Annotated in this window: 51 protein-coding genes and 2 riboswitches (1 of these 53 running past the window's edge); of the genes, 18 read left to right on the top strand and 33 right to left on the bottom strand. The window is 71.4% G+C overall.

Going from position 1 to position 57,236, the window contains the following annotated elements; all coding sequences use genetic code 11:
- Positions 1-135 precede the first annotated feature (135 nt).
- On the bottom strand, positions 136-1,140 hold the full coding sequence (locus AC07FT_RS13780) for a 2-hydroxyacid dehydrogenase (RefSeq protein ID WP_471204555.1): 1,005 nt from the start codon (positions 1,138-1,140) through the stop codon (positions 136-138).
- A gap of 74 nt (positions 1,141-1,214) precedes the next feature.
- Between AC07FT_RS13780 and AC07FT_RS13775 the strand changes: the two genes are divergently transcribed.
- From AC07FT_RS13775 to AC07FT_RS13765, 3 genes are all read left to right on the top strand, one after another.
- Positions 1,215-2,213, top strand: coding sequence for an aldo/keto reductase (locus tag AC07FT_RS13775; protein ID WP_435242499.1), 999 nt, complete (start codon positions 1,215-1,217; stop codon positions 2,211-2,213).
- Positions 2,214-2,401: 188 nt separating this feature from the next.
- Positions 2,402-3,583, top strand: a complete 1,182-nt coding sequence (locus tag AC07FT_RS13770; protein WP_479176416.1) for a PQQ-dependent sugar dehydrogenase — start codon at positions 2,402-2,404, stop codon at positions 3,581-3,583.
- A 245-nt stretch (positions 3,584-3,828) separates the two neighbouring features.
- Positions 3,829-3,996, top strand: a complete 168-nt coding sequence (locus tag AC07FT_RS13765) for a DUF6191 domain-containing protein (protein ID WP_471204560.1) — start codon at positions 3,829-3,831, stop codon at positions 3,994-3,996.
- A 24-nt stretch (positions 3,997-4,020) separates the two neighbouring features.
- On the opposite strand, the gene AC07FT_RS13760 is transcribed toward AC07FT_RS13765, so the two are convergent.
- The 3 genes from AC07FT_RS13760 to AC07FT_RS13750 all read right to left on the bottom strand — a co-directional run bounded on the left by AC07FT_RS13760 (position 4,021) and on the right by AC07FT_RS13750 (position 9,861).
- Positions 4,021-7,134: a helix-turn-helix transcriptional regulator gene (locus AC07FT_RS13760; protein ID WP_479176435.1), complete on the bottom strand. Its 3,114-nt coding sequence runs from the start codon at positions 7,132-7,134 to the stop codon at positions 4,021-4,023.
- Positions 7,135-7,207: 73 nt separating this feature from the next.
- The gene (locus AC07FT_RS13755) at positions 7,208-7,402 is read right to left on the bottom strand and encodes a hypothetical protein (protein ID WP_479176415.1); all 195 of its coding nucleotides are present in this window, start codon (positions 7,400-7,402) and stop codon (positions 7,208-7,210) included.
- A 224-nt stretch (positions 7,403-7,626) separates the two neighbouring features.
- Positions 7,627-9,861 (bottom strand): MMPL family transporter, encoded by a 2,235-nt coding sequence (locus AC07FT_RS13750; RefSeq protein ID WP_479176414.1) that lies wholly within the window; start codon positions 9,859-9,861, stop codon positions 7,627-7,629.
- Between the two features lie 253 nt (positions 9,862-10,114).
- Between AC07FT_RS13750 and AC07FT_RS13745 the strand changes: the two genes are divergently transcribed.
- Together AC07FT_RS13745 and AC07FT_RS13740 are read left to right on the top strand one after the other, a co-directional pair.
- Positions 10,115-11,620, top strand: a complete 1,506-nt coding sequence (locus tag AC07FT_RS13745) for a M81 family metallopeptidase (RefSeq protein ID WP_479176413.1) — start codon at positions 10,115-10,117, stop codon at positions 11,618-11,620.
- Positions 11,621-11,692: 72 nt separating this feature from the next.
- Positions 11,693-12,775: a LacI family DNA-binding transcriptional regulator gene (locus tag AC07FT_RS13740; protein WP_479176412.1), complete on the top strand. Its 1,083-nt coding sequence runs from the start codon at positions 11,693-11,695 to the stop codon at positions 12,773-12,775.
- Between the two features lie 199 nt (positions 12,776-12,974).
- Here AC07FT_RS13740 and gatB read toward each other — a convergent pair whose 3' ends face one another.
- The 11 genes from gatB to mnmA form a co-directional block, all read right to left on the bottom strand.
- Positions 12,975-14,480 carry an Asp-tRNA(Asn)/Glu-tRNA(Gln) amidotransferase subunit GatB gene (gene gatB / locus AC07FT_RS13735; protein WP_479176411.1) on the bottom strand — a complete coding sequence of 502 codons (1,506 nt, stop codon included), beginning with the start codon at positions 14,478-14,480 and terminating at the stop codon, positions 12,975-12,977.
- A gap of 14 nt (positions 14,481-14,494) precedes the next feature.
- Positions 14,495-14,734, bottom strand: a complete 240-nt coding sequence (locus tag AC07FT_RS13730; protein ID WP_479176410.1) for a hypothetical protein — start codon at positions 14,732-14,734, stop codon at positions 14,495-14,497.
- Positions 14,731-16,224, bottom strand: coding sequence for an Asp-tRNA(Asn)/Glu-tRNA(Gln) amidotransferase subunit GatA (gene gatA, locus AC07FT_RS13725; protein ID WP_479176409.1), 1,494 nt, complete (start codon positions 16,222-16,224; stop codon positions 14,731-14,733). Before gatA ends, AC07FT_RS13730 begins: the two co-directional genes overlap by 4 nt.
- A gap of 5 nt (positions 16,225-16,229) precedes the next feature.
- On the bottom strand, positions 16,230-16,526 hold the full coding sequence (gene gatC / locus AC07FT_RS13720; RefSeq protein WP_471204575.1) for an Asp-tRNA(Asn)/Glu-tRNA(Gln) amidotransferase subunit GatC: 297 nt from the start codon (positions 16,524-16,526) through the stop codon (positions 16,230-16,232).
- Positions 16,527-16,877: 351 nt separating this feature from the next.
- Positions 16,878-18,977, bottom strand: coding sequence for a putative bifunctional diguanylate cyclase/phosphodiesterase (locus tag AC07FT_RS13715; protein ID WP_479176408.1), 2,100 nt, complete (start codon positions 18,975-18,977; stop codon positions 16,878-16,880).
- 258 nt (positions 18,978-19,235) lie between these two features.
- A complete protein-coding gene (gene ligA, locus AC07FT_RS13710) occupies positions 19,236-21,434 on the bottom strand; it encodes an NAD-dependent DNA ligase LigA (protein WP_479176407.1) in 2,199 nt (732 codons plus the stop codon).
- A gap of 15 nt (positions 21,435-21,449) precedes the next feature.
- Positions 21,450-22,466 carry a methionine synthase gene (locus AC07FT_RS13705; protein WP_479176406.1) on the bottom strand — a complete coding sequence of 339 codons (1,017 nt, stop codon included), beginning with the start codon at positions 22,464-22,466 and terminating at the stop codon, positions 21,450-21,452.
- A gap of 72 nt (positions 22,467-22,538) precedes the next feature.
- Positions 22,539-23,228, bottom strand: a complete 690-nt coding sequence (locus AC07FT_RS13700) for an SDR family oxidoreductase (RefSeq protein ID WP_479176405.1) — start codon at positions 23,226-23,228, stop codon at positions 22,539-22,541.
- A gap of 140 nt (positions 23,229-23,368) precedes the next feature.
- The gene (locus AC07FT_RS13695; protein WP_471204585.1) at positions 23,369-23,896 is read right to left on the bottom strand and encodes an LOG family protein; all 528 of its coding nucleotides are present in this window, start codon (positions 23,894-23,896) and stop codon (positions 23,369-23,371) included.
- Positions 23,897-23,950: 54 nt separating this feature from the next.
- Positions 23,951-24,634: an HdeD family acid-resistance protein gene (locus AC07FT_RS13690; RefSeq protein ID WP_479176404.1), complete on the bottom strand. Its 684-nt coding sequence runs from the start codon at positions 24,632-24,634 to the stop codon at positions 23,951-23,953.
- Between the two features lie 145 nt (positions 24,635-24,779).
- Positions 24,780-25,937, bottom strand: a complete 1,158-nt coding sequence (gene mnmA / locus AC07FT_RS13685; protein ID WP_479176403.1) for a tRNA 2-thiouridine(34) synthase MnmA — start codon at positions 25,935-25,937, stop codon at positions 24,780-24,782.
- 136 nt (positions 25,938-26,073) lie between these two features.
- On the opposite strand from mnmA, the gene AC07FT_RS13680 reads away from it, so the two are divergent.
- Entirely contained in the window at positions 26,074-26,799 is a 726-nt protein-coding gene (locus tag AC07FT_RS13680; RefSeq protein WP_479176402.1) for an N-acetylmuramoyl-L-alanine amidase, read from the top strand.
- 67 nt (positions 26,800-26,866) lie between these two features.
- Here the strand turns inward: AC07FT_RS13680 and AC07FT_RS13675 are convergent, their stop codons facing one another.
- Positions 26,867-28,036, bottom strand: a complete 1,170-nt coding sequence (locus AC07FT_RS13675; RefSeq protein WP_479176401.1) for a cysteine desulfurase family protein — start codon at positions 28,034-28,036, stop codon at positions 26,867-26,869.
- Positions 28,037-28,158: 122 nt separating this feature from the next.
- Here AC07FT_RS13675 and AC07FT_RS13670 point away from each other — a divergent pair, with 122 nt between their 5' ends.
- Positions 28,159-29,019 (top strand): alpha/beta fold hydrolase, encoded by an 861-nt coding sequence (locus AC07FT_RS13670; protein ID WP_479176400.1) that lies wholly within the window; start codon positions 28,159-28,161, stop codon positions 29,017-29,019.
- A gap of 116 nt (positions 29,020-29,135) precedes the next feature.
- Positions 29,136-29,723: a TIGR03086 family metal-binding protein gene (locus tag AC07FT_RS13665; protein WP_479176399.1), complete on the top strand. Its 588-nt coding sequence runs from the start codon at positions 29,136-29,138 to the stop codon at positions 29,721-29,723.
- Positions 29,724-29,769: 46 nt separating this feature from the next.
- On the opposite strand, the gene AC07FT_RS13660 is transcribed toward AC07FT_RS13665, so the two are convergent.
- The 11 genes from AC07FT_RS13660 to AC07FT_RS13610 all read right to left on the bottom strand — a co-directional run bounded on the left by AC07FT_RS13660 (position 29,770) and on the right by AC07FT_RS13610 (position 41,198).
- On the bottom strand, positions 29,770-30,663 hold the full coding sequence (locus tag AC07FT_RS13660; RefSeq protein ID WP_479176398.1) for an SRPBCC family protein: 894 nt from the start codon (positions 30,661-30,663) through the stop codon (positions 29,770-29,772).
- A complete protein-coding gene (locus AC07FT_RS13655; RefSeq protein WP_432013490.1) occupies positions 30,660-31,031 on the bottom strand; it encodes an ArsR/SmtB family transcription factor in 372 nt (123 codons plus the stop codon). Before AC07FT_RS13655 ends, AC07FT_RS13660 begins: the two co-directional genes overlap by 4 nt.
- A gap of 58 nt (positions 31,032-31,089) precedes the next feature.
- Positions 31,090-31,749, bottom strand: coding sequence for a trimeric intracellular cation channel family protein (locus tag AC07FT_RS13650; protein ID WP_431775015.1), 660 nt, complete (start codon positions 31,747-31,749; stop codon positions 31,090-31,092).
- A gap of 63 nt (positions 31,750-31,812) precedes the next feature.
- Positions 31,813-32,889, bottom strand: a complete 1,077-nt coding sequence (locus AC07FT_RS13645) for an ABC transporter ATP-binding protein (protein ID WP_479176397.1) — start codon at positions 32,887-32,889, stop codon at positions 31,813-31,815.
- Positions 32,890-32,909: 20 nt separating this feature from the next.
- Complete coding sequence (locus AC07FT_RS13640) at positions 32,910-34,052, bottom strand: ABC transporter ATP-binding protein (protein WP_471204602.1); 1,143 nt, start codon at positions 34,050-34,052, stop codon at positions 32,910-32,912.
- Positions 34,049-35,023 carry an ABC transporter permease gene (locus AC07FT_RS13635; RefSeq protein ID WP_431775012.1) on the bottom strand — a complete coding sequence of 325 codons (975 nt, stop codon included), beginning with the start codon at positions 35,021-35,023 and terminating at the stop codon, positions 34,049-34,051. Before AC07FT_RS13635 ends, AC07FT_RS13640 begins: the two co-directional genes overlap by 4 nt.
- Before the next feature lie 153 nt (positions 35,024-35,176).
- On the bottom strand, positions 35,177-36,940 hold the full coding sequence (locus AC07FT_RS13630; RefSeq protein ID WP_479176396.1) for an ABC transporter substrate-binding protein: 1,764 nt from the start codon (positions 36,938-36,940) through the stop codon (positions 35,177-35,179).
- Positions 36,941-37,067: 127 nt separating this feature from the next.
- The gene (locus AC07FT_RS13625) at positions 37,068-38,072 is read right to left on the bottom strand and encodes an ABC transporter permease (protein ID WP_471204608.1); all 1,005 of its coding nucleotides are present in this window, start codon (positions 38,070-38,072) and stop codon (positions 37,068-37,070) included.
- Between the two features lie 404 nt (positions 38,073-38,476).
- Positions 38,477-39,271 (bottom strand): enhanced serine sensitivity protein SseB C-terminal domain-containing protein, encoded by a 795-nt coding sequence (locus AC07FT_RS13620; protein ID WP_471204610.1) that lies wholly within the window; start codon positions 39,269-39,271, stop codon positions 38,477-38,479.
- A gap of 111 nt (positions 39,272-39,382) precedes the next feature.
- Complete coding sequence (locus AC07FT_RS13615; protein WP_479176395.1) at positions 39,383-40,177, bottom strand: enhanced serine sensitivity protein SseB; 795 nt, start codon at positions 40,175-40,177, stop codon at positions 39,383-39,385.
- 265 nt (positions 40,178-40,442) lie between these two features.
- Positions 40,443-41,198 carry an AAA family ATPase gene (locus AC07FT_RS13610; protein WP_479176394.1) on the bottom strand — a complete coding sequence of 252 codons (756 nt, stop codon included), beginning with the start codon at positions 41,196-41,198 and terminating at the stop codon, positions 40,443-40,445.
- Positions 41,199-41,348: 150 nt separating this feature from the next.
- Positions 41,349-41,457, top strand: a riboswitch (glycine riboswitch).
- Positions 41,458-41,565: riboswitch (glycine riboswitch) on the top strand.
- Between the two features lie 54 nt (positions 41,566-41,619).
- On the opposite strand from AC07FT_RS13610, the gene gcvT reads away from it, so the two are divergent.
- The 5 genes from gcvT (at position 41,620) to AC07FT_RS13585 (ending at position 46,825) form a co-directional block, all read left to right on the top strand.
- Positions 41,620-42,747, top strand: a complete 1,128-nt coding sequence (gene gcvT / locus AC07FT_RS13605) for a glycine cleavage system aminomethyltransferase GcvT (RefSeq protein WP_479176393.1) — start codon at positions 41,620-41,622, stop codon at positions 42,745-42,747.
- 128 nt (positions 42,748-42,875) lie between these two features.
- On the top strand, positions 42,876-43,253 hold the full coding sequence (gene gcvH, locus AC07FT_RS13600; protein ID WP_471204618.1) for a glycine cleavage system protein GcvH: 378 nt from the start codon (positions 42,876-42,878) through the stop codon (positions 43,251-43,253).
- 23 nt (positions 43,254-43,276) lie between these two features.
- Entirely contained in the window at positions 43,277-44,542 is a 1,266-nt protein-coding gene (glyA, locus tag AC07FT_RS13595) for a serine hydroxymethyltransferase (protein ID WP_471204620.1), read from the top strand.
- 84 nt (positions 44,543-44,626) lie between these two features.
- Entirely contained in the window at positions 44,627-46,009 is a 1,383-nt protein-coding gene (locus AC07FT_RS13590; protein ID WP_471204621.1) for an L-serine ammonia-lyase, read from the top strand.
- A gap of 84 nt (positions 46,010-46,093) precedes the next feature.
- Positions 46,094-46,825, top strand: coding sequence for a DUF7873 family protein (locus tag AC07FT_RS13585; protein WP_479176392.1), 732 nt, complete (start codon positions 46,094-46,096; stop codon positions 46,823-46,825).
- Positions 46,826-47,386: 561 nt separating this feature from the next.
- On the opposite strand, the gene AC07FT_RS13580 is transcribed toward AC07FT_RS13585, so the two are convergent.
- Positions 47,387-47,557 carry a DUF5670 family protein gene (locus AC07FT_RS13580; RefSeq protein ID WP_471204625.1) on the bottom strand — a complete coding sequence of 57 codons (171 nt, stop codon included), beginning with the start codon at positions 47,555-47,557 and terminating at the stop codon, positions 47,387-47,389.
- A 197-nt stretch (positions 47,558-47,754) separates the two neighbouring features.
- Between AC07FT_RS13580 and AC07FT_RS13575 the strand changes: the two genes are divergently transcribed.
- The 3 genes from AC07FT_RS13575 (at position 47,755) to AC07FT_RS13565 (ending at position 49,291) form a co-directional block, all read left to right on the top strand.
- Complete coding sequence (locus tag AC07FT_RS13575; RefSeq protein WP_431774968.1) at positions 47,755-47,928, top strand: CsbD family protein; 174 nt, start codon at positions 47,755-47,757, stop codon at positions 47,926-47,928.
- 381 nt (positions 47,929-48,309) lie between these two features.
- The gene (locus AC07FT_RS13570; RefSeq protein WP_479176391.1) at positions 48,310-48,936 is read left to right on the top strand and encodes a glycoside hydrolase family 25 protein; all 627 of its coding nucleotides are present in this window, start codon (positions 48,310-48,312) and stop codon (positions 48,934-48,936) included.
- Between the two features lie 46 nt (positions 48,937-48,982).
- Positions 48,983-49,291 (top strand): hypothetical protein, encoded by a 309-nt coding sequence (locus tag AC07FT_RS13565; protein ID WP_432038117.1) that lies wholly within the window; start codon positions 48,983-48,985, stop codon positions 49,289-49,291.
- A gap of 28 nt (positions 49,292-49,319) precedes the next feature.
- On the opposite strand, the gene AC07FT_RS13560 is transcribed toward AC07FT_RS13565, so the two are convergent.
- The 5 genes from AC07FT_RS13560 to AC07FT_RS13540 all read right to left on the bottom strand — a co-directional run bounded on the left by AC07FT_RS13560 (position 49,320) and on the right by AC07FT_RS13540 (position 53,692).
- Positions 49,320-49,538 (bottom strand): EF-hand domain-containing protein, encoded by a 219-nt coding sequence (locus AC07FT_RS13560; protein WP_479176390.1) that lies wholly within the window; start codon positions 49,536-49,538, stop codon positions 49,320-49,322.
- 145 nt (positions 49,539-49,683) lie between these two features.
- Entirely contained in the window at positions 49,684-50,325 is a 642-nt protein-coding gene (locus AC07FT_RS13555; RefSeq protein WP_479176389.1) for an N-acetylmuramoyl-L-alanine amidase, read from the bottom strand.
- 523 nt (positions 50,326-50,848) lie between these two features.
- Positions 50,849-51,355: an ATP-binding protein gene (locus AC07FT_RS13550; RefSeq protein WP_479176388.1), complete on the bottom strand. Its 507-nt coding sequence runs from the start codon at positions 51,353-51,355 to the stop codon at positions 50,849-50,851.
- Positions 51,356-51,632: 277 nt separating this feature from the next.
- Positions 51,633-52,400 (bottom strand): enoyl-CoA hydratase/isomerase family protein, encoded by a 768-nt coding sequence (locus tag AC07FT_RS13545; RefSeq protein ID WP_479176387.1) that lies wholly within the window; start codon positions 52,398-52,400, stop codon positions 51,633-51,635.
- A 68-nt stretch (positions 52,401-52,468) separates the two neighbouring features.
- Positions 52,469-53,692 (bottom strand): L,D-transpeptidase, encoded by a 1,224-nt coding sequence (locus AC07FT_RS13540; protein WP_479176386.1) that lies wholly within the window; start codon positions 53,690-53,692, stop codon positions 52,469-52,471.
- 348 nt (positions 53,693-54,040) lie between these two features.
- Here AC07FT_RS13540 and glgX point away from each other — a divergent pair, with 348 nt between their 5' ends.
- Positions 54,041-56,407 carry a glycogen debranching protein GlgX gene (glgX, locus tag AC07FT_RS13535; RefSeq protein WP_479176385.1) on the top strand — a complete coding sequence of 789 codons (2,367 nt, stop codon included), beginning with the start codon at positions 54,041-54,043 and terminating at the stop codon, positions 56,405-56,407.
- 34 nt (positions 56,408-56,441) lie between these two features.
- Positions 56,442-57,236: the 5' portion of an ABC transporter ATP-binding protein gene (locus AC07FT_RS13530; protein WP_479176384.1), read on the top strand. 1,044 nt of this gene lie beyond the right edge of the window; only the first 795 of its 1,839 coding nucleotides appear in the window; its start codon is at positions 56,442-56,444; its stop codon lies beyond the right edge, outside the window.

Raw genomic sequence — 57,236 nt, 5'->3', positions numbered from 1 at the left:
GCGCAGCCCCCGCTCGGGACGATACACCAGACTGGTCACTCAGGGACATAGGCCATCTACGCACCGTAACCGACTACGCCGTTGTATATACGGAGTGCAGTCATTCGGTGCCTGTATGTGGTGCCAGAGGCATGTCTACCCCGTCGTGTCCACCACATGACGGAGCGACTCGCCGGAGGCGAAGCGCGTCAGCTGGTCGCGCAACAGCCGCTTGGCGCGCGGCAGGAAGGCCGACGAGGGGCCGCCCACGTGCGGGGTGACGAGCACTCCTGGAGCGTGCCACAGGGGGTGCCCGGCGGGCAGCGGTTCGGGGTCGGTCACATCGAGCGCGGCGAGCAGCCGGCCCGTCCCCACCTCGGCGAGCAGGGCCTCGGTGTCCACGACGGGGCCGCGTGAGACGTTCACCAGCAGCGCCCCGTCCTTCATGCGCGCCAGGAAGTCCGCCCCGGCCAGACCGCGGGTGGCCTCGGTCAACGGGGTCACCAGCACCACCACGTCGGCGTCCGGGAGCAGTTGGGGCAAGGAGTCGATCGGGTGCACCGGACCGCGCTCGGTGGTGCGCGGGGAGCGCGCGACGCGCATGACCCGCTCGCATTCAAAGGGCACAAGCCGGTCCTCGATCGCACGGCCGATGGATCCGTATCCGACGATCAGAACGGACTTGTCGGCGAGCGCCGGACGGAACCCGCTCCGCCACTCCCCCGCGTCCTGGCCCCGGACGAAGTCGGGGATGCCGCGCAGGGACGAGAGGATCAGGGTCAGGGCCAGCTCGGCGGTGCTCGCGTCGTGCACCCCGCGCGCGTTGCACAGCCGCACGCCGGACGGAACTCCGCCGAGCGCGGGGCGGATGTCGTCTATTCCGGCGGTGAGGGTCTGGATCACCTGAAGGCCGGCCATCTCCCGCAGCGGCCGGACGGAGACCTCCAGGCCTTTCATGTACGGCACGCAGTAGAAGGCGCAGCGGGCGGGGTCGGTCGGGAAGTCCGGTCCGCCGTCCCAGAAGGCATAGGAGAGGCCGTCGGGGAGCCCGTCGATCTCCTCCGGCGGGATCGGCAGCCAGGCCAGCGGAGGCGCGGAGTCGTCCGGAACACCCTGAGACGGATCGCGGTGCCGGAACGTATCGCTGTGATCTGCACTCATGTCAGGAGGCTATGCGAAGAGAGGTCCCCGGCAGAGGTTAGCTTTGGTGCGAGGAACGGGAGGGGTCAGGCCAGGTGGAGCGCAGGACAATCGGAGCGGCGGCGCTCGAGGTGGGTGCGATCGGCCTCGGATGCATGCCCATGAGCTGGGCGTACACCGCTTCGCAGCGCAACGGCGAGAACTCGCTGCGCGCCGTGCACACCGCGCTCGACGCGGGCGCGAGCCTGCTGGACACCGCCGATATGTACGGGCCGTTCACCAATGAGCTGCTGGTGGGGCGGGTGCTGAAGGAGCGGCGCGCGGACGCGTTCGTCTCCACCAAGTGCGGACTGCTGGTGGGCGACCAGCACATCGTGGCGAACGGACGGCCCGGCTATGTGAAGCGGGCCTGTGACGCCTCGCTGCGGCGGCTCCAGACCGATGTGATCGATCTCTACCAGCTCCACCGGGCCGATCCGGAGGTGCCGATAGAGGAGACCTGGGGGGCGATGGCGGAGCTGGTCGCCGCGGGGAAGGTGCGGGCGCTGGGGCTGTGCGCGGTGGGTGCGCGGGCGCAGCGGCGGACCGGGGGCGGGATGCACGACGCCACCGTGCGCCAGCTGGAGCGGGTGCAGCAGGTCTTCCCGGTCGCGTGTGTGCAGGCGGAGCTCTCGGTGTGGTCGCCGGAGGCACTGGAGACGCTGGTGCCGTGGTGCTCCTCGCGGGGGATCGGGTTCCTGGCCGCGATGCCGCTCGGCAACGGCTTCCTGAGCGGCACGCTGACCCCGGGGTCGGGGTTCGAACCGGACGACGTACGGGCCCGGCACCCGCGCTTCACGGCGGAGATGATGGCCGCGAACCAGCCGATCGTGGTCGGGCTGCGGCGGGTGGCGCGGCGGCACGGGGAGTCGGTGACGGCGGCGCAGGTGGCGCTGGCGTGGCTGCTGGCGCAGGGACCGCATGTGGTGCCGGTGCCGGGTACGAAGCGGGAGCGGTGGGCGGCGGAGAACTGCGCGGCGGCCGAGGTGATGCTGACCGGCGAGGAGTTGGTGGAGATCGCGCGGCTGCCGCGGGCGCGGGGGTCGTGGGACTGACGGCGGGCGGGGGCCCGGCCGTTGTCCGGGGCGGTTGTCCGGGGCGGGGTGCGTTCGGTCCCGTGATCGACGTGATCCGCGTGATCCGCGTGATCCGCGTGATCCACGGAGGGAACCCGGCGCGGGGCCGCGGTGTATAAGAATCAGTGTCGCGCCGCGGCACCTGTGCCCATGGAGAGGAATCCGACGTGCGACGTCCCCGTGTCACCCCCGTCATCGCCGCCGCCGCCACGCTGCTGCTCGTGGCCGGCTGCTCGTCCGACGGTGACAGCGTCACCAGACCGGAGGGCCGGAGGTCGTCTCCGGCGAAGCCGGGTTCCGGGGGCACGTCCTCCTCGCCGGGCGCACCGTCGCCCACCGCCTCCGCCGCGCCGGACAAGGGCTCGGTCAAGGTCGAGCGCACCCTGACCACCAAGCTGGAATCGCCCTGGGGCCTGGCCCCACTGCCCGGCGGGGATCTGCTGGTGTCCTCGCGCGACACCGGCAAGGTCTTCAAGGTCTCGGCGGACACCGGGAAGAAGACCGAGCTGGGGTCGGTCCCCGGTGTCTCGGCGGCGGGAGAGGGCGGTCTGCTCGGGCTCGCGGTCTCCTCCGACTTCGGCTCCGACCACATGGTGTACGCGTACTTCACCACCGACTCCGACAACCGCATCGTGCGGATGATGTACGACGACAAGCGTGCCGCGGGCAATCAGCTCGGAGCCCCGGACACCCTCTTCAAGGGCATCCCCAAGGGCGCGATCCACAACGGCGGGCGGATCGCCTTCGGCCCGGACAAGATGCTCTACGCGGGCACGGGAGAGAGCGGGGAGCGGGGGCTCGCACAGGACCTGGACTCCTTCGGGGGCAAGATCCTGCGGATGACCCCCGAGGGCGAGCCCGCCCATGGCAATCCGGATGCCGATTCGGTCGTCTATTCCTACGGCCACCGCAATGTCCAGGGTCTGGCCTGGGACCGCGACAAGCGGCTGTGGGCCTCCGAGTTCGGCCAGGACACCTGGGACGAGCTCAATCTGATCAAGCCGGGGAAGAACTACGGCTGGCCCGAGGCCGAGGGGAAGGCCGATGAGAAGGGCTTCGTCGATCCGCTGGAGCAGTGGAAGCCCGAGGACGCCTCGCCCAGCGGGATCGCCATCGCCAAGGGATCGGTGTGGATGGCCGGGCTGCGCGGGGAGCGGCTGTGGCGGATCCCGCTGAAGGGCGATCGGCCGGCGGCCAAGCCTCAGTCCTTCCTGGACGGGAAGTACGGACGGCTGCGCAGTGTGGTGGCCTCGGAGGACGGGGGGCTGTGGGTGACGACCAGCAATACGGATGGACGGGGTGAGCCGGGCAAGGGCGACGACCGGATCCTGAAGCTCAAAGTCAGCTGAGGCATGACGGGCCCGGGACATGGCGCGTCCGGGACATGGCGCGTCCGGGACATGGCGTGTCTGGCACATGGCGCGTCCGGGCCATGACGACCTGAGGCACGGCGGACCTGGCCTGCGGCGGACCCGACGCACGGCGGAGCAATGAACGTCCGCACCAGGGAATTCACCAGGGATGTCCCGGCATGCCCGGTTCGGGGCGGACTCTGCCTAGACTGGTCTGAGCCGTACACCCATCGGGGGTCGCCATGTTCAACCTCATCGAGGAACTGTTCACGCCCGGCCGCAGGCACACCGAGGAGGAGCGCAACCGGCTGGAGGTCACCCTGGACGAGGTGGGCAGCACCGACCCGGGCAGAGGCCCCATAGACCTCGACTCCGGCCGGGTGGTGGTCCGCCCCCGGGAGGCGGGCTGAGCCGGGCCGCCTCCGGGGCTGCTGTCAGCGGACCGCCGCGCCGTCGGCCAGACCGTCGACCACACGCAGCCGGTGGGCCACGGCGGCGGCCTCGCCCCGGCCCGAGACACCTAGTTTCGCCAGGATGTTGGAGACGTGCACACTCGCCGTCTTCGGCGAGATGAAGAGCTCCTCGGCGATCTGCCGGTTGCTGCGGCCGGCGGCGACCAGCCGCAGCACATCGCGCTCACGGGGTGTGAGCCCCAGCTCCGCGGCGGGGTCGGTGGCTTCGGGGGCAGGGGCGGGGACGGCGGCCATGGGGAGCGCGGGGGTGTTGGTCGCGGGGGTGGCGAGCGCGCCGCGGGTGGCCGCGGGTGCCAGGGGCAGCCGGACGCGCCGGGCCAGCAGTTCGATCTCCTCGCGCAGCGGACGCGCCTCCAGCTGTTCGGCCACGGCATGGGCCTGGGCGAGCAGTTCGGCGGCCCGTTCACGGCCGCCGGTGTCCAGCGGGCCGCGGTCCGTGTCGAGCAGTGCCTCCGCCCAGCGGTGCCGGGCGCGGGCCAGCGGATAGGGCCGGTCCAGGGCGGCGAAGGCGTCGGTGGCCTCCGCCCAGTCGTCGGCGCGGCTGTGGCCCTCGGCGCGCCCCAGTTCGGCGCGGACCATCGCGGCGTAGGCCTGCCACATGGGGACGCCCTGCTGGACGCGCTTGGCGGCAGCGGCGATCCGGGCCAGGGTGGCGGCGCGGCCGGGCTCGGCGGTGGGCAGCCCCCGGGCGGCGCTCTCGGCGGCGGCCGCCGCGTTGAGCAGCGGCCAGGCGTAGCGCTGCATCCCGGGCGGGAACCCGGCCTCCAGGGCCTGCTCCAGCAGGGCCCGGACCTCCAGGATGCGGCCGCGCCCCGAGGCCAGCTCGACGGCGAAGCCCGCGGTCTGGATGGTGTACTGCGGTTCGTAGTTATGGGGACCGAAGTGCTCCCGGGCCATGCCGAGTTCACGCTCGACGGTGTCCCAGTCACCGCGTATCAGGGCCAGTTTGGCGAGTCGGTTGGAGGCGGTGCCGCGCGGTTTGGTGCCCAGCGCGAGCCGCAGGGTCTTGCGGGCCGTTTTCTCCGCCTCGGCCATCCGGCCCAGCGAGCACAGGGACTCGGCGAGGTTGCCGTACAGCCAGGCCCGGGAGTCCACCAGGCCGAAGCGGTCCAGGACCTGGTTGCCCTCCTCCGCCGCCTCGACCGCCTCGGTCGATCTGCCGACGCCCTCCAGGGCGGACGCCAGATTGACGTAGCAGCGCCCCAGGACACTGATGTCCCCCAGGGCCACGGCCCGTGCGCAGACCTCGCGCATCGCGGTCAGTCCATGCTCGGTCTCGCCCGAGTCGCCGGTGAAGTAGGCCAGCGTCAGCCGGGCGTGCAGTTCGGTGCTCTCCGCGCCCACCATCCGTGCCAGCTCCACCGCCCGCTCGGCGACGGCGAGCCCCTGCGGTCCCGGACGGTGGGTCATGATCCAGCCCGCCATATGGGCCATGACCTCGGCGTGCACCGGGGACGGCGGCAGTCCGCGCACCAGCTCCTGGGCGCGGCTCAGCTCCTCCCACCCGTCACTGCGCGCCATGGTCTCCAGCAGTTTGGACTGCTGGGTCCAGAACCAGGCGGCCCGCAGCGGATCGCCGTCACCCCTGGCGATCTTGCGCAGGGCCTTCTTGCTGACGGCCAGGGCACGTTCGGGCTGGCTGGACATACGGGCGGCCACCACCACCTCGGCGAGGAGATCGAGATGGCGCAGGGCCTCGTCCTCGCTGCCGTAGGGCGGATACGCCTCGGCGTAGCCCAGCGGACGCTGCGCCTCGCGGATCTCCCCAGGGGTGTCCTCCCACAGCTCCATGGCCCGCTCCAGCAGCCGCAGCTGCTCGGCGTGGGCGTAGCGTCTGCGGGCCTCGACCGACGCCCGGAGCACGGCGGGCAGCGCCTTGGCCGGATCATGGGCGTGGTACCAGTAGCTGGCCAGCCGGGCCGCGCGCTCATCGGGCCGCACCAGGGAGGGCTCGGCCTCCAGTGCCTCGGCCAGCTGGCGGTTGAGCCGGGACCGCTCACCGGGCAGCAGATCGTCGACGACGGCCTCGCGCACCAGCGCGTGGCGGAAGCGGTAGCCGCTCTCGTCGGGGGTGGGCTGGACGATATTGGCGCCGACGGCCGCACGCAGCGCGCCGATCAGTTCGTCCTCGTCGAACCGGGAGACCCGGCGCAGCAGCGGGTACTCCACCGCCGCGCCGCCCTCGGCGAGGATGCGCACCACCTCCTGCGACTCCTCGGGCAGTGCCTCGACCCGTACCAGCAGCAGATCGCGCAGTGATTCGCTGAGCCCGCTGCTACAGCCCTCGTTGAGGGAGCGGGCGATCTCCTCGACGAAGAAGGCGTTGCCGTCGCTGCGCTTGAAGACCCGGTCGACCAGCTGGCGTTCGGGGTCCGTGCCATTGATCCCGGCGATCTGGTCCCGGACCTCGCCGCGGTTGAAGCGGGACAGTTCGATCCGCTGGACCTCCCGCATCCGGTCGACCTCGGCGAGGAAGGGCCGCAGCGGATGGCGCCGGTGGATGTCGTCGGAGCGGTAGGTGGCGACGACCAGCAGCCGGGCGCTGAGCAGCGACCGGAAGAGATAGGCGAGCAGCTCGCGGGTGGAGCGGTCGGCCCAGTGCAGGTCCTCGATGGCGACCACGAGGGTACGCGACGAGGCCAGCCGCTCCAGCAGCCGGACGGTGAGCTCGAAGAGCCGGGCCCGGGCGTCCCCGTCATGGGACTCCCGGGCGGTCTCGCCCAGTTCGGGCAGCAGCCGGGCCAGTTCGCCCTCCTGGCCCGCGGCTGCGCCGTCCAGCTCGGTGCCCAACTTGCGCCGCAGGGAGCGCAGCACGGTGGAGACGGGCGCGAACGGCAGTCCGTCGGCGCCGATCTCCACACAGCCGCCGGTGGCGGCGACGGCCCCGGTGGCCACCGCGGCCGCCAGGAACTCGTCGACGAGCCGGGTCTTGCCGACTCCCGCCTCCCCGCCGATCAGCAGCACCTGCGGCTCGCCCGCGGTGGCGCGGGCGAGCGCGTCGTCGAGGGCGGACAGCTCTTCGGTGCGGCCGACGAACACCGGGCTGACAGACGTGGTGTGCACGTCGATGAGCATCGCACAGGAGTCCGGTGTTCGGGCACCGCCTTTCCCGGCGGCCTCCGTGGTCGTCACGGTGGGGAAACCGCGGTCAGGCCACGGTGTCGTAGGAGTGGGCGGAGCGGTGGCCCTGACCCGCCCGCCGGATCAGCCTCACCCACCCTCCGGATTCATGTTCCGCGGCCCGGCCACGGCGTGCGGTGGCGGCCTCGCGGGCCTGGCGCCCGGCGGCGGCCGCACGCAGCAGTTCGGCTTCGCGGATGCGGTGGAGTTCGTAGTGCAGCATGGCGTTCTCCCTGGTGGACGAGGTGTTCTTCGAAGACCGGTGGGTTCTTCGAGGTGACTCCACTCTCGTCCGTGAGGGCGGTCCGGCACATCGGGAGGCTGCCCGATCTTGTGCCGCCCGGATGCCTTAGTCCGCCGGCCCGAGGGGGCCGAGCACCTTAGAGGGGTCCTTAGACGCAGCCCCGGACGGCGCTCCGGACGCCCTGCCACGTGGCCCAGCCCACCTCAGACGCCGCCGCGCGCCCCCACGTCGGCGTGGAGCTGGTCACGCTGTCCGGGCAGGGCCACCGGACCGGCGGCCTCGCTCTCCCCCTCGATGCTGATCCGCGGAAGCAACCGCTCCAGCCAGCCCGGCAGCCACCAGTTGGCGCCGCCGAGCAGATGCATCAGGGCGGGCACCAGCAGGGTGCGCAGGACGAAGGCGTCCAGGGCGACCGCGGTGGCGAGCCCGATGCCGAACATCGCGATGATCCGGTCGCCGCTGAGCACGAAGGCGGAGAAGACGGCGATCATGATGATGGCGGCGGAGTTGATGACCCGGCTGGTCTCCGCGAGGCCGACCCGGACCGCGGTCCGGTTGTCCCGGGTGCGCCGCCACTCCTCGTACATCCGGCTGACCAGGAAGACCTGGTAGTCCATGGAGAGTCCGAAGAGCACCGAGACCATGATCACCGGCAGGAAGGGTTCGATCGGGCCCGCCCGGCCCAGCCCGAGCAGTTCGCTTCCCCAGCCCCATTGGAAGATCGCGACGACCACACCGAAGGACGAGGCGACGGCGGCCACGTTCATGGCCGCCGCCTTGACGGGGATGCCGACACTGCGGAACGCGAGCAGCAGCAGTACGGAGCCGAGGGCGACCACCACCCCCACGAACAGCGGCAGCTTGGCGATGATCACCGCGGCGAAGTCGTCGTAGCCCGCGGTGAGTCCGCCCACGTACACCCGCAGCGAACTGCCCCGTTCGGCCTCGGGCAGGACCTCGGTGCGCAGCCGGTCGACGAGCCGGGAGGTGGCCCCGTCCTGCGGGGCGGTCGTGGGGACGACGGTGATGAGTCCGGTGTCGCCCCCGCCGCCGAGGTCCGCGGCGCTCACCGACGCCACGCCCTCGGTGGTGCGCAGCGTCTGCGGCAGCCGGGTGAAGGCCATCCGGTCGTCCGCCCCGTCGATCCGGCCGATGAGGGTGAGCGGACCGTTGAAGCCGGGTCCGAACCCCTCGGCGAGCAGGTCGTAGGCGCGCCGGGTGGTGGCGTCGGCGGGGTTGTTGCCCTGGTCGGAGGTGCCCAGGTGGAGGGAGAAGGTGGGCAGGGCGAGGAGGAGCATCACCGCGGCGGCCACCCCGGCCAGCAGTTTGGGGCGGCGTTCGACGAGGGCCGCCCAGCGGGTGGCGAGTCCGCGCTTGCGCACCGGGAACGGACCGTCCGCGGCCATCCGGGCCCGTTCACGGCGGCTCAGCGCCTTCGTGCCGATCAGACCGAGCAGCGCGGGCAGCAGGGTGAGGGAGGCGGCCACGGTGAACGCGACCGTGAGCGAGGCCGCGACCGCCACCCCGCCCAGGAAGTCCAGCCGCAGCACGAGCATGCCGAGCAGTGCGAGACAGACGGTGGCCCCCGCGAAGACGACCGCCCGGCCCGAAGTGGCGACCGCGCGGCGCGCCGCCTCCTCGACGGTCAGCCCCCGCCGCAGCCCCCGGCGGTGCCGGGTGACGATGAACAGGGCGTAGTCGATACCGACGCCGAGGCCGATCAGCACACCGAGCATGGGCGCGAAGTCGGCCACGCTCATCACATGGCCGAGCAGTCCGATGGCGGCGTAGGCGGTGCCGACGCCGATCACCGCGGTGGCGATCGGCAACAGGGCCGCGGCGAGCGACCCGAAGGCGAGGAAGAGGACGGCGGCGGCCACCGCGACCCCGATGACCTCGCTGAGGTGGGCCGATCCGGAGCTCTCGGTGAGGCTCGCGCCCGCGCCGCCCATCTCGACCTGGAGACCGGGGACCGCGCGGACGGCGGAGCGCGCGGTGTCCAGCACCTCGCGCACCTCGGCCTCGCCCAGGTCGGCCGCGGATTCGCGGAAGACGACGGTGGCGTACGCGGTGTGCCGGTCGGCACTGATCCGGGCGCGGCCCTCGTCGCCGTACGGGCCGGTCACCGAGACGACACCGGGCAGCCGGCCGATCCGGTGGAGCGCCGCGGTCATCCGTCGCTCGACCTCCGCCGAGGTGACGGTCCCGGCGGAGGCGGGGGTGTGCCAGACGAGGGTGTCACTGTCCCCGGCCCGGTCCGGGAAGCGCTGTTCCAGCAGGGCCGAGACCTTGGAGGAGTCCGTCCCCGGGATGTCGTAGTCGCCCGAGTACGCGGAACCGGCCGTGGCCGCCGCCGAGGCGACTCCCGCGAACGCGGCCAGCCACAGCACGATGACGAGGACGGGGCGCTGGAGACACCACCGGGCGAGTGCGGCCATGTGCTGCTTTCCGGGTACCGCGCCGGTCTCGCGCGGGCTCCCGGCGGTGGCCGGATCCGTTGGCGGTGAGCGCGTGATGTGGTTGTGACCTGTGCACTCTGTCAGCAGGAAAAGATCCTTTGTCCCGTTTGTGGTGATCGCCACATTCCGGGTACGGGTCTGGTCAACGGCCCCCGGTGGCCGACGGTGCCGGACCGTGACGCGGCCCGCGCCTAAGGTGGAAATGATCACGTGCCGGCGAAAGCGAGACAGCATGGCTCCCCCCGCACCGCACGGCCGCCGCCTGCGCATCGGGATCGGCGGTATGTCCATCGAGTCGAGCACCTTCTCCCCGCACCGGACCGCCTACGAGGACCTCCGGATCACCCGCGGCGAGGATCTGCTGAACCGCTACGCCTGGACCGCCGCCGACGACGGCCTCGCGGAGCTCGTCGAATGGGTGCCGCTCGTCCACGCCGGCTCCCTCCCCGGTGGTCCGGTCGAACGCGACGCCTACGACCGCGTCAGGGACGAACTCACCGACCGGCTGCGCCGGGCCGGGCGGGACGTCCCGCTCGACGGACTCCTCTACGACATCCACGGCGCGATGAGCGTGGTCGGTATGGAGGACGCCGAGGGCGATCTCACCGGCGCGGTGCGGGAGGCGATCGGCCCCGGTGCCCTGATCTCCGCCGCCATGGATCTCCACGGCAATGTCTCGCGCCGGTTCGCCGAACGGCTCGACCTGATCACCGCCCACCGGCTCGCCCCGCACGAGGATGCCCGGGAAACCTGTGAGCGCGCCGCCCGCAAGCTGGTCGAACGGCTGGTCTCCGGCACCGGCCGCCCCCATCTGGCCTGGGTGCAGATCCCGGTACTGCTGCCCGGCGAGAAGACCAGCACCCGGCTGGAGCCCGCCGCGTCGCTCTACGGACGGCTGGCCGCGGTGGAGGCGATGGAGGGCGTGGTGGACGCGGCGGTGTGGGTCGGCTACGCCTGGGCCGACGAACCGCGCTGCCGGGCGGCGGCGGTGGTCACCGCGGACGACCCCGTCCTCGCGGTCGAGCAGGCCCGTTCCCTGGCCCGTGAATACTGGGAGGTGCGGCGGGACTTCGGCTTCGCCGCTCCCACCGGCAGCGCCGACGAGTGCATCGCCGCGGCGGTGGCCTCCTCCGCCCGCCCCTTCCTGATCAGCGACTCCGGAGACAACCCCACCGCCGGGGGCGCCGGTGACCTGGCCCATGTGCTGGGACGGCTGCTGGCCCACGAGGAGCTGGCCACGGGCCGCGTCACCGCCCTGCACGCGGGCGTCACCGATCCGGCGGCGGTCGCGGAGTGCTTTGCCGCCGGGCCCGGCGCCACCGTCACCCTGTCGGTCGGTGGCGCGGTCAGCGCGGGAACCGGGGAGCACACGGCGCCGTGCGAGTTCACCGGCGAGGTGGTGGCCCTGTGGCGGGACGACGCCGTGGGGGGCGACCTGGCGGCGGTGCGCAGCGGCGGGGTGACCGTGATCCTGGTCAGCTGCCGCAAACCGTTCCACACCCGCGCCGACTTCGGGGAGCTGGATCCGCGCGACTACGACCTGGTGGTCGTCAAGAGCGGCTGCCTGGAACCCGAGCTGTACGAGATGGCGGCGGACTGGCGACTGGCGCTCACCCCCGGCGGGGTGGACCAGGACCTGCCGCGGCTGGGCCACCGCCGTCTCGAACGGCCGCTGTACCCGTTCGACGACGCGGAGTCCGACACCCCTGACCTCACCCCCCGGCTGCTCACCCGCTGAGCGGCCGGAAACCGGAAGCCTTCCCACCGCCCCGTCGAACCGTCGGCCACCGGCGGATAACCTGACCTGATCATGACGAGTCACCGACGCCGCGCCGCGACCATCCCCGATGTCGCCCGGGAGGCCGGAGTCTCCCGGTCCACCGCCTCACGGGCGCTGGCCGGTTACGGCCCGGTCAGCCCCGAGGCGCGCGAACGGGTCCGCCTGGCCGCCGAGAAGCTGGGCTACCGCGCCAACCAGCTCGCCCGCAGCATGATCACCGGCCGCACCCACACGCTCGGAGCGGTGGTCGCGGACATTCAGAACCCGTTCTTCGCCGGGGTCACCCGCGGGATCGCCGACGCCGCCCACGCGGCGGGCTACCAGGTGCTGCTGGCCAACACCGACGAGGACCTCCGCGCCGAGCGCGCCGCGGTGAAGACCCTCTGCGACAAACACGTGGACGGTCTGGTGGTCGCCCCCGCCTCCACCAGCGAGGTCGGCCATCTGGAAACGCTCCTCGACGGGGTGTGCCCGGTGGTGCTCCTGGACCGCCGGGCGCCCTCACTGCCGACGGACGCGGTGACGGTGGACAACGAGGGTGCGAGCGAGGACGCCGTACGCAGGCTGATCGCCGCCGGACACCGCCGGATCGCCCTGGTGTCGCTGGCGGGCGGCGATCCGGGACCGGGCGCGGCAGCGGACGAACGGGGCACCGGCACGGGGACGTTCCCCATCTCGACCGGGGGCGAACGGATCGCGGGCTACCGGGCGGCGCTGAGGGCGGCAGGGGTCGAGGACACCGACGCCTATCTGCGGGTGGGCACCTTCCACCGGCAGGACCCGGCCGCGCTCACCGAAGAGCTGCTCGCCCTGCCGGAACCGCCGACCGCGGTCTTCGCCACGGACAGCATGATCGCCCTCGGGGTGCTCTCCGCGGTCGGCGCCCGCGGGCTGCGCGTCCCGGACGACATCTCGGTGGTCGCCTTCGACGACGCGGACTGGACCCGGGTGGTGCGGCCGCGGCTGAGCGTGGTGGCCCAGCCGGTCCAGGAACTGGGGGCGGAGGCGGTACGGGCGCTGGTGACCCGTATCGAAACGGGCACCCGTCCCCCGCGCCACATCACGCTGGACACGTCCTTCATCGCCCGCGACTCCATCGCCCCACCGCGGTAGGCGGTCGGAGACCGCCGGAACGGGCCGGCGCCGCGATGTCGCGCGGCACCGGATCCACCCGCGGGCGACGGTACAGCCGACCCACGGTGCGGAGGGCGGCGCGGCCGGGAGCGGCGGTCCGTCCGGTGGGTGACGGTGACAGCGCGACGGGGCGGGCCCGGCCGGGCCCGCCCCGTCATCTCGTACGCAGTTCCGAGGGTCAGCCCTCGACGCCGAGCTTCTCCAGGATCAGCTCACGGACGCGGGCCGCGTCCGCCTGGCCGCGGGTGGCCTTCATGACCGCGCCCACGAGCGCGCCCGCCGCCGCGACCTTGCCGCCGCGGATCTTGTCGGCGATGGCGGCGTTGGCGGCGATCGCCTCGTCGACGGCGGTGCCGAGCGCACCCTCGTCCGAGACCACCTTCAGACCGCGCTTCTCCACCACCGCGTCCGGGTCGCCCTCGCCCGCGAGCACACCCTCGATCACCTGGCGCGCCAGCTTGTCGTTGAGCGAGCCCTCCTTGACCAGGGCGCACACCCGCGCGACCTGCTCCGGGGTGATCGGCAGGGCGGCGAGGTCGGTGCCCTCCTCGTTGGCCCGGCGGGCCAGCTCGCCCATCCACCACTTACGGGCCTGGTCCGCCGGGGCACCCGCGTCGATCGTGGCGGTGATCAGGTCGATCGCCCCCGCGTTCAGCACGGACTGCATCTCGTGCTCCGAGATGCCCCACTCCTCGCGCAGCCGGGTGCGGCGCACCCGCGGCAGCTCGGGGAGACCGGCCCGCAGCTCCTCGACCCACTCCCGGGACGGGGCGACCGGCACCAGGTCCGGCTCGGGGAAGTAGCGGTAGTCCTCCGCCTCCTCCTTGATCCGGCCGGGGGTGGTGGAGCCGTCCTCCTCGTGGAAGTGCCGGGTCTCCTGGACGATCGTCCCGCCGTCGCCGAGCACCGCGGCGTGGCGCTGGATCTCGAAGCGTGCCGCCCGCTCCACCGAGCGCAGCGAGTTGACGTTCTTCGTCTCGGAGCGGGTGCCGAACCTCGAAGCGCCGTGCGGGCGCAGTGAGAGGTTCACATCGCAGCGCATCTGGCCCATCTCCATACGCGCCTCGGAGACTCCGAGGGCCTTGATGAGCTCGCGCAGCTCGGCGACGTACGCCTTGGCGACCTCCGGGGCCTTCTCCCCCGCGCCGACGATCGGCTTGGTGACGATCTCGATGAGCGGGATCCCGGCCCGGTTGTAGTCCAGGAGGGAGTGCGAGGCGCCGTGGATACGGCCGGTGGCACCACCGACGTGGGTGGACTTGCCGGTGTCCTCCTCCATGTGGGCGCGCTCGATCTCGACGCGGAAGAGCTCGCCCTCGACCTCGACGTCCAGATAGCCGTTGAAGGCGATCGGCTCGTCGTACTGCGAGGTCTGGAAGTTCTTCGGCATGTCCGGATAGAAGTAGTTCTTCCGGGCGAAGCGGCACCACTCGGCGATCTCGCAGTTCAGCGCGAGTCCGATCTTGATGGCGGACTCGACGCCGGTCGCGTTGACGACCGGCAGCGAGCCGGGCATGCCGAGACAGGTGGGGCAGGTCTGCGCGTTGGGCTCGGCGCCCAGTGTGGTGGCACACCCGCAGAACATCTTGGTCTTGGTGCCGAGCTCGACGTGCACCTCGAGCCCCATCACGGGCTCGTAGGCGGCCAGGGCGTCCTCGTACGACACCAGTTCAGTGACGGTCACGGAAAACTAACCTCTCAGTCCGCGAGGACGTCGTCGTCGCCCATGCGCCTCAGCTCGCGGATGAGCAGGGCGACGCCGGTGGCGATGGCGGCGGCCGAGACCACCGCGTCGGCCAGCTGGAGCTTGTCGTTCTCCAAGCGGGCCTTCTTGGCCTGCTTGAGGACACTGACCGCGCCGAACAGCGTGGTCCCGATGGACAGGTAGGTGCCGGGCTTGGACTTCTTGAAGCCCTTGGCCTTCTTCAGAGCGCTCACAGGGACGGTGCCTCCTCAAGCAGCGGGTGGCCCCACTTGGCGGTGAGCGCGGCCTCGACCGCGGCACCCACCTTGTAGAGCCGGTCGTCGGCCATGGCAGGGGCGATGATCTGCAGACCCACCGGCAGACCGTCCTCGGGTGCCAGCCCGCAGGGCAGCGACATCGCCGCGTTGCCCGCGAGGTTAGCCGGGATGGTGCACAGGTCGGCCAGGTACATCGCCATCGGGTCGTCGGCGCGCTCGCCGATCGGGAAGGCGGTGGTCGGGGTGGTCGGCGAAATCAACACGTCGACCTGCTCGAACGCCTTCTCGAAATCCCGGGTGATCAGGGTGCGGACCTTCTGCGCGGAACCGTAGTACGCGTCGTAGTAGCCGGAGCTGAGCGCGTAGGTACCGAGCATGATGCGGCGCTTGACCTCGGCGCCGAAGCCCTCCGCGCGGGTCAGCGCGGTGACGTCCTCCGCGGAGCGGGTGCCGTCGTCGCCCACCCGCAGGCCGTAGCGCATGGCGTCGAAGCGGGCCAGGTTGGACGAGCACTCCGACGGGGCGATCAGGTAGTACGCGGCCAGCGCCTTGTCGAAGGACGGACAGGAGATCTCGACGATCTCGGCGCCCAGCTCGCGCAGCAGCTCCACCGACTCGTTGAACCGCTGCATGACGCCGGGCTGGTAGCCCTCGCCCGCGAACTCCTTGACGACACCGACGCGCATGCCCTGCACGCTGCCGTTGCGCGCGGCCTCGACGACCGGCGGTACGGGGGCGTCGATGGAGGTGGAGTCCAGCGGGTCGTGTCCGGCGATCACCTCGTGCAGCAGCGCCGCGTCCAGCACGGTGCGGGCGCACGGGCCGCCCTGGTCCAGGGAGGACGAGAACGCCACCATGCCGTACCGGGAGACGCCGCCGTAGGTGGGCTTGACGCCGACGGTGCCGGTGACGGCGGCGGGCTGGCGGATGGAGCCGCCGGTGTCCGTACCGATGGCCAGCGGGGCCTGGAAGGAGGCCAGCGAGGCGGAGGAGCCACCGCCGGAACCGCCGGGGATGCGGGTGAGGTCCCACGGGTTGCCGGTGGGGCCGTACGCGCTGTTCTCGGTCGAGGACCCCATGGCGAACTCGTCCATGTTGGTCTTGCCGAGCACGATGACGCCCGCGTCGCGCAGCCGCCGGGTGACGGTGGCGTCGTACGGCGGGAGCCACCCTTCGAGGATCTTGGAACCGACGGTGGTCGGGATCCCGCGGGTGGTGAAGATGTCCTTCAGCGCGAGCGGGACACCGGCCAGCGGGCCCAGCTCCTCGCCGCGCTCCCGCTTCTCGTCGACCGCGCGGGCCTGAGCGAGCGCGCCCTCCCGGTCCACGTGCAGGAAGGCGTGCACCTTCTCGTCGACGGCCTCGATACGGGCCAGATGGGCTTCGGTGACCTCGACGGCGGTGAGCTCGCCGGAGGCAACCTTGGCGGCGATCTCCGCCGCGGTGAGCCTGATCAGATCGGCCATGACGGTCACTCCTCCCCCAGGATCTGCGGCACCTTGAAACGCTGCTGCTCCTGGGCCGGGGCGCTCGCGAGCGCCTCCTGCGGGGTCAGCGACGGACGGACCTCGTCCGGGCGCATGACATTGGTCAGCGGCAGCGGGTGAGAGGTCGGCGGTACGTCTTGGTCGGCGACCTCGGAGACGCGGGCGACCGCGCCGATGATGTCGTCCAGCTGTCCGGCGAAGTGGTCGAGCTCTTCGTCCTTCAGCTCCAGACGCGCCAGCCGGGCGAGGTGGGCGACCTCCTCGCGCGTGATGCCAGGCATGCAGGGATCCTCGGGGTGAGTGAGTAAGTTCCGGCCCCAATCCTATGGCGCCGCCCGTGCCGGGCGCGAAACGCTTTCGCCCCACCCGGCCGGGGAACCGTTCCGGAACCCCGCCACCAGCCGGGTTCCCACCCGCCGCTCGCCCATGCGCCCCACCCGCCCCTCATGGACGCGAACCGGAAGCGGGCCCGCGACGACGGTGGTTACGGTGCGCGCCCCGGGCCGCGCCCGGGGCGCGCACCGGGGCGGAATCGGGCGACGCACGCCGGGGCGCGGCGGTGTGCCCCGGGTGACGGGTGCCGCGTCGCCGGCGGGGCGAGGCACGGCCCGCGCGCGAGGGTGGGCGGGCGGTTACGTGACCGGCTGGTCGGCGTCGGATTCGGCGGGGGCGGGCTCGGTGTCCGGGTCCTCCCGGCTCCAGCCGCCCTCACCGCGCGCCCGCAGCCAGGCCGTGGTCTCCTCCGGCGGCATCGCGGCGGCCACCAGCCAGCCCTGGACCGCGTCGCACCCCAGGTCGCGCAGCCGCTCCCAGGTCTCGTCGTCCTCCACGCCCTCGGCCACCACCAGCAGTCCCAGCGAATGGGCGAGGTCGACGGTGCAGCGGACGATCTCCGCGTCCTCGTTGTCCACGGCGAGCCGGGCCACGAAGGAGCGGTCGATCTTGAGTTCGCTCACCGGCAGCCGCCGCAGGTGCACGAGGGAGGAGTAGCCGGTGCCGAAATCGTCGAGCGACATCCGCACACCGTGGCCGGTCAGCCCGGCGAGGGTGTCGGCGGCCCGCTGCGGGTCCTCCAGCAGCACATGCTCGGTTATCTCCAGCTGGAGGGCACCGGCCGGGACGCCGTGCCGGGCCAGCCGCCCGGCGACCGCGCCCGCGAAACCGGGGGTGTGGACGTCGCGCGGCGAGACGTTGACGGCGACCGGGACCTCCAGGCCGTCCGCCCGCCAGCGGGCGACCTGGCCGAGCGCGGTCTCCAGAACGTATTCGGTGAGCCTCGGCATCAGCCCGGAGCTCTCGGCCATGGCGATGAACTCGTCCGGCGGCACCCGCCCGCGGTCCGGGTGGACCCAGCGGACCAGCGCCTCCAGACCGGAGACATGGCCGTCGAAACCGACCTTGGGCTGGTAGTGGAGCTCCACGTCGCCCGCGTCCAGGGCACGCCGCAGATCGCCCAGCAGGCCGAGCCGGTCGGGGGTGTTGCCGTCGCGGCGGGCCTCGTAGAGCTCGACCCCGCTGCGGTCCCGCTTGGCCTGGTACATCGCGACATCGGCGCGGCGCAGCAGCCCCTCGGCGTCCAGCGCGTGGTCCGGGTAGACGGCGACTCCGGCGCTGGCCTCCAGCACCAGGGTGAGTCCGTCGAGGTCCAGCGGTGAGCCGAGGTCGCCGACGAGGACACGGGCGGAGCGCTGGGCGGCGGTGAGCGAGTCGGTGGTGGGCAGCAGCACCGCGAACTCGTCGCCGCCGAGCCGGGCCACCTCCGCCCCGCGCGGCAGCGCCAGCCGCAGCCGCTCGGCGATCTGGAGCAGCAGCCGGTCGCCCGCCAGATGGCCCAATGTGTCATTGACCGAACGGAACCGGTCCAGGTCGAGCAGAACCAGTGCGGTGCGGGTCCCGGCCCGCTCGGCCTCGTCCAGCGCGGCCCAGGTGCGCTCCAGCAGCCACTGCCGGTTGGGCAGTCCGGTGAGCGGATCGCGCAGCTGCTCCTCGGCGCGCACCCGGGCGATCCACAGCGTGGAGTCCAGGGCGACCAGCGGAACCGCGAACAGCGGGAGCAGCAGCGGGGTGTCCCCGGCGACGACGACGATCAGCGGGGCGATGCCGAGCAGCGCGACGCCGACGAGGGCGTGGCGGAAGAGCGCGGTGCGGGCGGCGGTGGGGAGTCCGGCGCCGGGCGGGGCGAGGGAGTACCAGAGCAGGGCACGGGTGACGCCGAGGTAGACGAAGGCGGCCAGGGCCGTCTGGGGGACGGCGGACATCTCCCAGGCCTCGGTGTACCAGGGGTGTTCGACCGAGGGCGTGGTGCCGAAGGCCGCGAGGGTGAGCGCACCGGCGCCGACGCCGAGGATGTCGACCGCGCCGTGCAGTACGGCCTGCCGCCAGCGGTGCCGCCGGGCGGCGCCGACCAGCACCACTACGGCGAGGCTGATCAGCACGGCCGGGATCCAGCCGTAGAGCAGCAGCGCGGCCAGGGTTAACGCGGCGCCGGAGCCGGTGCCGCCCCACCAGCGGTCCCGGCCCAGGGCGACCAGATGGCCGACGATGATGCCGGTGAGCACGGCGAACGACCAGCCCACGGTGCCGTCGGGAAAGAGTGCGTGGCCCGCGTCGAGCACCCGGAACACTCCGATGCCGAACGCGAAAGCGGCCATGGCGACCGCCGCGGCCGGCAGCGCGGGCACGACTGCCCGGCGCAGCCGCGACGCCGGGGCGGCGCTTTCGGTCGGTTTCATACCCGTCCCTCTCACAGCCGGCGGTGCCAGCGCCACGGCAGGCGCACACCTCAACAGTAGGCGGCAGAAGGCCATGACGGGCGGGGATCGGCAGCGGTTGCCCGAATGCCGCCCGACGATCGGTGACCTTCTGCTATGCGCTGTAAGGGTGATGCCCGCCGACTGTGCGCGGGAAGTGCTCCCAGTCGTAATCCGGCCACCTTTGAACTGCTGTGCAGACAAGATGGCCGGACCACTGCGCCGGACGGGTGGACCGGACTACTCCTCCGATGTCTCCGGAGCCGTCAGAGCGACCTCTTCGGCGGCGTCGGGCCCTTGTTCGAGAAGAACGGCAAAACCGTCGTCGTTCAGAACCGGGACCTTCAACTGCATGGCCTTGTCATACTTCGATCCGGGGTTATCGCCGACAACGACAAAATCGGTCTTCTTCGAAACGGAGCCGGTGACCTTGGCGCCGCGGTCCTGGAGCGCCTCCTTCGCGCCGTCCCGGGTATGCGAGGCCAGGGTGCCGGTGACCACGACGGTGAGCCCGGCCAGCGGCCGCGGGCCCTGGTCCTCGCCCGCCTCCTCCTCCAGCCGCACCCCGGCCCGCCGCCACTTCTCCACGATCTCGCGGTGCCAGTCCACGGTGAACCACTGCTTGACCGAGGCGGCGATGATGCCGCCCACTCCCTCGACGGCCGCCAGCTCCTCCTCGCCGGCCTCGGCGATCCGGTCCAGCGAACGGAACTCCCTGGCCAGCGCGGTGGCCGCGACCGGTCCGACATGGCGGATCGACAGACCGGTGATGATCCGGGCCAGCGGCCGCTGCTTGGCCGCCTCGATATTGGCCAGCATGGCCAGGGCGTTCTTCTTCGGCTCGCCCTTCTGGTTGGCGAAGAAGGTGACCACCTTCTCCTCACCGGTCTTGGGGTCGCGCTTGGGCAGACCGCTGTCCGGATCCAGTACGTACGATCTGATGGGCAGCAGCCGTTCGATATCGAGATCGAACAGATCGCCCTCGTCCTTCAGCGGTGGATCGGAGGGCTCCAGCGGCTGGGTGAGGGCGGCGGCGGCCACATAGCCCAGATTCTCGATGTCCAGGCACTTGCGGCCCGCGAGGTAGAAGATGCGCTCCCGCAGCTGGGCCGGGCAGGAACGGCCGTTGGGGCAGCGGAGATCGACATCACCCTCCTTGGCGGGCTGCAACGGGGTGCCGCACTCCGGGCATGCGGCCGGCATCACGAACTCCCGCTCGCTGCCGTCCCGCAGGTCCACCACCGGCCCCAGGATCTCCGGGATGACGTCACCCGCCTTGCGCAGCACCACGGTGTCGCCGATGAGCACGCCCTTGGCCTTGACCACGTCCTGGTTGTGCAGGGTCGCGAACTCGACCTCGGAGCCCGCCACCGTGACCGGCTCCACCACCGCGTACGGCGTCACCCGGCCGGTGCGGCCCACCCCGACCCGGATGTCGACCAGCTTGCTGTTGACCTCTTCCGGCGGGAACTTCCAGGCGATGGCCCAGCGCGGCGCCCGCGAGGTGGAGCCCAGCCGCCCCTGCAACGGAATCTCGTCCAGCTTGACGACCGCGCCGTCGATCTCGTGCTCGACCGAATGCCGGTGCTCACTGTCCCCGTAGTGCGCGATGTACTCCCGCACGCCCTCCAGCGAGTCCACGACCCGGGAGTGCGCGGCGGTCGGCAGTCCCCACTCGTGCAACAGCTCGTACGCCTGCGACAGCCGGTCGATGTCGAAGCCCTCGCGGGCCCCGATGCCGTGGACCACCATGCGCAGCGGACGGGAGGCGGTGACCTTGGGGTCCTTCTGGCGCAGCGAACCGGCCGCCGCGTTCCGCGGGTTGGCGAACGGCGGCTTCCCGGCCTCCACCAGCCGGGCGTTGAGCTCGTCGAAGCGCTCGCGGGGGAAGAAGACCTCGCCGCGCACCTCCACCAGCTCCGGGACCCGGTCGCCCTTGAGGCGGTTGGGGATCTCGGCGATGGTGCGGACATTGGGCGTGATGTCCTCACCGGTGCGCCCGTCGCCCCGGGTTGCGGCGCGGGTCAGCCGCCCGCGCTCATAGGTGAGGTTGACCGCCAGCCCGTCCACCTTGAGCTCGAGGAGGTAGTGGTACGTGATCCCCCCGAGCTCCCGGGCCAGCCGGTCGGTCCACGCCGCCAACTCCTCGTCGTCGAAGGCGTTGTCCAGGCTGAGCATCCGCTCTCGGTGCTGGACCTCGGTGAACTCCGTCTCATAGGCCCCCGCGACCTTCTGGGTGGGCGAGTCGGGCGTCCTGAGCTCGGGGTGCTCGTTCTCCAGGGCCTCCAGGCCGCGCAGCAGCCGGTCGAACTCCGCGTCCGAGACGATCGGGGAGTCCTTGACGTAGTACCGGAAGCGGTGCTCCTCGACCTGCTCAGCGATCTTGGCGTGCTGATCCCGTGCCTCGGCGGGCACTGTCGACTGCTCTTCGCCGGCCACCGTGTCGTCCTCCCGTTACTCAGGGTTGTCCGCGAGCGATCTCGCCGCCCGGACGCAATGGGCCAGCGCGGTACGGGCATACGCGGGCGAAGCACCCGCGAGACCGCACGACGGAGTGATCACCACGGACTCCGCGAGGGTCCCCGGTGACAGCCCCAGCCTGCGCCACAGCGTCCTGACACCCCTGACGCTACCGGCAGGGTCCGACAATGGACCCTCCACGCCGGGGACGGCACCGATGAAGAGGGCCGTGCCGCCCTCCGCCGCCTCACCGATCGCCTCTTCCTCACTCTCCGTGAGGAGCGAGAAGTCGAAGGAGACACCCGCGACCCCCGCCCGCCGCAGCAGCCGGAACGGCACGGACGGCGCGCAGGAGTGGACCACCACGGGAGCCCGCGCCGCCGTCACCAGATCGCGCAGCGCGCCCTCGACCACCGCCCGGTCCACCGCCGGGTGGGTGCGATAGCCGCTGGCCGAGCGGACGCTCCCGGCCAGCACCGCGGTCAGCGACGGTTCGTCGAGCTGGAGCACCACCTCGGCGCCCGGCACCCGGCGGCGCACCTCCGCGAGATGCGTCCGCAGCCCCTCGGCGAGCGAGGCCGTCAGATCCCGGCAGGCGCCCGGATCGCTCAGCGCGGCCTCCCCGCCGCGCAGTTCCAGGGCGGCGGCCAGGGTCCACGGTCCGACGGCGGAGACCTTCAGCGCGCCCCGGTGCCCCTGCGTGTACTCCTCCAGGGCGTCGAGGTCCTCGCCCAGCCAGGACCGCGCCCGGCGGGTGTCCCGCCCGGGCCGGTCACTGATCCGCCAGCCGCTGGGCTCGACATGGGCGTACAGCTCGACGAGCATTCCGGCGGTCCGCCCGATCATGTCCGCGCCGGGCCCCCGCGCGGGCAGTTCCGGCAGGTACGGCAGGGCCTCCAGCGATCCGGTGACGGTCTTCGCGGCCTCCCGCGCGTCGCCGCCCGGCATCGACCCGACACCGGTCGCCGCCGCCGCGCCCCAGCTGTGGTGGTTGCTGCTCTTCTCGCTCACCCGGGAAGCCTATGCGCTCCGCGGGACGTGCCAGGTGGTCCCGTCATACGTCCGCGGCGGGGACGTGCGGGATCAGCCGCGCGGGCGCACCGACAGGTCGGTGATCTCCGCGTCCCGCGGCAGGTCGAGCACGGTCAGCACGGTGGTGGCCACGGTCTCCGGCGCGATCCAGCGGTCCGGGTCGTACTCCTTGCCCTCCTGCTGGTGCACCTTCACCTGCATCGGGGTCGCGGTGCGGCCCGGGTAGACGGTGGTCACCCGCACCCCGTTCCCGCTCTCCTCCCAGCGCAGCGCGTCGGCCAGCGCCTTGAGGCCGTGCTTGCTGGCGGCGTACGCGCCCCACTGGGCGTTGGCGCGCAGCCCCGCGCCGGAGTTCAGGAACACCACATGGCCCTGGGCCAGCCGGAGCTGCGGCAGCAGCAGCCGGGTCAGCTCGGCGGGCGAGACGAGGTTTGCGGCGAGCTGGCGGTTCCACGCCTTGGGGGTGAGCTCACCGACCTCCCCGAGGTCGACCACGCCCGCGATGTGCAGCAGTGAGTCCAGCCGGTCCGGCAGGCTCTGGTGGCTCAGCGCCCAGGAGAGCTTCTCCGGGTCCGCGAGGTCTCCGACGACCGTACGCGCCCCGGGGAACCGCCGCTCCAGTTCTTTGGCCCGTCCGGCGTCCCGCGCCAGCAGCCACAGTTCGTCGCCGCGCTCGGCCAGTCGTTCGGCCACCGCCGTGCCGATGCCCGAACCCGCCCCGGTGATCAGATGCGTTCCCATGCCCACCAGCTTGCCTCACGGCGTGCACGTGCACGCACCGGCTTGGCGCAATCCCATGCCCCCGTGACGGGTGGCCTTCCCGCCGGACGCTCCCGTCCTGTAACGGCTCCGGCGTAAGGCCGTCGGCCCGGGAAGAGCCGTCAGACGGACTCCAGATACGCCATCGCGGCCACACCGTCGTCCGCGAAGAAGACCAGCTCACTCAGCGGCCGGGGCAGGAACCCCTCGTCCTCCATCCGCTGGAACTGCTGCTTCAGCCCGTCGTAGAACCCGGCGGTGTTGAGCAGCACCACCGGTTTGATGTGCAGTCCGTGCTTCTTCAACTCCAGGATCTCGGTGGCCTCGTCCAGCGTCCCGGTACCGCCGACCATGACGACGACCGCGTCGGCGCGGGCCAGCAACTGGGCCTTGCGCTCGGCGAGATCCTTGGTGATCACCATCTCGTCGGCGTTCCCGCGGGCCTTGTCCGCCAGGAACTCCACGGAGATCCCGACCAGCCGTCCGCCGTTCTCCTGCACACCGTCCGCCATGACCTTCATCAGCCCGCTGTCCGAACCGCCCCAGACGAGGGTGTGTCCGCCCTTGCCCAGCAGTTCGGCGAAGTCCCGGGCTGGACCGGTGTAGCGGGCGTCGAGGTCGGCGGCGGAGCAGAAGACGCAGATGTCCATGGCGCCACTGTACGAGCGCGGCGCGCCGCCCCGGGACGGGTCCCGGGGCGGCGTTCACGGCTGGGGATGGGGCTGTGAGCGGAAGTGCAGTCCGCGGCCGGCTCCACGGGCGGGCCGGTGGCCGCGGCCCATGCGCAGCTGGATGCCGTGGACCACCTCGATCGCGCCCAGGGCGAGCAGCCACACCCCGGCCGTCACGGCGAGCGCGGTGATGGAGCCGAAGGGCAGGACGATCAGCAGCACCCCGGCCAGCGCGCTGATGAGCCCGAGGGCGATCTGCCAGCCGCGGGCCGGCAGCCCCTCGGCCGAGATGGCCATCGCGGTCAGCATGACGCCGCGCAGCAGCCATCCGAATCCGATCCACAGGGCGAGCAGCAGGATCGACTGGGCGGGCCCACGGAAGCACAGCAGACCGAGGAGCACACAGAGGGCACCGCTGACGAAGCCCAGGACGCGCAGTTGCCGCGGCACATGCGAACCGAACGCCCCGGCCAGCTGAAAGATGCCGCTGACCAGCAAATACGTACCGAAGAGGGCGCCGACCACCACCAGCGTGGCCCCCGGCCACGCCAGCACGATGATGCCCAGGCCGATGGCCACCAGACCGGCGGTGACCAGGACCTGCCACGCGGCGTCGGAGAGGACGCCCAGGAGACCGGCGTGCAGACCGCCGAGGCCGCCGGGACGCTCGTCCCGCCGGTCATCGGCGCCATGAGGGGTTTCGGCGGAGAAACTCACGGTCGTCCACCTCCAGGGGCTCCTCGGAACGGAGGATCGCGGTAGACCGGACGCAACCATCGTCACCCCGCGCCCGCCGCTTCGCCTGGGGAACCGTCCGGCGCCCGGCGGGCGCCGCCCGTGCCGCGCCCGTGGGCCGCCCGTCCTACGCCTGTGGAACGGCCGCGGGCACCCGCTCGGTGGTGGCGATGGTGGCCGAGCCCACGACCCGGGTGCCGTCGTAGAGCACGATGGCCTGGCCGGGGGCGACGCCCCGGACCGGCTCGGTGAAGGCCACCCGCAGCTCACCGCCGTCGGTCGGCTCCGCGGTGACCTCGGTCTCACCGCCGTGGGCGCGCAGCTGGGCGGTGTAGTGTCCGGGACCGCTCGGCGGGGTGCCGCACCAGCGCGGCTTGATCGCGGTGAGCGCGGCGACGTCCAGGGAGGCGGCGGGGCCCACGGTGACCGTGTTGTTCACCGGGGAGATGTCCAGGACGTAGCGCGGCTTGCCGTCGGGCGCCGGGTGGCCGATGCGCAGCCCCTTGCGCTGGCCGATGGTGAAGCCGTAGGCGCCCTCGTGGGTGCCCAGCTTGTGGCCCTGCTCATCGACGATGTCGCCCTCGGCGGTGCCCAGGTGGCGCGCGAGGAAGCCCTGGGTGTCACCGTCCGCGATGAAGCAGATGTCATGGCTGTCGGGCTTCTTGGCGACGGCGAGCCCCCGGCGCTCGGCCTCCGCACGGATCTCGTCCTTGGTGGTCAGGGTGTCCCCGAGGGGGAACATGGCGTGGGCGAGCTGGCGCTCGTCCAGCACCCCGAGCACATAGGACTGGTCCTTGGCCATGTCGCTGGCGCGGTGCAGTTCGCGGGAGCCGTCCTCGTGGCACACCACGGTGGCGTAGTGGCCGGTGCACACCGCGTCGAAGCCGAGCGCGAGCGCCTTGTCCAGCAGCGCGGCGAACTTGATCTTCTCGTTGCAGCGCAGACAGGGGTTGGGCGTGCGCCCCGCCTCGTACTCGGCGATGAAGTCCTCGACCACGTCCTCGCGGAACCGCTCGGCGAGGTCCCACACGTAGAAGGGGATGCCGATCACATCGGCCGCGCGCCGGGCATCGCGCGAGTCCTCGATGGTGCAGCAGCCCCGCGCGCCGGTGCGGAAGGACTGTGGATTGGCGGAGAGCGCGAGGTGGACGCCGGTCACGTCGTGGCCCGCCTCGGCCGCGCGCGCCGCGGCGACCGCGGAGTCCACACCGCCGGACATGGCGGCGAGGACGCGCAGGCGACGGCCGTCGCGGGGACCTGTGGGCGCACCGGGGAAGTCAGTCATAACCCCTCCAGGGTAGGCCCTGCCCCGGTGTGGCCCCCGCGCGGAGCGGACGCCGCCGCCACGGCCTCCGGCAGTGATCCGCCAGTGATCCCCGCGCCCTGGAACCGTGCCGCGCCCTCCGTGCGTTGAGCGGACCGTGAGCGAGAGCACAGGCGGGACCCCCACATCCGGCGGGCGCCGCCGGATCAGCAGGCGCACCGTGCTGCTCGGCGGCACGGCGGCCGGGCTGACCACGGCCGGAGTCGTCGGGTATGCGGCCCGGGAGGACCTGGAGCGGCTGTGGTGGCGGCTGCCCGGGGTGGACCAGGACCGCGTGGCGGGGGCGGTCGACCACCCGGGCGCGGAGTGGGTCGCGGCCTCGGGGTCGAACTGGCGCCGGGCGGACCGGCCGTACGACTACACCGTGGACCGGGTGGTGATCCATGTGGTGCAGGGCGGTTTCGACGACGCCCTGAAGGCCTTCCGCGATCCCGGACACCGCGCCGCGGCGCACTACGTGGTGCGCCGCGACGGCCATGTCGCACAGACCGTCCGGGAGCTGGACGTGGCGTTCCACGCGGGCGACCGGCCGTTCAACGAGCGCAGTGTCGGCATAGAGCACGAGGGGTTCGTCAGCCGGCCGAGCTCTTTCACGGACGCGATGTACCGCTCCTCGGCCGAGCTGACCGCCGCGATCTGCGAGCGCTACGGGATACCGAGGGACCGGAAGCACATCGTGGGCCATGTGGAGGTGCCGGGCACCGACCACACCGATCCGGGGACCTGGTGGGACTGGGACCGCTATCTGCGGCTGGTGCGGGCGGTGCCGCCGGGCGGGCGGCGGTCCGGGAGCGGTGGCCGGGGCGGTCAGCGCTCGCCGTAGTGCATTTCCATCGTCCGGGAATTCGGCATTCCTGGTGACCCGGAAAGCGGTGAGCCCCGGTACGGACTCAGCTCAGTCCCGCTCCGCGCGCCCGCTCCACCGCCGGGCCGATCGCCTCCGCCACCGCGTCCACATCGGCCTTGGTCGAGGTGTGGCCGAAGGAGAAGCGCAGGGTGCCGCGGGCGAGGTCGGCGTCGGTCCCGGTGGCCAGCACCACATGGCTGGGCTGGGCGATCCCGGCCGTACAGGCGGAGCCCGTCGAGCATTCGATGCCCTGCGCGTCCAGCAGCAGGAGCAGTGAATCGCCCTCGCAGCCGGGGAAGGAGAAGTGGGCGTTGGCCGGGAGACGGCCCGCGGGATCGGGGTCACCGCCGAGGACGGCGTCGGGCACGGCGGCGCGGACGGCGGCGATCAGCGCGTCGCGCAGCGCGCCGACCTCCCGCGCGAACTCCTCGCGGTGCGCGGCGGCATGGGCACCGGCGACGGCGAACGAGGCGATGGCCGGGGCGTCCAGGGTGCCGGAGCGCACCTGGCGTTCCTGGCCGCCGCCGTGCAGCACCGGCACCGGGGTGTGCTCACGGCCGAGCAGCAGCGCGCCGATACCGTACGGACCGCCGATCTTGTGGCCGCTGACGGTCATCGCGGCCAGCCCCGAGGCGGCGAAGTCCACCTCCAGCTGGCCGAACGCCTGGACCGCGTCGGCGTGCAGCGGTACGCCGGACTCGGCGGCCACCTCGGCCAGTTCCCGGACCGGCTGGACCGTGCCGATCTCGTTGTTGGCCCACATGACGGTCGCCAGGGCGACGCTCGCCGGGTCACCGGCGATGGCCTCGCGCAGCGCCTCGGGACTCACCCGTCCCAGTGCGTCGACCGGCAGCCATTCCACCCGCGCGCCCTCGTGCTCGGCCAGCCAGTCCACCGCGTCGAGGACGGCGTGGTGCTCGACGGGGCTGGCGAGCACCCGGGTGCGGGCGGGGTCGGCGTCCCGGCGGGACCAGTAGAGCCCCTTGACCGCGAGGTTGTCGGCCTCGGTCCCGCCCGAGGTGAAGACCACCTCGCTCGGGCGGGCACCCAGCGAGGCGGCGAGGGACTCCCGGGACTCCTCGACGGTACGGCGGGCCCGCCGTCCCGCGGCGTGCAGCGAGGAGGCGTTGCCCGTGACGGCGAGCTGGGCGGTCAGCGCCCGCACCGCCTCCGGCAGCATCGGGGTGGTGGCGGCGTGGTCGAGGTAAACCATGGTGGCCCCGATTCTACGAGCCGGGGCGGGGGCGCGTGCCGGGCGCGTGGGCGTAGATCCGGTGCGCCGGCCGTGAGAACACCCCTCGACATCACCTGTAAGGAGTGTTTAGCATTTTACTCATGACAGAACGCTGGGACCTCGACCGCACGTACCGCGCCGCCTCCGGTGAGGTGCGCTGGGCCGCCCTCGGACCGCCGGACGCACCCCCGGTCGTCCTCCTGCACGGCACCCCGTTCTCCTCCTACGTCTGGCGCGGCGCCGCCCGCGCCCTGGCCGTGCGCCACCGCGTCCACGTCTGGGACATGCCGGGCTACGGCGCCTCCGGGAAGCACGAGGGCCAGGACGTCTCGCTGGCCGCCCAGGGCCGGGTCCTCACCGAGCTGCTCGACCACTGGGGGCTGACCGCGCCCGGCTCCGAACCGGCCGTCGTGGCCCATGACTTCGGCGGCTGTGTGGCGCTGCGCGCCCATCTGCTGCACGGGGCGCGCTACCGCCGGCTCGCCCTGGTCGACGCCCTCGCCCTCGCCCCCTGGGGCTCCCCCGCCTACCGGCTGATCCAGGAGCACCACCAGGTCTTCGAGCGGCTGCCCTCCGCGCTGCACCGGGGAATGGTCCGCGAGTACATCCGGTCGGGGAGCGCGACGGGACTCCATCCGGCGGTGCTGGAGCGGATCGTCGACACCTGGTGCGGCGCGGACGGACAGCCCGCCTTCTACCGCCAGATCGCCCAGAACGACCAGCGGTTCACCGATGAGATCGAGCACCGCTACGGCGAGCTGGACCTGCCGGTCCTGGTCTGCTGGGGCACCGAGGACACCTGGATCCCGGCCGGACGGGCGCATGAACTGGCCGCCCGTATCCCCGGCGCGCAGCTGCGGCTGATCGAGGGGGCGGGCCACCTGGTCCAGGAGGACGCCCCGGCCGAGCTGACCGCCGTACTCCTCGGCTTCCTCGACGGCCCCCGCGCGGGAGCACTCTGACGGCGGGCCCGGGAACGCCGCGGCGACGGGAAGAAGATCCGCAGGAAAACCTGACGGCAGATGTCAACTTAACGCGGAAAGCTCCCTCCCGATCCCGACGAACGGAAAGGGTCCTCATGGACGCCGCACAGCCCCTGCCCGACCCGCGCCCCTACTACGAGCGCGCCGCCGACCAGATGGCCGCGCTGATCGACCGGGCCGGCAAGGAATCCCTGGACCGGCCGACCCCCTGCAGCGAGTACGACGTCCGGGGCCTGGTCTCCCATGTCATCGGCGGTACCCGGCTCTTCGTGGCGGTGGGCGAGCACGGTGCCGCGCCGGGCGCCTCCGACGAGGCGCCGGACGTCGCCGACGACGGGCTGGCCGAGGCGTACGCCACCGAGCGCCGCAAGCTGGCGGCGGCCTGGGCCGACGACACCAAGCTGGAGACGGTGGTCACCGTGCCGTGGGGCACGATGCCCGGCCGGTACGCCCTCAGCGGTTCGGTGATGGAGACGGTGATGCACTCCTGGGACCTGTCCCGGGCGCTCGGCGACCCGATGCCGCTGGACCAGGAGCTGGCCGCGTTCGCGCTGGTTACCGCCCGGCAGGCACTTCCGCCCGAGGGGCGCGAGGGCATGCCCTTCGGTCCGGTGGTGCCGGTGGACCCGGCGGAGTCCGACGCCTACGTCCAGCTCGCGGGCTGGCTCGGCCGCACCCCGTAGCGCCCCGCCCGGACCACGGGCCTACGCGGCGGCCCGGTCCGCCGCGTCAGCCCGGCATCCGCAGCAGTTTCGCCGCGAGCAGCGCGATGTGGTGGCGCCAGGCGGTGAGCGCCTCGGCCCGCCGCTCCGCGCCCGCCTCGGCGGGGCCGGTCTGGGTGAGGATCAGCCGCGCACCGTGGCCGGTGCCCTGGGTCAGCTCCCAGCGCACCCGGCCGGCGGGGCGGCCGTCCAGCTCCCAGTCGTAGGAGAGCACCCGGGGCGCCTCGACCTCGGTCACCGGTCCGGCCGGTACCGCGTCCACGCGGAACCCGAGGGGCACCGGTCCGCCGACGACGGGCGCCCCGGCCCCGGTCCCGGCGGGGCCGGGCCGTCCGGCCAGCGCCTGCCACGCCGTCTCGGCGGGACGCACCAGCTGGCGCTCGAAGCGCAGCCGCCAGCCACCGCCCTCGGCGGTCTCCACCGCCCCCTCGGCCAGGCCGAACGCCTCGATGTACCGCTCGTGCAGCTCGGCCATATCGCCGTGGGCCGTCTCGGCGCCGTCCAGCAGGGCCGCGAGCCCGGTGAGACAGGCGTGCCAGCCGGAAGCGAAGCTGGCCGCCCCGAACCGGTCGCCGAAGGTGTGGGTGAGGGTCAGCACACAGCCGTCGCCGTCGGGCCGCAGCTCCCAGCGGAGCTGGTCGTCGCCCCAGGTGAAGGCGAAGACCCGGGGCGGATCCAGCTCGGTGACCGTGCCGTCCATGTCCGGGCCCTCGCGGCCGGGGAAGACGAAGCCCATCTTCCCGCCGACCCGCAGGTCCACCCGGACCTCGGAGGGGAACCAGCGGGCCAGCTGGGCGGGCTCGGTCAGCGCCCGCCAGACCTTCTCCGGGGGATGGGCGATCCACCGCTCCAGCCGCAGGGCGGAGCGGCCGCCGCCGTCCTGGCCGAGTGTGTCCTTCATGGCTCTTCTCCCTCGGGGGCGTCTGGGGCATCGGGGACGGGGCCGGCGGGGGCGGCGGCACCGTCGGGCAGGCCGTCGAGGTGCCGTTCGAGCGCGTCCAGACGGCCGGTCCACAGCCGCCGGTAGGGCGCCAGCCAGGCGTCCACCTCGGCCAGCGGCTCCGGGCACAGCTCGTACCACCGGCGCTGGGCGTCCCGGCGGACCCGCACCAGACCGGCTTCGCGCAGCACCCGCAGATGCTTGGAGGTGCCCGGCTGAGTCAGACCCAGCTCCTCGGTCAGCTCACCGACCAGCCGGGGCCGCTCCAGCAGGAGGTCCAGGATCTGCCGTCGGCTCGGCTCCGCGAGCACGTCGAACGGTATGGCCATACCCCGAACATACGCCGAGGGCTATATAACCGCAACGGAATACAGAGTCCCGCGCGTGTCAGACTTCCTCGGCCGCGGTGCTGCGCCGGTTCCAGGCGCGCGGCGCGCGCCAGCCGAACCGCATCGCCAGCAGCCGCACGATGAACGCCGTGGTGGCGGCGAGCGCGCTGGTGGCCCCGGTCAGTACGTCGAAGTGGATGAGCAGCGCCGCGATCGACGAGCCCACGATGGCGGGGACGGCGTAGAGGTCGCGGTCCCAGCGCAGCAGTGAGGGCACCTCATGGGCCAATATGTCGCGCAGCACTCCGCCGCCGACCGCCGTGGCCATGCCGAGGGTGACGGACGAGGTGAGCCCCAGCCCGTGGTCATGCGCCTTCATCGTGCCCATCACACAGAACAGCCCGAGCCCGGCGGCGTCGAAGACACCCACCGCCGCCGTGATCCGCTCGACCTCGGGGTGGAGGAAGAAGACGATCAGGGTCGCGACCAGCGGGGTGAGGAAGTAGCCGAGGTCGGTGAAGGCGATCGGCGGCACCGCGCCGATCACCAGGTCCCGGAACACCCCGCCGCCCAGCGCCGTGACCTCCGCGAGCACTGCCATGCCGAAGACATCGAAGTTCTTCCGGACGCCCAGCAGGGCGCCGGATATCGCGAAGACGAAGATCCCGACCAGCTCGAACGCATGCTGGAGGGAGGGGGTGAACAGTTCGATGAGCACGCGACATTCTTACCTGTCGGTCAGACCGGCCGACGCGCCCGAGGCCGCCACCCCCGCCCCGTCTCAGCTGTCGGTCTTCTTCGTCACCTTCCGTGCCGTCTCGGCGGCGGCCTTCTCCTGGGGCACCTGGTCGGGCGCGTTCTCCGGGTGGTGGCAGGCCACCCGGTGCCCGGTCTGCAGCGCCACCAGCGGCGGCTCCTGCCTCTTGCACACCTCGGTCGCCTTCCAGCAGCGGGTGTGGAAGCGGCAGCCGGACGGCGGCGAGATCGGCGAGGGGACGTCGCCCTTGAGCAGGATCCGCTCCCGCTTGGCCCGCCGCTTGGGGTCGGGCACCGGCACCGCGGAGAGCAGCGCCTTGGTGTACGGGTGCATGGGGGACTCGTAGAGCGCTTGGCGGTCCGCCAGCTCGACGATCTTCCCCAGGTACATCACCGCGATCCGGTCCGAGACGTGCCGGATCACCGACAGGTCATGGGCGATGATCACGTAGGTGAGCCCCAGCTCGTCCTGGAGGTCGTCCAGCAGGTTGACCACCTGCGCCTGGATGGAGACGTCCAGCGCGGAGACCGGCTCGTCGGCCACGACCAGCTTGGGCTTGAGGGCCAGCGCCCGTGCGATGCCGATGCGCTGCCGCTGACCGCCGGAGAACTCGTGCGGATAGCGGTTGTAGTGCTCGGGGTTGAGACCGACCAGCTCCAGCAGCCGCTGGACCTCCGCCTTGGTCCCGCCCTCGGGCTTGACGCCCTGGAGCCGGAAGGGGGCGCCCACGATCGCGCCCACCGTGTGCCGGGGGTTCAGCGAGGAGTACGGGTCCTGGAAGATCATCTGGACGTCACGGCGCATCGGGCGCATCGCGGCGGTGCCCAGGTGGGTGATGTCCTCGCCCTCGAACTCGATCTTCCCGGAGGTGGGCTCCAGCAGCCGGGTGACCAGCCGCCCCATGGTGGACTTGCCGCAGCCGGACTCGCCCACCACGCCCAGGGTCTCCCCCGGCCGCACATCGAAGTCGAGACCGTCGACCGCCTGCACCGCACCGGCCTGCCGTTGCAGCAGCCCCTTCTTGATGGGGAAGTGCTTGACCAGGTTCGACACCTTGAGCAGGGGCTCGGGCGTCGTGGTCGCCTGCTCCGGGTCGGTCATCTTCGGATCCTTCGTGTCCGTCACAGCTTCGGCGCAATCTCTTCGGTCCAGATCCGCGTACGGTCCTCCTGCGCCATGTGGCAGGCGCTGAAGTGGCCCTCGGTCCCGGCCACCAGCGCCAGCTCCGGCCGCTCGGTGCGGGTGATCCCGTCCCGGGGCACATCGGCGTACGGGCAGCGCGGGTTGAAGGCACAGCCGGACGGCACATTGATCAGGCTGGGCGGGGAGCCCTTGACCGGGATCAGCCGTTCGGTCTGGTCACGGTCGATCCGGGGCATCGAGCCCAGCAGCCCCCAGGTGTACGGGTGCTGGGGCTCGTAGAAGACCTTCTCGGCCGGACCGCGCTCGACACAGCGGCCGCCGTACATCACCAGCAGCTCGTCGGCGAGTTCGGCGACGACGCCCAGGTCGTGGGTGATGATGATGACCGCGGAACCGAACTCCTTCTGCAGATCGCGGATCAGATCCAGGATCTGCGCCTGGACGGTGACGTCCAGGGCGGTGGTCGGCTCGTCCGCGATCAGCAGCTCGGGGTTGTTGACCAGCGACATCGCGATCATCGCGCGCTGGCGCATCCCGCCGGAGAACTCGTGCGGATAGCTGTCCGCACGCTTGTCCGGCTGCGGGATGCCCACCCGGTCCAGCAGTTCGACCGCGCGCTTGCGCGCCACGTCCTTGCTGACGTCGTGGTGGACCCGGTACGCCTCCACGATCTGCTTGCCGATCGTGTAGTACGGGTGCAGCGCGGACAGCGGATCCTGGAAGATCATCGACATCTCGCGGCCGCGCAGCTTGCGCACCTCGTCCGGGTCGGCGCCCAGCAGCTCCTGGCCGTTGAGCCAGATCTCCCCGGAGATCCGGGCCTTGCGGCGGCCGTACTGCCCCGCGGTGTGCAGCCCCATGATGCCGAGCGAGGTGACGGACTTGCCGGAGCCGGACTCACCGACGATACCGAGCGTCCGGCCCTTCTCCAGCCGGAAGCTGAGTCCGTCCACGGACTTGACCAGACCGTCGTCGGTCGGGAAGTGGACCCGCAGATCGCGCACTTCGAGGAAGGCGGTGGGGGCGGGCGAACCCGCCGCGGCCACCTCCCCGACGGCGGCGGACTCGGGGGCCGCCACCGCGCCGGACTCCGGCGTCCCGGATTTGTTCAAGTCGGTCATCCGAGCCTCACTCGCGGGTCGATGACGGCGTACAGCAGGTCCACGACGAGGTTGGCGACCACGATGCACAGCGCGGCGATCAGGGTCACCCCGAGGATCACCGGGAGGTCCTTGTCGCTGATCGCGTTCACCGCGAGCCGGCCGAGACCCGGCAGGTTGTAGGTGGTCTCGGTGAGGACCGCGCCGCCGAGCAGCGCGCCGAGGTCCAGGCCGAGCAGGGTGAGGATGGGCGTCCAGGTGGACCGCATCGCGTGCCGCCCGATGACCACCCGTTCCCGCAGGCCCTTGGCGCGGGCGGTACGGATGTAGTCCTCGCCCATGATCTCCAGCATGGTGGCCCGGGTGAGCCGGGCGTACATCGCCGCGTAGAGGAAGGCGAGGGTGATCCAGGGCAGGATCAGACTCTCGAACCACATACCGGGGTCGTCGCCGAGCCCCTTGTAGTCCACGTCCACCCACTTCAGCTGGTAACTGAAGATGGCCAGCGAGAGCAGACCGGTGAAGTAGATCGGCAGCGAGACACCGGCCAGGGCGACGGTCATCGCCGAGCGGTCCCACAGGGTGCCGCGGCGCAGCGCGGAGACCACACCGGTGGCGACACCGCCGACGACCCACAGCAGACAGGCCCCCGCGGCGAGCGAGAGGGTGACCGGCATGGCGTCGGTCAGCTGCGGCCACACCGCCTGCTCGGTGCGGAAGGAGTACCCGAAGCAGGGCGCGGGGCAGTGGGTGACGTCCGCGCCGTTGGCGTAGTCGCGGCCGACGAACAGGCCCTGGACGAAGTGCCAGAACTGCACCAGCAGCGGATCACCGAGCTCCAGCTTCTTCCTGATGCCCTCGATCGCCTCCGGGTCGGCCTGTTTGCCGACGAAGAGGAGTGCCGGGTCGGAACCGGCCCACTTGGGGATCACGAAGAAGATGGCGAAGGTCGTCAGGGTGACGACCAGCAGCATCATGACGACGGCGAACAAGCGCCGGATGACATAAGCAAGCACTGTGCGCGGCCCGGCGGCGGTCCGGGCGCCCCCTCGTGGGGAGCTCCCGGACCGCCACGCGCGGCCATCACCTGCCCTTCGGGCCTATCGGGTGCGGCGACGGTGGGGTGGAGGATCGCAGACGGACCGTCACTTGACCCCGAGGGAGACGTAGTCGTAACGGCCGTTGTACGCCGCCGACGTGTAGGCGTTGGTCAGACGCGAGCTGCGCCAGGTGATGTTCTTCTCGTAGATGAACGGCAGCTGCACCGCCAGGTCGGCGACCTTGTGGTTCATCTTCTTGTAGATCTCACCGGCCTTGACCGGGTCGGTCTCCTTGAGCGCCTCGTCGAAGTACCCGTTGATCTCCGGGTTGTCGGTCTCGGAGACGTTGTAGTTACCCGTCTGCTCGATGAAGCGACCGTCGATCAGCGGCTGCGAGAAGCCCTGGCCGGTCGGGAAGTCCGGACCCCAACCGGTCATCGACAGACCGTAGTTGCGCTTCTTCATCACCGACGGGGAGCCGGTGATGCTGGCGGACGAGGCGCCCTCGATGGGCTCGACCTCCAGCTTGATGCCGACCTTGCCCAGCGACTCCTGGAGCGACTCGGCGGCTTCGACCTCACCGGGCTGGTCGTTGCGGGCCACGATGTTGGCCGAGAAGCCGTCCGGCTTGCCGCACTGCTTCAGCTCGGCCTTGGCCTTGGCCTTGTCCGGCCGGCCACCGCGCTTGAGGACGCCGTACGGGTCGTAGTCGTCCGCGCCCTTGATGCTCTTGGGGAGCATGTTGGTCGCGATCTCACCACCGGCCTGCGGGCCGCCACGGCTGGTCTGGAGCGACTTGTAGTCGGCTCCGTACATGACCGCCTTGCGGCAGTGGATGTTGTCGAACGGCTTGACCTTGGTGGCCATGTCGACGTACCGGATGAAGCTGGTCTCGATGTTGTCGACGTTGCCCTTGTGCTGCTTGAGCGCGGTGGTGCGACCGGACTGGGTCATACCGGTGGCGCTCAGGAAGACGTCGTAGTCGCCCTTGACCAGGAGCTTGTCGATCGCCTCAAGGTTGGAGTTGAAGGTGACCGTGACCTTGTCCGGCAGCGCGGCGCGGACCGGGTCGGTCTTCCGGTCCCACTTGGGGTTGCGGACCAGGGCGGCGCTCTTGCCGGGCGAGTACGAGGTGAACTTGTACGGGCCGGAGGAGAAGGGCCGGTTGGTGTACTTGGCGCCGGTGTCCTTGGACGCCTTCACCGGCGAGCCGGTCGGCATCGCGAGCATCTGCTCGAAGTCACCGTTGGGCTTGGCGAGGTTGAAGACGATGGTCTTGTCGTCCGGCGTCTCTATCGCCTTCAGGCCCAGCTTGTCCTTGGCCTTGTCCTTGTACGGACCGGGGTACTCACCCTTGGGGTCCAGCACCTGGCGCAGGTAGCTGGGGCCGCCGGAGACGACGTCCTTGGCCCAGATGCGCTCGATGCCGTACTTGACGTCCTTGGAGGTGATGGCGGAGCCGTCCTCCCAGCTGACGCCGTCACGCAGGGTGTAGGTGTACTTCTTGCCGCCATCGGAGATCTTGGCCGTGGAGGTGGCCAGGTCCGGGACCAGCTCGTTGGCGGCCTCGCCCGGCTTGGGCGCGTAGGTGATCAGTTGGCGCGCGTAGAAGCGGGAGAAGTCCCAGGCGAAACCGTAGTACTGACGCTGCGGGTCCAGGGAGTCGAAGTCCTGCTTGTTGATGAACTTCAGGGTGCCGCCCTTCTTGGACGACTTGTTGGCAACGCCCTTCATCGCGGCGTTGAAACCGGCCCCCGAACCACTCTCGTCATCGGATCCGCCGCCGCAGGCCGCCGTGGCCAGGAGGGCGCAGACGACGGCCGTCGCACCGGCGATCCGCCTGCTTCTCGGCGAACGTAGGGGATTCATAGTTGCTGCAACCTCCGGGATAGCGGTCCTTGGCATGGCGCCGGGGAGTGATCGGATAGCCGCCTGACAGATGAGGCAGGGGGACATTCGTCTGGGTGCGCCCGGACCGGAGCCGGGTGTGTCACCGTCATCGGGTGCCCTTCGGGTCGAGGGCGTCGCGGACGCCGTCGCCGAAGAGGTTGAAGGCCAGCACCGTGATGAAGATCGCCGCACCGGGGATGATCATGAACATCGGATCGTCCTCGTAGGTGCCCACGGCCTTGGAGAGCATCTGCCCCCAGGACGCGGTCGGCGGCTTGACGCCCGCCCCGAGGAAGCTGAGCGCCGCCTCGGTGAGGATGTTGGTGGGGATCATCAACGTCGTGTAGACGGTGATCGGCGCCACCAGGTTGGGCAGCAGTTCACGGAAGAGGATGTAGCGCCGGCCGGCGCCCAGGCTCCGTGCGGCCTCGACGTATTCCTTCTCGCGCAGCGAGAGGGTCTGGCCGCGCACGATCCGGCCGACGTACGGCCAGCCGAAGAAGCCGATCACCGAGACCAGGATGGTGATGCGCACCCCGCTGCCGGTCAGTCCCAGCAGGTCGTTCGGGAGCACCGACACCAGGGAGATGATGAAGAGCAGCTGCGGGAAGGCCAGCAGCATGTCCATCGTGCGGCTGATGACCGTGTCCACCCAGCCACCGAAATATCCGGCGATGATGCCGAACACGGTGCCCAGGACCACGGCGACGACCGCCGCCAGGAAGGCCACCAGCAGCGAGATCCGCGCCCCGTAGACCACCCGGCTGAACACGTCGCGGCCGTTGGAGGGCTCGACACCGAAGAGGAAGTCGGAGCTCATACCGCCCCAGTCACCCTTGGGGGTGCCGAACAGCGGGTCGATCTTCTCCTGATGGAACTCGTTCGGCGGATGGCCGAGCAGACTCACGATCAGCGGCGCGAAGATGGCCACGAGCACCAGCAGGACGACAACGGCTCCACCGGCCAGCGCCAGCTTGTCCCGCTTCAGCCGCATCCAGGCGATCTGCCGCAGCGATCTGCCCTCGACCGATGCCTTGACTACATTCGCCGCTACATCGGCAGTCGCGACCGGCTCCGCCTCCGCGCTCGTGCCGTGCAATGGTGCCGTCATCGTGGTGGGGACCCCTTCTCGACCGGCGGTGACCGGCCCACGACTCGCCGCTGTGGCGGCTTCGTTCACAACCTGGAGAAAGTCAGGCTCGTGGTCGGAACCTTTCCTGAAGGGGCTCTACGCGCAGAACCGCACCCCTTGGAGCGGGAGTCTTCATCGCGCTTGTGATCAGCCGCCAGACCCCACGGGCAATGGATGCCTAACCGTGATGTGGGGCACACAGTTCCGGTATACGGACAGTCGTGGTGCGAGAGCGAGGCAGCAACGGGGGCCCGCTATGGGGGTTTCGACCGGATACAGGCGATGTGCGCCTCCGGACGTGCCGGGGCTGCGCGCCCCGGCGGGCCAGGGTCAAACCTTGGTAAACGAACGGGTCATGGCCGGTTCAGCCGGCGGGACGCCGATCAGTACGCGGGGCGCGGGGGCGGATAGCCATAGCCGTAGGACGGGGCGGCGGGCGCCGCGCCGTAGGCGTCCCGGTCGAAGAACGGACGGGCGTTGGCCCGCATCCACAGGGCGACCGGGTCATAGGCGTCGGAGAGCGCGACGGTGGAGACCGGCAGCCCGTCCGGCACCGCGCCGACCGACTGCTCCATCATCGCCCGTACCGACTGCACGGCCGGACCGCTGGTGTCGTACAGATCCAGGCCGATGGCCAGATACGGCGCACCCAGCGCGGGCTGCACCCAGGCCCTGCGCAGCGACCGCACCGCGGCGGTGCGATGCGCGTTCTGCCCCAACAGGGCGTAGAACTGGGGGATGTCGATACCGGGGTCGGACACCCGCAGCGGCCCCGCGGGCAGCCGGTCCAGACCACCGGCGATCCGGCGCAGATCGAGCCAGGGGATACCCACACCGCCACCGGGCGCATGCGGATTCAGCCACAGGCCGTAGCGGTCGCGGTAGAGGGAGTCGGCGATCAGACGGCCGTCCACCACCTCATGGGCACGGTTCCAGCCACTGGCGGCCAGCTCCTGGGCGGAGGTCACACACGGGGCGTAGCCGAGGCCCTTCACGTCCATGTTGCCGTACTGGGCGTCGGAGGCGCCGGGCGAGCCGTGCCACAGCAGCATCCAGACCTGACCCTCGGCGAGGGCATGCAGCAGCGCCTCATAGGCGTCGTACCGGCCAGGAGCGACCTGTTGCAGCGTCCGCTCCACCTGACCGGCGGCCGCCCCCCACTCCGCGCCCGCGCTCACCTGGGTCCGCCCCTCTCTCGGCTGTGCCCCGTACCTCAGCGGGACGCGTGGGTGCGTCCCGCCTGGTCATCAAACCAGCTTACGGGCCACGGCTGAGGGCCCTGGGATGAGTCAGAGGTCACGGTCGTAGAACGGGCGCACCCGTTCCAGCATCCAGTCCGCGACCGGGTCCTGTGCGACGTCCAGCAGAACGAGCTGCACGGTCCAGGGGAGCGGTATCGTGCCGAGCGCCCGCCCGAGCGCGTCCACCGCGAGCGCCTGACCCTCCGGGCCGGGTACGTCGAGCTCGATACCGACGAAGAGGGCGGGCGGGTCCCCCTCGACGCTGGCCAGGGCGCGCCGGGCGGTGCGTATCCCCTTGTCCTTGGCGAACTCGATCCCGGCGGCGGCCAGGAAGTCGACCGGTTCTTCCTGCCAGTCGGGTTCGAAGAGCCGCACCCGGCCGCCGGAGGCCGGACCGTCCAGCGCGGAGCGGCCGCTACGGCACAATTCGGCCACCGCGGCAGGCGGCAGTGGTACGCCCACCGCGCCACCGGGGTTCACCGCGATGCCCAGCTGGGGCGGCAGCCCGCGGGCGAACTCCACGGCGGGGGCGACGGTGAACGACATATGGCCGCCGACGATCTGGAGGAACTGCTGCTCGGAGCTGAACACCGGGACATACGCGGCGCCTTGGATCTCCATGGTCGGCAGGTCGAGCCCACGGCTGTCCGGACCCCCGCCGTTCGGCAGCGGAACCCAGACATGGCTGCGGCCGAGCACCTCGACGATGCGGGGTCCGGCTCCGGGGACCTCGACAGAGGCGGCCAGCACCTCTTCGAGCTCGTTGCCGGGGAACGCGGGCACAGTGCTGTCGGGGAATCCTCCGTGAGCCGGTGGGAGACCGTGCTGCTCCGGGATGCTCATCTCTTTCAACCGCCATCTCGTCCGAACTGCCCCAGAAGCCTAACCTCTGGGCGCCGCAAGGCCATGGGGCACGTCGTCATCTCCACACCACATCCCCACCTCGGTGCGGTGCGCGGTGTCCGGACAGCGCTCGGCGTGCGCTCGGGGCGCACTCGAATCCGGCTCGCACCCCGTGCGTATCCCGTTCGCATCCCGACGGATCCCGTGCGCATCCCGCCCGCCGGGCGCGCGATGTCCTCCCGCCTCCCCCGCAGGGGACGCCGCGTCACTCGAAGGAGATGCCGCGCAGCGCGCTGGTCGCCTCCCGGTCCAGCAACACCACCGAGGCGCAGCCCGCCGGCGGCCGTCCCGCCTCCACCCCGGCGACCAGCCGCCGCACCGCGCGGCGGTGCCGTCCGAAGGCGTACCCCGAGACCCCGCGGCCCCGGGCGGCCTGTCCCTCCAGGGCCAGCCCGGGGTCCACGTCCAGCAGGACCATATGGAGCCGCCGCCCCCGGCGCCGGGTGTCCCGGGCCAGCCAGCGGCGGACCCAGGGCAGCGCGCCGCAGTCGTGCACCACCACACTGGCGTCCGAGCGCAGCGCGCGGCGCAGCCCGGCGTAGTGGGCGCACCGGACCAGCGGCCGGTAGAGCGCGTAGGGCAGCCAGCCCGGCAGCCGCCGCTGCCACGCCTCGCGCATGTCCTGGGAATCGATCCGGACCACCGCGCCGCCCTCGTCGTCCAGCGGGGCGACCGTCCGGTGGATCAGTGTGGTCTTGCCGCTGCCCGGCAGCCCGGAGGCGACCAGTACGTCATGGGCCGGATAGCGCAGCTCGGGCACGGCCGCGCCGCCGTCCCGCGGCGCCGTCCCGGCCGCTTCGGCACCTCTGCCACCGCCGGTGTCCTCGCCACGGTCACCGCCCGTGCGCAGATCGTGCACCACGGCCCTGCGCCCCGGCCGGACCGGCCCGGCGGACGGCGCGCGTCCGCGCCGCACCGGCAGGGGCCCACATGACGTCGTAAACGTTCCCTGCCCATGCACCGTGATCGTCCTCCCAGGTCGGTCACTGCGGCTCGTACCCGAAGAGTGTCAAGAAAAGGTAATGTCCATCAAGGCGCTCACGTCACGGACCGGGGGTTCCCTTCTCGCCAGTACGTGCGATGATGGCCGCGCAACTCCATACCGGCCGCTTGAATCCGCGCGGGAGAGTCCTGGGTCAAACCGGCAGCAGCCGAGGCCCGGGCGCCGAAGGAGCAAGTCCTCCCTTGAATCTCTCAGGCCCCGATACCGCGCGGGCGAGGCAGATCTGAAAAGCGAGCCGCTGTGCGTGGCTCCACCCAAGGTGCAAGCCGGACCCCATGCGGGCGTCACGGCGAACCTCTCAGGTTCCGATGACAGATGGGGAGGACGTTTTCCGCGTCCTTGATGTCCCAGCCACGATTCTGATCTTGGAGCCTGAATCATGACCGACGCCCCGACCGCGCCACGCCGCACCGCGCTGGACGCGCTGCACCGTGCGCTCGGCGCCACCATGACCGACTTCGCCGGCTGGGACATGCCGCTGCGCTACGGCAGCGAACGCGATGAGCACAACGCGGTGCGCACCCGCGCCGGGCTCTTCGACCTCTCCCACATGGGTGAGATCACCCTCACCGGACCGCAGGCCGGTCAGGCCCTGGACCACGCCCTGGTCGGACATCTGTCGGCGCTCGCCGTGGGCCGGGCCCGCTACACCATGATCTGTGACGCCGAGGGCGGCATCCTCGACGACCTGATCGTCTACCGCCTCGGCGACGAGGAGTTCATGGTGGTGGCCAACGCCTCCAACGCCCAGGTGGTGCTGGACGCGCTGGAGCAGCGGGCGGCGGGCTTCGACGCCGCCGTCCGGGACGACCGCGCGGCGTACGCGCTGATCGCGGTCCAGGGTCCGGAGTCCCCCGGCATCCTCAAGAGCCTGACCGACGCCGACCTGGACAACCTGAAGTACTACGCCGGGCTGCCGGGCACCGTCGCGGGCGTCCCCGCGCTGATCGCCCGCACCGGGTACACCGGTGAGGACGGCTTCGAGCTGTTCGTCGCGCCGGGCGACGCCGAGCGGCTGTGGCAGGCGCTGACCGAGGCGGGCGCCCCGGTGGGCCTGATCCCCTGCGGGCTCTCCTGCCGCGACACCCTGCGGCTGGAGGCGGGGATGCCGCTGTACGGCCATGAGCTGACCACCTCCACGACCCCCTTCGACGCCGGGCTCGGCCGGGTGGTGAAGTTCGAGAAGGACGGGGACTTCGTCGGGCGCGAGCCGCTCCGGGCCGCGGCGGGCAGGGCCGAGAGCGAGCCGCCGCGCAAGCTGGTCGGGCTGATCGCGTCGGGCCGCCGGGTGCCGCGCGCCGGTTATCCCGTGGTGGGCCCGGACGGCGCGGTGATCGGTGAGGTCACCTCGGGTGCCCCCTCCCCCACGCTCGGCAAGCCCATCGCCATCGCCTACGTGGACGCGGAGCACGCGAAGCCCGGCACCGAGGGCGTGACCGTCGACATCCGCGGTACCCGTGAGCCGTACGAGGTCGTCGCGCTCCCCTTCTACCGGCGCGAGCGCTGACCGCGCCGGTAGCAGCCCCCTTAAGGGGCGCGGCGGCCCCGGCGCCATCGGCCCCGTAGCACGCCCACCCCGTCCCATCAGCCAAGACCCGTTCCTCATCACTGCCTCGCATCCAGGAGAATCGGACCATGAGCAACCCCCAGCAGCTGCGCTACAGCAAGGAGCACGAGTGGCTGACGGCCGCTGACGACGGTGTGTCGACGATCGGTATCACCGAGTTCGCGGCCAACTCGCTCGGCGATGTCGTCTACGTCCAGCTTCCGGAGGTGGGTGCCACCGTCACCGCCGGTGAGAGCTGTGGCGAGCTGGAGTCCACGAAGTCGGTGAGCGACCTGTACGCACCGGTCTCCGGAGAGGTCACCGAGATCAACGAGGATGTCGTGAACGACCCGGCGCTGGTGAACTCCGCCCCCTTCGAGGGCGGCTGGCTGTTCAAGGTGAGGGTGACGGACGAGCCGGACGACCTGCTCTCCGCCGATGACTACACCTCCTTCTGCGAAAACTGACCCTCCTCTCGATCGGGACCCTGATGTCGCTTCTCAACAGCTCCCTTCATGAGCTCGACCCGGACGTCGCCGCCGCCGTCGACGCCGAGCTCCACCGCCAGCAGTCCACCCTGGAGATGATCGCCTCGGAGAACTTCGCTCCGGTGGCGGTCATGGAGGCCCAGGGTTCGGTCCTGACCAACAAGTACGCCGAGGGCTACCCCGGCCGCCGCTACTACGGCGGCTGTGAGCACGTCGACGTGGTCGAGCAGATCGCCATCGACCGGGTGAAGGAGCTCTTCGGCGCCGAGGCGGCCAATGTGCAGCCGCACTCGGGCGCGCAGGCCAACGCGGCCGCCATGTTCGCGCTGCTCTCCCCCGGCGACACCATCCTGGGACTGAACCTGGCCCACGGCGGCCATCTCACCCACGGGATGAAGATCAACTTCTCCGGCAAGCTCTACAACGTGGTGCCCTACCACGTGGACCCGCAGACCGGCCTGGTCGACATGGACGAGGTCGAGCGGCTGGCCAAGGAGCACAACCCCAAGCTGGTGATCGCGGGCTGGTCGGCCTACCCGCGCCAGCTGGACTTCCCCGCCTTCCGGCGGATCGCCGACGAGGTCGGCGCCTACCTGATGGTGGACATGGCCCACTTCGCGGGCCTGGTGGCGGCCGGGCTGCACCCCTCGCCCGTGCCGCACGCCCATGTGGTGACCACCACGACCCACAAGACCCTGGGCGGCCCCCGCGGCGGAGTGATCCTCTCGACGCAGGAGCTGGCCAAGAAGATCAACTCCGCGGTCTTCCCCGGTCAGCAGGGCGGTCCGCTGGAGCATGTCATCGCGGCCAAGGCGGTGTCCTTCAAGGTCGCCGCGGGCTCGGCCTTCAAGGAGCGCCAGGAGCGCACCCTGGAGGGCTCCCGGATCCTCGCGGAGCGGCTGACCCGTCCCGACGTCACCGAGGTGGGCGTCTCCGTCCTGTCCGGCGGCACCGACGTCCACCTGGTCCTGGTCGACCTGCGCGACTCCGAGCTGGACGGCCGGCAGGCCGAGGACCGGCTCCACGAGGTCGGCATCACCGTCAACCGCAACGCCGTCCCCAATGACCCCCGGCCCCCGATGGTCACCTCGGGTCTGCGGATCGGCACCCCGGCGCTGGCCACCCGCGGCTTCACCACCGACGACTTCCACGAGGTCGCCGATGTGATCGCCGAGACGCTGAAGCCGTCGTACGACGCCGAGGCGCTCAAGGCACGGGTCACCGCGCTGGCCGACAAGCACCCGCTCTACCCGGGCCTGGGCAAGTAACAGGACCGGCCGTGGGGGGCGCCGCACCCGGCGCCCCCCGCACCGCACCACCGCACGCCCCCGTGCAGACAAAGGAGTTCACCGGTGGCCATCTCCGTATTCGATCTGTTCTCGATCGGCATCGGCCCCTCCAGCTCGCATACGGTCGGACCGATGCGAGCGGCGCGGATGTTCGTCCGCCGTCTGAAGAACGAGGGCCTGCTCGCCCACACCACCTCCGTACGCGCCGAGCTCTTCGGCTCGCTGGGCGCCACCGGTCACGGCCACGGCACCCCGAAGGCCGTACTGCTCGGCCTCGAGGGCCACTCGCCGCGCACCGTGGACGTGGAGACCGCCGACGACCAGGTGGAGCGCATCCGCACCACCAAGCGGCTGCGCCTGCTGGAGGCCGAGATCGGCCCCGGCCACGAGATCGACTTCGATGAGTCCTCGCAGCTGGTGCTGCACCGCCGCCGCTCGCTGCCGTACCACGCCAACGGCATGACCCTCCAGGCGTACGACGCCGAGGGCGTCCCGCTGCTGGAGAAGACCTACTACTCGGTCGGCGGCGGTTTCGTCGTCGACGAGGACGCGGTCGGCGAGGACCGCATCAAGCTCGACGACACCGAGCTGACCCACCCCTTCCGTACCGGTGACGAACTGCTGCGGCTCTCCCGCGAGACCGGTCTGTCCATCTCCGCGCTGATGATGGAGAACGAGAAGGCGTGGCGCACCGAGGCGGAGATCCGCGCGGGGCTGCTGGAGATCTGGGAGGTCATGCAGTCCTGTGTCGGCCGCGGGCTGTCCCGCGAGGGCATCCTCCCCGGCGGCCTCAAGGTCCGCCGCCGCGCCGCCAACGCCGCCCGCGCGCTGCGCGCCGAGAGCGACCGGCACGCCCACGCGATGGAGTGGGTCACCCTCTACGCGATGGCGGTCAACGAGGAGAACGCGGCGGGCGGCCGCGTGGTCACCGCCCCCACCAACGGCGCGGCGGGCATCATCCCCGCCGTCCTCCACTACTACGTGAACTTCGTCCCCGGCGCGGACGAGGAGGGCGTCATCCGCTTCCTGCTGGCCGCGGGCGCGATCGGCATGCTCTTCAAGGAGAACGCCTCCATCTCCGGCGCCGAGGTCGGCTGCCAGGGCGAGGTCGGCTCCGCCTGCTCCATGGCCGCGGGCGGCCTCGCCGAGGTCCTCGGCGGCTCCGCCGAACAGGTCGAGAACGCCGCCGAGATCGGTATGGAACACAACCTCGGCCTCACCTGCGACCCCGTCGGCGGCCTGGTCCAGATCCCCTGCATCGAGCGCAACGGCATGGCCTCGGTCAAGGCCGTCACCGCCGCCCGGATGGCCCTCCGCGGCGACGGCCGCCACCATGTCTCCCTCGACAAGGTCATCAAGACCATGAAGGAGACCGGCGCCGATATGAAGGTCAAGTACAAGGAGACGGCGCGGGGCGGGCTCGCGGTGAACGTCATCGAGTGCTGAGGGACGGTCGGGCGGCCTCGCCCCTCGCCCTCGCCCCGAATAACGGTTCGAAGGCGGGGGGTTGGGGCTGCTAGCGTCCCTGACGTGGCGAAACTCAATCAGATCATCGCAGTGGAGAAGGGCGTCAAGTCCAAGGCGCAGCAGGACCTGACGGCGGCCCAGCGCGGGCTGGACAAGCCGGCGCTGCTGGCGGGGATCTCCCGGACGTACCAGCCGAAGGACGAGGAGGGCGAGCAGCTGCCGCCCGAGTCGACGCGGGTGCAGGTGAAGGCGGAGGATGTGCTCCGTGCCGGCGCGGCCACCCTGACCCGGCTGTTCGACGTCACCGCCACCAAGGACTGGGCCAACTGCGAGGCCCGCGCGGACATCGAGGTCGAGGGGCGGACGCTGCTGCGCGAGGTGCCCGTGTCGTACCTGCTGTTCCTGGAGAAGCAGCTGGCCGACCTCGGCGGCTTCATCCGGCGGCTGCCGACGCTCGACGGGGCGGAGTCCTGGACGCTGGACCCGTCCACGGACGCGTGGAGGACCGAGGCCGTGCGGACCGTCCGCACCAAGAAGGTGCCGCGCAACCACGTGAAGGCGGAGGCCACCGAGAAGCACCCGGCACAGGTCGAGGTGTACTACGAGGACATCCCGGTCGGCTACTGGACGACGGTGAAGTTCTCCGGGGCGCTGCCCGCCCGCCGGGTCAACGAGCTGCTGGCCCGGGTGGAGAAGCTCCAGCAGGCGGTGAAGTTCGCCCGCGAGGAGGCCAATGGCATCGAGGTCACCGACCAGCGCGTCGGCGACGTGGTCTTCGGCTACCTCTTCGGGTAGCGTCATGATCTCCCCGGCCGTCCCGCAAAGGGATGGTACGGGGTGCGCGAGGAGCGCAAGCTGAAACTGAGGCTCGTCGTGATACACGCGGCTGCGTTGGGGAGGTATTGACCACCTCCTCCCAGCACTCGGTCACGAGAGGGGAGTGCCGACCACCGGAGACAGCTGGGTTTAGCCCCCAGTCTTCGACCGGCATTCCGCCCGTGGCACGCGTTCAATCTCAGACTCTTGCTCCAGACTCAGCATTCGCCGCCGATCGCTTGAGCGACCTGGCACGGGCCTGGTCGTCGGATGCTGGTTCGAGTCCGGCCCGCTCCGCTTTCCTGGGGCGGTAGTTCAACGGAAGAACACGACGACATCAGACTGACCCGTGACCGAAACGGTCCGGCGTGCGCAGAAGGCGGCACCACAGGGCCCGGGGGATGGCCAAACCCTCGGGCCCGCTCCTTTCCCGGACTTCCGGAACATCATCACGCCGAGAAGGGCCCGCCCCCACCGGGGCGGGCCCTTCTCGGCGTACTCATACGCCGTCCGCGCGAACCATGATCGGTCCGCCGACGGCTACCAGCGGTACCAACGGCTCCGGCGGCCGCCCGCTCCGGTGCTGCGGGCGACGAAGCCGAGCAGCCACACGACGAGGACGATAACGGCAATCCACCAGAGTGCCTTGAGCGCGAATCCCGCGCCGAAGAGAACCAGGGCGAGCAGAAGGACCAGAAGCAAGGGAACCATAGTTATCAACCTCCGACACGACGAGTGCCCCCCATTCCTCAGGTCACGCCTCGGAATTCCGTGGGTTTCACAGGAAGGAAAGGGGGAACTGGGTCAGGTTTTCCGTCGCCGCCGGACGGGTGACGGATGTTTGACTCCGCCCTGCGCGGATAGTCGGAGGTCAGCACCTGCAGTCGAGTTCCTGGGAAGTGAGTGCGGTGGCTGAGAACAAGAAGGCCAAGGCCAAGACCGAGCAGGCGAAGGGCAAGGCCAAGGAGGCCGCGGGCCGGGCCGTGGGCAATGAGCGGTTGACCGCGGAGGGCCGGGCCGAGCAGGCCAAAGGCGACACCCGCCAGGCGAAAGAGAAGATGAAGGACGCCTTCCGCCGCTGAGCCGCGGCGGCACCACCTACCCCCTTCGGTGGCGCACACGGGCCCGCCACGTCCCCCCAAGGACGTGGCGGGCCCGCTCTGTGACCGCCCCGCGGCCCTATTCGGCCACGGGGCATCATGCATTCAACACACGCCAAGGGGGATTCATGAGTTCACATCAAGAACTCCGATAACTCACGCACCGCGAGAGGGATCGAAAGCAGAAAACGATCTGCGGCTTCGTAGCATGCCGCCGGAGCGCCCCGACGCTCTTCCTGGCGAAATCATTCGTTTGCGCAAACGCGATACGCTCCCCCGCACCCCGTTGCATAGGGTCCTGGACCGGGCATGACAAGAACAGCACTCTCTCCCCACACCCTCCCCCCCCATGAGGCAGGCACCATGCTGCACGGCATCGACGTGAGTTCGCACCAGTCCAGCTTCGACCCGGACGGGCTGGCCTTCGTCTTCATCAAGGCCACCGAGGGACGCTCCTACATCAACCCCAAGCAGACGTCCCAGGCGTCCCGGGCCCGCAGCGCCGGATGCGTCGTCGGCTTCTACCACTTCCTGTGGCCCGGCAACATCGCCGCGCAGGCGCGCTACTTCGTCGACAAATGCGCCTCGCAGACGCACGATCTGCTGGCCGTGGACTGGGAGACCACCGGTTCGGGCACCCGCGCCAGCAACGCCGAGAAGGACCGGTTCATCCGGGAGGTCAAGAAACTGCGCCCGAGCCACCGTGTGCTGCTCTACTGCAACCGCAGCTTCTGGCTCAACCACGACACCACGTCCTACGCCGGGGACGGACTGTGGATCGCGGACTATGTGACGGCGGGCAAGCCCCGCATCCAGGCGAAGTGGCGGATCCACCAGTACACCGACCGCCCGCTCGACAAGGACGTGGCGGACTTCTCCAGCAAGACCTCGCTGAAGGCGTGGGCCGCCGTCAGCCGGGTGGCACACGCGCTCGAGGACCTGGGCGACGACGAGGAGGAGCGGGGCGAGCGCGAGGGGAGCGGGGCGTAGGCCGGCCGATCGGACGCTGTCAGTGGGCGCGCTTACGCTGCCCGGTATGAGTTACGCAGATCTGCGCGAACTCCGCAGCGCGCTCACCACCGCCTCGGACATCGCGTTCGCGCTCGACGCCGCGCCCTCCGGGCGGGAGACCGAGCTGCTCACCGACGCCCTGCGGCGGGCGCTGTCCGCCGCCGGGGCCCTCACGGCCGAGCACGGCGCCACGGGCTGTGCCGAGCATCCGCGCGGGGCCGTCGATCCGCTGTACGGGGATCCGGACGATCCACTGCCGCCCGGTTACGGCCGCTGTCTGCTCTGCAACGACCGCAGACGGCGGGCCGGCGCACAGCGGCGCGGCTGGCGCTGAAGCGCCCGCGGCGCCGCCGTGCGGCCGATCACTTGCCCTGGCTCTGCGCCGCCCAGAACTCGTCGAAGGTGAGCAGCCCGTCACCGTTGGAGTCATGAGCGTTGATGACGGCCTGAGCGACGGGCTCGGTGACGTAGGGGTCACCCAGCTGCGCCATCACACTCTTGTACTCGGCCGCGGTGATCTGACCGTCGCCGTTGAGGTCGAACCGCTGGAACGCCTTGCGCGCCGCCTCGATGTCCGCCACTTTCCGCCCCTTCTCTGGGTCTGTCTGACCCGCACAGATTAGCGGCACACGGGTGGGCGCCCCGCCGGCCATGGGTCCTGGCCGCCGGGGCGCCCGCCGCCCGGGGACTCGGCACCGGTGCGGCAGCGGTGCGGTGTTGGTGCGGTCAGGCCCCGTTGACGAGGTCGAGATAGCGGTCCCAGTCCCACAGCGGGCCCGGATCGGTGTGGTCGGACCCGGGGACCTCGCTGTGGGCGATGATGTGCTCCCGGTCCTTGGGGATCGCGAAGCGGTCGCAGACGGCGGCGGTGAGGGCCGCGGACGACGCGTACAACGCGTCGGTGAACCACTCGGGTTGGTCCACCCAGCCCTCGTGCTCGATACCGATGCTGCGGTTGTTGTAGTCGCTGTTGCCCGCGTGCCAGGCGACGTCCTTCTCGCGCACGAACTGCCCGATGTAGCCGTCGGCCGAGGCGACCATGTAGTGCGCGGAGACCTGTTTGGCCGGGTCCTGGAAGATCTTCATCGCGTCCTGGAAGGTCTCCTGGGTCACATGGATCACGACGAGCTCGATCGGATACGCGCTCGGGCGGTCCGAGACCCGGTAGTTGGAGCTGCTGGCCGGAATCCAGTGGGTGGGGGGATAGTCGGCGGCGACGGCGTTCCGGCGGCGGCGTCCGCCGGTGGCCGAGGCATCGGTGGCGAGGGCGCCGCCGGAGACGGCGGCGGCTCCGAGGGAGGCGGTCGCGATTAACGCTCCCGAGCGGAGCAGAGTGCGGCGGTTGGGGGTGCGGCCGTGCGCTTCCATGGGGGGCTCCCGAATGCGTAGCCGGGACAAGGGGGGATGTGACATGAGCATGGGGGTGTCACGGTGGGGGGTGTGACGCGCGTAGCGCCGTTCCATGGTGAGCGCCCGACAGGGCCATGCCAAGGACCGGCGGGCAAAGAAAGTTCGCGCGTCACGGTCTGGACCAGTGGAAATTCACCAGCCAGAAGTGGACAACAAAGGAAAAGTACGCTTGTACGCGGCATTAGCAAGGCAAGTGTTACAGCTCACCTTGGATTGGCTTGGAAGTGCTCTACCGTCTCTGCGATAGTCGGGGCCGCGACCCCCATTGACCCGGGCCAGGTCGTTCACCCGGTTGCCGCGGCACACCCCTTCCGCCGCGCACCGGGCCGAAGAGGCCCCCGCCGGCGCTGACACAGCGCGGCTCGGGGCCTCTTCCGCATCCATGATCCGGACGCCGGAGGAATGAGATTCAGCCACCCGGAGGGTCGCCGCATCCGGCCGACCCTCCCCTTCGGCGCCGCGACCGACCCGGCCTCCGGCGTCAGGCGCCATCGTTCACCCGCATCTCGAACCAGGTCGACTTGCCGCACGGCAGCAGGTCCACCCCCCACCGCTGGGAGAGCTGGTCCACCAGCATCAGCCCGCGTCCACTGGTGTCGAGGTCGCCCACCGGCAGCAGACACGGCAGCCCCCGCGAAGGGTCACGCACCTCGACCCGGATCCAGCCCCGCCGCCGCAGCATCCGCAGACCGAAGGTGCGGGCGCCGGTATGCCGGACCGCGTTCCCCACCAGTTCGGAGACGAGCAGCACGGCGTACTCGGCGATCTGGCACCCCAGCCCCCAGTCGCGCACCACCACGTACTCGGCCAACCGGCGGGCGGTGCCCGCGGATTCCGGAAGGGAGGGCAGCCGCACCTCCTCGGTCGCGGGGTTGCCGAACGACTCGAGCGCCCTGAGAGCCCGATCCTCGTCGACGGACGGCATCCGCCGGACCGCAGCCGTCCCCGTGCGCTGCCGCGGCTGCTCCATTCCCTCCAAGCCCGCCATGCCCCCCATCATGGCCGCCCAGACGGGCGCCCGGGGCGGAACCATGGGATTCCGAACACCGGAGCCCCAGGCTCCACAAACCGGATCCGACATATGCCAATGGCAGTCAGAGGGGCATAATCCCCCAGCTGACCAGCGATATCACCATGCATCCGCGTGATCACCGAGCGTACGGAACCGGCCATCGGGCCGTCGATCGATGGCGAAGAAAATTCGCTCGCACGGGGCATGCGCACGGGCGGCCTTTTCGGTGACCGTGAGCGGAACTGCCGCTTCCCTAGGAGAACTTGGCCTTCCCGGGACCGTCCTCGACAAAGCTGCGCATACCGATCTCCCGGTCCTCGGTGGCGAACAGCCCGGCGAACCAGCCGCGTTCGATGGTGAGCCCGGTGTCGAGGTCCGTCTCCAGCCCGCGGTCCACCGACTCCTTGGCCGCGCGCAGCGCGATGGCCGGTCCCTGCGCCAGCTTCGCCGCCCAGGCGTGCGCCTGCGCGTAGACCTCCTCGGCCGGGACGACCCGGTCCACCAGGCCCATCGCCAGCGCCTCGTCGGCCTTGACCTGACGGCCGGTGAAGATGAGGTCCTTGGCCTTGGACGGGCCCACCAGCCGGGAGAGCCGCTGGGTGCCGCCCGCGCCCGGGATCAGGCCCAGCAGGATCTCGGGCTGGCCCAGCTTGGCGTTCTCCGCGGCGATCCGGAAGTCGGCGCACAGCGCCAGCTCACAGCCGCCGCCCAGGGCGTAGCCGGTCACGGCGGCCACCACCGGCTTGGGGAGCCGGGCGATGGCGGTGAAGGACTCCTGGAGGTCCCCGGAGCGGGCGACCATCGCGGCGTGGTCCATCTCCCGCATCTCCTTGATGTCCGCGCCCGCCGCGAACACCTTCTCCCCGCCCCAGATGACCACCGCCCGGATGTCGTCCCGGCGGGTCGCCTCGGCCGCGAGCTCCCGCAGCCGGTCCTGGGTGGCGACGTCCAGCGCGTTCATCGGGGGGCGGTCCAGGCGGAAGGTGGCAACGCCGTCGGCAACCTCGAGGTTCACAGTCATGAGCGCAGGTTAGCGCTCGCTAACACGGATCGGCGAGGGCGGGGCGGGTGGCCGGAGCCGGGGCCGGACTACTTCTTCCACTTCTCCCAGGACATGTTCCAGCCGTTGAGCCCGTTGTCCGGCTGGATGGTGCGGTCCTTCGAGTTCTTCACCACGACCACGTCACCGAGCAGCGACTCACGGAAGAACCAGGCCGCGGGGGTGGAGCGGTCACCGCCGCCGCGCTGGTCGAAGAGACCGACGCAGCCGTGGCTGACGTTGGCGGAACCGAAGGTCGGCCGGCCCGCCCAGTAGTTGCCGTGGATGAAGGTGCCGGAGGTGGACAGCCGCATGGCGTGCGGGACGTCCTTGATGTCGTACGCGTCGCCGAAGCCGACCGTGTCCCCGTCCATCCGGGTCACCTTGAGCTTCTCGCTGATCACCATCTTGCCGTTGTAGGTCTCGTTGCCGGGACCGCCGGAGGTGATCGGGACGGTCTTGATGGTCCTGCCGTCGCGCTTGACCGTCATCTTCTTGGACTTGGCGTCGACGACGGAGACCTGGCTGCGGCCCACGGTGAACTTCACGGTCTTCTTCTGCTCGCCGTAGACCCCGGGACGGCCCTCGACCCCGTCGAGGTCCAGTCGCAGCGTGACCTTGGTGCCCGCCTTCCAGTACTTCTCGGGGCGGAAGTCCAGCCGGTCGTTGCCGAACCAGTGGCCCTCGATGGGGACCGACGGGGAGGCGGTGACCTCGACCGCCTTCTCGACCGCCGCCGGGTCGGTGATACCGCGGTTGAAGCGGAGCGAGACCGGCATCCCGACGCCGACCTCGGAACCGTCCTCCGGGGTGTAGCTCCCGACGAAGGTCTCCTTGGGGCGCAGCGTGGTGAACTTCGCGTGGCGGGTGGTCGCGCGTCCCTCGGAGTCCTTGGCGACCGCGGTCACCGAGTAGCGGGTGTCCGCGCCGAGATGGTCCGCGGGCTTCCAGCTCTTCCCGTTCCCGGCGATCTGCCCGTCGACCTTCTTGCCGTCGGGGTCCTTGACGGTGACCGAGGTGAGCTTGCCCCGGGCGGCGGTGACCTTGAGCTCGCCGCTGGTGTCGACGTCCTCGGTGCCGTCCTCGGGCGCGATCGTCACCTGGGCGCGGGACGGTCCGCCGGAGCCGTCCTTGCCGTCCTTGTCCTTGTCCCCGTCGCCGGAGCCGCCGCCTCCGCAGGCGGTCACCAGCACCAGCATCGCCCCGGTCACCAGCGCCAGCGGGCCCTTGCGGCCCCGCGCCGTCGCCGCCCCCGATATCGGCCGCACCGTCACAACAGCTCTCCCCTCCGCACGGGCCGCGCGCCCCCGCGGCGGCCCCGGACACGCGCACAGGCGCGTACGGCGACAGGTAATCACACGGCGGTGACGATGGACTGCCCGTGATGGTCACGGTTCAGTCCCAGGTCGGAGGGGTGGCCCGGGAACGGCGGTCCGGCGGCCGCGCGCGTCGCGCACCGGACACGTGAGCACCACCGGTATTGCGGGCAGAACAGCTCCGAGGGCGGGGGCACTTCCGCGCGGCACGGGACGCCGCCGGGGCCGTCGGCCCGCCATGAGGCGCTGTCCGCCGTGCCCCGCCCGGGGCGGGCGCGGGTGAGCCGTGAGCCGCCGGAGGCCGATGTGTCCAGAGCAGCGGAGCAGGAGACGGCGGCGGGTGGGCCTTCGGAACCGGACGCGGACCCGGCGCCGCGCCCGGCCGCGGCGTACGGCGGTCCCCCCGGCCACCACGCGGCACCCGGCCCCCTCGCGGGGCTCCCCGCCGCGCTGCCCGCGCCGCGCGCCGTCCCGGCCGCGGGTCCGCGGCCCTGGCCCGGTGGTCCGGAGCCGCTGGGGGCCCAGGTGTGCCGGGGGCCGGACGGGGTGGCGGGCACCAACTTCGCGCTGTGGGCGGGCGGTGCGGAGGCCGTCGAGCTGTGCCTGTTCGACGACGACGGCACCGAGCGCCGCTGCCCGCTCACCGAGCAGACCCACGGCACCTGGCACGGCTTCGTCCCCGGGGTGCTCCCCGGCCACCGCTACGGCTACCGCGTGCACGGCCGCTGGGACCCGTGGACCGGGGCCCGCTGGAACCCGGCGAAACTGCTGCTGGATCCCTACGCACGCGCCGTGGACGGCGAGTTCGCGCTGCCGCCGGAGGTCTACGGCCATGTGCGGGACTGGCCGCAGCAGCATGTGGCGGACACCGTGCGCGACGACCGCGACTCCGCCCCGTACGTCCCCAAGGGGGTGGTGGTGGGAAACCCGGCCGACGGGGACGGCGGGGGCCCGGACGGGGAGGACCGCCGTCCCGGCACCCCGTGGGACGAGTCGGTGGTCTACGAACTCCATGTGCGCGGCTTCACCATGCGCCACCCCGGGGTGCCGCCCGAACTGCGCGGCACCTACGCGGGACTGGCCCACCCCGCCGCCGTCGAGCACCTCACCCGGCTCGGGGTGACCGCGGTGGAGCTGCTGCCGGTGCACCAGTTCGCCCACGAGGACCATCTGCTGCGCCGGGGGCTGCGCAACCACTGGGGCTACAACACCATCGGCTACTTCGCCCCGCACGCCGCCTACGCCGCCACCGGCACCCGCGGTGAGCAGGTGGCCGAGTTCCGGGCGATGGTGCGCGCCCTGCACCGGGCCGGGATCGAGGTGATCCTGGACGTGGTCTACAACCACACCGCCGAGGCCGGTGAACTGGGACCCACCCTCTCGCTGCGCGGTGTCGACAACCGCGGCTACTACCGGCTCCAGCCGGACCCGCGCCGCTACGCCGACGTCACCGGCTGCGGCAACACCCTGCACGCCCTGCGGCCGCAGGTGGTACGGCTGATCATGGATTCGCTGCGCTACTGGGTGACCGAGATGGGCGTGGACGGCTTCCGTTTCGATCTGGCCAGCGCGCTGGCCCGGACCGAGAGGGATGTCGACATGCTCGCCCCGTTCCTGTCCGCCGTCGGCCAGGACCCGGTGCTGCGCCGGGTCAAGCTGATCGCGGAACCGTGGGACGTGGGGCCCGGGGGGTACCGGGTGGGCGCGTTCCCGCCGCTGTGGGCCGAGTGGAACGACCACTACCGGGACGCGGTCCGCGACTTCTGGCGCGGTGCGCTGCCCGATGTCCGCGACCTCGGCTACCGGCTGTCCGGCTCCAGCGACCTCTACGGCTGGGGCGGCCGCCGGCCGTACGCCTCGGTCAACTTCATCACCGCCCATGACGGCTTCACCCTGCGCGACCTGGTCTCCTACGAGCGCAAGCACAACGAGGCCAACGGTGAGGGCAACCGCGACGGCACCGATGACAACCGCTCCTGGAACTGCGGCGCCGAAGGCGGGACCGATGACGCCGGGGTGCGGGCGCTGCGCCGCCGCCAGCTGCGCAACCTGCTGTCGACCCTGCTGCTGTCCACCGGGGTGCCGATGCTGGTGGCGGGCGATGAGCTCGGCCGCACCCAGGGCGGCAACAACAACGCGTACTGCCAGGACAACGAGACCGGGTGGCTGGACTGGTCGCTGCTGGAGGACCCCGGCTGGGCGGAGCTGACCGAGCTGACCGCACGGCTGGTGGCACTGCGCCGGGCCCATCCGGTTCTGCGCCGCCCCGTGTTCTTCACCGGCCGGGCCCGGCCCTCCGACGGGGTGCGCGACCTGGCCTGGTTCACCCCGCGCGGCACCGAGATGACCGAGGCCGACTGGTACGCGCCGACCACCGCGCTGGGGGTCTGTCTCTCCGGCCGTGATCTGCCCCAGCGCGATCCGCGCGGCGGGCCGGTCGGCGACGACAGCTTCCTGGTGCTGCTGCACGCGGGAGCGGAGCCGCTGTCCTTCACCCTGCCCGGTCCGCCGTGGGCGTCGGAGTACGAGCTGCTCGTCGACACCGCGCGCGAGGACCAGGGCGCACCCCCGCTCACCCGCCATCCGGCGGGCGCGCCGCTGGAGCTCCCGGAGCGTTCGGTACTGCTGCTGCGCGCCCTTCCGCCCTCAGACCTACGCCGGAAAACCGAGTGAGAGCTGACAGTGGTGAACCGTAATCTCACTCCTGATGGCCACCACCAGTGAAAGACCCCGGGACCAGGAGAGCGGTGCCGCCCCGCGGCGCCGCTCCGCCACGCGTTCGCTGCTGCGGCTGTGGCCGTATGTGAGGCCGGTGCGGGCCCGGCTGTTCACGGCGGTCCCGGTGGCGATCGTGGCGTCCTGTCTGGGGCTGGCGATCCCGCTGGTCCTCAAGTGGATGGTGGACGGGCCGGTGGCCGACCGGGACCCGGGCGGGGTGTGGCTGGGCGGCGCCCTGCTGCTGGCGCTCGGGGTGGCCGAGGCGGGGCTGTTCGGGGTGCGGCGCTGGCTGGTGGCCCGCCCCCTGGCCTCCGTCGAGGCGGAGATGCGCGCCGGCCTCTACCGCCATCTGCAACGGCTGCCGCTTTCCTTCCACGACCGATGGGCCTCCGGGCAGCTGCTGTCGCGCGCCACCACCGATCTGATGCTGCTGCGGATGTTCCTGGCCTTCCCGCTCACCTTCCTGGTGGTCAACGGGGTCACCGTACTGGCCGGGTTCGCGCTGCTGCTGTCGCAGGAGTGGACGCTGGGTCTGGTGCTGGTGATCCCGGCGGTGCCGCTGGTGATCCTCTGCTCGTACTTCGAGAAGCGCTACTCGACCGTGGCCAGGGCCGTCCAGGACCAGACCGGCGATCTGACCACGGTGGTCGAGGAGGGCGTGCTCGGCGTCCGGATCGTCAAGGGATTCGGCCGCCACCGCAGTCAGGCCCATGCCTTCCGCGCGCTGTCGCGCGGCGTCCGCTCGACCGAGCTGCGCAAGGCCGGGCTGCTGGCCGCCATCTGG

The organism is Streptomyces sp. NPDC045899, from assembly GCF_056431485.1.
Note: the sequence above shows the minus strand (reverse complement) of the source record. Positions and strands in the feature narration are given on the sequence as shown.

Bases quoted from the DNA above. Each gene is read 5' to 3' on its own strand.
- AC07FT_RS13780 (WP_471204555.1), bottom strand. From the start codon at position 1,140: ATGAGTGCAGATCACAGCGATACGTTCCGGCACCGCGATCCGTCTCAG.
- AC07FT_RS13765 (WP_471204560.1), top strand. From the start codon at position 3,829: ATGTTCAACCTCATCGAGGAACTGTTCACGCCCGGCCGCAGGCACACC.
- AC07FT_RS13760 (WP_479176435.1), bottom strand. From the start codon at position 7,134: ATGCTCATCGACGTGCACACCACGTCTGTCAGCCCGGTGTTCGTCGGC.
- AC07FT_RS13755 (WP_479176415.1), bottom strand. From the start codon at position 7,402: ATGCTGCACTACGAACTCCACCGCATCCGCGAAGCCGAACTGCTGCGT.
- AC07FT_RS13750 (WP_479176414.1), bottom strand. From the start codon at position 9,861: ATGGCCGCACTCGCCCGGTGGTGTCTCCAGCGCCCCGTCCTCGTCATC.
- AC07FT_RS13745 (WP_479176413.1), top strand. From the start codon at position 10,115: ATGGCTCCCCCCGCACCGCACGGCCGCCGCCTGCGCATCGGGATCGGC.
- AC07FT_RS13740 (WP_479176412.1), top strand. From the start codon at position 11,693: ATGACGAGTCACCGACGCCGCGCCGCGACCATCCCCGATGTCGCCCGG.
- gatA (WP_479176409.1), bottom strand. From the start codon at position 16,224: ATGGCCGATCTGATCAGGCTCACCGCGGCGGAGATCGCCGCCAAGGTT.
- gatC (WP_471204575.1), bottom strand. From the start codon at position 16,526: ATGCCTGGCATCACGCGCGAGGAGGTCGCCCACCTCGCCCGGCTGGCG.
- AC07FT_RS13715 (WP_479176408.1), bottom strand. From the start codon at position 18,977: ATGAAACCGACCGAAAGCGCCGCCCCGGCGTCGCGGCTGCGCCGGGCA.
- AC07FT_RS13700 (WP_479176405.1), bottom strand. From the start codon at position 23,228: ATGGGAACGCATCTGATCACCGGGGCGGGTTCGGGCATCGGCACGGCG.
- AC07FT_RS13695 (WP_471204585.1), bottom strand. From the start codon at position 23,896: ATGGACATCTGCGTCTTCTGCTCCGCCGCCGACCTCGACGCCCGCTAC.
- mnmA (WP_479176403.1), bottom strand. From the start codon at position 25,937: ATGACTGACTTCCCCGGTGCGCCCACAGGTCCCCGCGACGGCCGTCGC.
- AC07FT_RS13675 (WP_479176401.1), bottom strand. From the start codon at position 28,036: ATGGTTTACCTCGACCACGCCGCCACCACCCCGATGCTGCCGGAGGCG.
- AC07FT_RS13670 (WP_479176400.1), top strand. From the start codon at position 28,159: ATGACAGAACGCTGGGACCTCGACCGCACGTACCGCGCCGCCTCCGGT.
- AC07FT_RS13665 (WP_479176399.1), top strand. From the start codon at position 29,136: ATGGACGCCGCACAGCCCCTGCCCGACCCGCGCCCCTACTACGAGCGC.
- AC07FT_RS13660 (WP_479176398.1), bottom strand. From the start codon at position 30,663: ATGAAGGACACACTCGGCCAGGACGGCGGCGGCCGCTCCGCCCTGCGG.
- AC07FT_RS13655 (WP_432013490.1), bottom strand. From the start codon at position 31,031: ATGGCCATACCGTTCGACGTGCTCGCGGAGCCGAGCCGACGGCAGATC.
- AC07FT_RS13645 (WP_479176397.1), bottom strand. From the start codon at position 32,889: ATGACCGACCCGGAGCAGGCGACCACGACGCCCGAGCCCCTGCTCAAG.
- AC07FT_RS13640 (WP_471204602.1), bottom strand. From the start codon at position 34,052: ATGACCGACTTGAACAAATCCGGGACGCCGGAGTCCGGCGCGGTGGCG.
- AC07FT_RS13630 (WP_479176396.1), bottom strand. From the start codon at position 36,940: ATGAATCCCCTACGTTCGCCGAGAAGCAGGCGGATCGCCGGTGCGACG.
- AC07FT_RS13625 (WP_471204608.1), bottom strand. From the start codon at position 38,072: ATGACGGCACCATTGCACGGCACGAGCGCGGAGGCGGAGCCGGTCGCG.
- AC07FT_RS13615 (WP_479176395.1), bottom strand. From the start codon at position 40,177: ATGAGCATCCCGGAGCAGCACGGTCTCCCACCGGCTCACGGAGGATTC.
- gcvT (WP_479176393.1), top strand. From the start codon at position 41,620: ATGACCGACGCCCCGACCGCGCCACGCCGCACCGCGCTGGACGCGCTG.
- gcvH (WP_471204618.1), top strand. From the start codon at position 42,876: ATGAGCAACCCCCAGCAGCTGCGCTACAGCAAGGAGCACGAGTGGCTG.
- glyA (WP_471204620.1), top strand. From the start codon at position 43,277: ATGTCGCTTCTCAACAGCTCCCTTCATGAGCTCGACCCGGACGTCGCC.
- AC07FT_RS13580 (WP_471204625.1), bottom strand. From the start codon at position 47,557: ATGGTTCCCTTGCTTCTGGTCCTTCTGCTCGCCCTGGTTCTCTTCGGC.
- AC07FT_RS13570 (WP_479176391.1), top strand. From the start codon at position 48,310: ATGCTGCACGGCATCGACGTGAGTTCGCACCAGTCCAGCTTCGACCCG.
- AC07FT_RS13565 (WP_432038117.1), top strand. From the start codon at position 48,983: ATGAGTTACGCAGATCTGCGCGAACTCCGCAGCGCGCTCACCACCGCC.
- AC07FT_RS13555 (WP_479176389.1), bottom strand. From the start codon at position 50,325: ATGGAAGCGCACGGCCGCACCCCCAACCGCCGCACTCTGCTCCGCTCG.
- AC07FT_RS13550 (WP_479176388.1), bottom strand. From the start codon at position 51,355: ATGGCGGGCTTGGAGGGAATGGAGCAGCCGCGGCAGCGCACGGGGACG.
- AC07FT_RS13545 (WP_479176387.1), bottom strand. From the start codon at position 52,400: ATGACTGTGAACCTCGAGGTTGCCGACGGCGTTGCCACCTTCCGCCTG.